A 57,671-nucleotide genomic window follows, 5' to 3' on the forward strand; every position below is an offset into this window, starting at 1 on the left:
GTGAATGAAGCTGACATAGATACAGCTTTAACTAAAGTTGCTTCATTAAGAGATGATATCTTGTATAAATAACCGATATTTAGTTAAGAGATACTTTGTTTAAGGAGCTGACTAGCAGCTCCTTTTCGTATGGAAGTAAAGGAAATTCCACACGGTAAGCAAAAAATATTATTCTTTTAGCCTAATAATTACATTGATCGGTGTCAGTTTGACTTTGGACTCGCATTTATTAACATACTTGGACTTGGATTGTTTACTTATGGAATAAGTTAATGTGATTAAAGGCTTGCTGTTGTTGGTCCTATGGTTGTTTTTTAAAATCTCCTTAACTTTATTGATTCTTTCCTTGATTCTGACACTGATAAGATAGAAAAAATGATTAAGTAACGTAGAAATTATGTTCGGTGAATACCGACTAGTCAACTATTAATCCATCAATCTTTTTGTTTTAGAAAATCTCTTGTAGTTATAAAATAAAATCGTACCGTCTTGTATTTATCAAGACCTAAATCGTAAAATGTCATAAAAAATAAAGAGTGATACATATTAGTCAAGTATAATATGTATCACTCTGTACTACTTTTTCCGCAATCGCGCCCTTTCATTGAATAAGGATTTTCTTCAAATCGAGACGGATTGGCATATAACGTTTTCTCATTCACGAACCCTGCGAGCCTTAGAAAGAAGTTCTTAGGCTCGCAGGGTTTGTTCCCTGCTTCTTCTCCTGGCGACCAAGGGGCTCGGAGGTATGACGTACCCGACTTCTTCGAGTTACTTTCACACTGCTTTTCTGTTTCAATTTTTATTTCAGTAAAGGCTTTTTATAAAACGTCACCTACTTATTTGTTACCGAGTTGTTCTGCCAAACCGATTAGAAGTCCTTCGGTTCCACGAATGTAGCAGAGCCGATACGAGTCCTCGTACTGAACCACTTCGCCAACGAGCTGAGCGCCATACTTAGTGAGTCTGGAGACCATTTCGTCAATGTCTTCAACGGTGAACATGACGCGTAGATAACCGAGGGCGTTTACAGGAGCAGTCCGGTGATCTGCTATAGTAGGTGGGGTGAGAAATCGCGACAGTTCAAGTCGGCTGTGGCCATCTGGGGTAACCATCACAGCAATCTCTACGTACTGAGAACCCAGTCCGGTTACGCGGCCAGCCCATTCACCTTCGACAGTGGCTCGCCCTTCGAGGGTCAAGCCAATCTCCTCGAAGAAAGAGATTGCGTCATCCAGGGATTCTACAACGATGCCGACATTGTCCATTCTTAGTAATTTGTTTTTTGACATAGTTTTATCTCCTTATGTGTAAAAATTATTATCTGATCATCTTCATAATTATTCTATTAAAAAGTTACAAATTCCTTCCAAACAAAAAACACCTTGTCACAGTTCATGATAACAAAGAAAAGTCATATTGGAATATTCGCGAACCTTATTTCGTGAATGCCAAACGCATGGCAGCCCGCCCTCTTTTTTTGCCGTTAATTGTGACTATGTGCTAGGTGTACCAAATTATTCACCATTAAGCACGATTTCCCCATTCAATATTGATCAACCCCTTTATGGAATGTTCTAATTCCGTTTTTTCATTTCTTTTAATTTAATAGCTCTCTTATTATTCGCACTTCGTAATCGAGGGGGAATGGTGGATATAATCCATGGAACAACGTAAATATCGGGTGAAAAGGTTATAAAGGGTTTCCTAGCTCGACTACCGCAAAGTGAACAACGAAACTTAAAAAAGGTAATTCAGCAGAATTACCTTTTTACTAATGCTTGAACTTCCGGTAAGTTGATTTTTCTTCAATCTATAAACATTTTATACAATGTAATGCTTAAGCTGTGCGTTAGTTTTTTAACGATTACTAAAAATAATCAAATTATTTTATAAAAACTGTATACTGTATCGCAAGAAAAGAATCCATTTCAATCAATCTATTTTCAAAATGATTCTTTTTATTTACGCTGTGGGGGTTCAGGTTTGCCCATTCCAAGTTTCTTCAGAAAAAAGAATATGAGCTACAGTACCTCATATTTTCTTCATCAGTATAATATCTTTTTTGTGATATACACTTAAAACCAGACCAAACAAGCAGGCGTTAATCATAGCTGATAAAGCACCATAACTCATAAATAGTACTTATAAGAAGGTTTTTGGTTTTTAAAATTTTTCCTTTGTTACTAAAGCTAAAATATAGAAAGCATTTTAGAATTAGTACAGCAATAGTAGGAGCCTGACAGCATCCAATCAGAAATGTTTAACCGGTTATAAACATGATAAATCTTATAGAACTATTGGGACAGATTAGTTGAATAAGAAAAGGTGGGACATAAATGGACGCGTTAATTGAAGAGTATGGTCGTGGATACGCAATGATTCGGAAAGCAATCGAAGGATTAGCGGAGGAGGAGCTTCGTTCAAGCACGCACCGGACAAGTGGAGCATCCATCAAATTCCCATCCAAGTGACGGATGCTGAGGTCTTTTCTACACATCGGCTGAAAAAAGTCTTGGCAGAGCAGGAGCCACTTCTGCTTTCGTTTGACCAAAATGGAGGGGCGAATGGCTTAGGGGATGATCCGATGGACCTTGAACAGTATTTGCTCCTGTTCCAATTGCTGAGTTCCAGTATGCAGCCCATTCTGGACCATCTGACAAATCAACAAAGCGAGCGGGTGGGAGTATATGACGAGGCAAATCGGTGCACATTTAAGCAATTGCTGGAATTCCGTGTTGAGCATGTTCGAGGACACCTTGCCCAGATTGAGAGGGAGAGGGAAGCGTATCGGCAGAGAAATGTATAATGTTTGTTGAATTTATAGAACGAACGGGTGCAAGAGTTAAAGATGGAGGCCACTCACCTAATCAGTGGCCTCCATCTTTATTTTGAAAGGCTGTTTTCGCATACTTTGTTGCTATTTACCAAGTAAAGCGGTGTGTTTGATTTCCCCTCCAGATGCTCGCTTTCCGCGGGCGGGCGGTGAGCCTCCTCGGCGTAAACGCCAGTGGGGTCTCACCTGTCCCGCTGCTCCCGCAGGAGTCTCGCACTTGCGCTCCAATCAACGTTAAATCGTTTCTTTTTAAAAACAACAATCTTTACAAAAAGAGCCTTTTGAAAAGATGATTTTCTTTTCTTGTAGTTTTAATATTTCATCTTATTTAGAAACATAAGCTACTTCTTTATATTTTCTAATGCTCTATAAGCATTTGCTTCTCCTGAACCAAATAAAGCATCTTGTCCTTTCTTTCCATAGTCAAGAGCTGTTTGCTTAACACGTGCTGTTACTTGGGCAGGTTTATACTCTGGGTGGGCTGCCTTAATAACTCCTGCAATTCCAGCTACTTGAGGAGTGGCCATGGAAGTACCAGCATTAAACTCATATGAAGTACCTAAATAGGTAGGCCATGTACTTAGGATTAAGTTACTTGGATCAGCCGCCGCAGGATCATTGGTTTCTGCATATTTACGCCCATAATCTCCTCCAGGAGCTGCCACGTCAATAGCACTGTTCCCATAATTAGAGTAGAAAGCAAGCTGTTGAGTTGACCAGCTTGTGGAGGCAGACACATTAATAACTCCTGGCATTTGTGCTGGTACTACAGTTGCAGGCCCTTTCACGCTCATTCCATATGGTTCATACATTTTATTTAAAAATTCGTTTACTTCCTTCTTGTCATCTAAATTTAAACTTTCATTACCACTACCGGCTACTACAGTTACTCCATTCTTTACTGCATATTGAATAGCTCTTTTCCAAAGTAACGTTTCAGCGACTGATTTATAACTTTCTCCCTCAATTGTCATTTTAGTATTATTATAGAAACGAAGAGACATATTAATAACATCTACCTTGTCATTTGTTGCTGCAATAATTCCATCTATAATCCAAGCTGGTAATCCAAGGGCTTGCTCTGAGTATAATACGCGATAGGATCGGATTCCTAAATCTGGTCCTACACCTTTTACTTTACCATTTGCTCCAATGATCCCGGCAACATGAGTACCATGCCCATTGCGATCTTTTATATCGGTAGGATCACCTGTTTCAGATTCATCCATTCCAGCAGGAACAAGATTACGACCACCTATTATATTATTCTTTAAGTCAGGATGAGACTCATCAATTCCAGTATCAATCACTCCAACCACTGCTTTATGAGTAATACTACCATCTTTATTTTTATATCCGCCTGTTTCTAAATCATATGATTTCCCGTCGTTGGTCACCCTTTGGATATCCCATTGGGAGTCCCAATAACTTTCTGAATCTTGCTGGCTGATGATACTAGACTCATGGTTATAAGGGCTGACTTCTGTTTTGTCTATGGTTAGGGGAATTTCTCTGTTAGCAGCTTCTATTGAAGAATTACCTTTTAGGTTTTTAAGAAAAGAAGGCTCGTCAGATTGAGCTTCTATACCTCCAACTTCGGGAAGAACTTTGGTTATTTTACCACCAGCTTTCCGTATTACCTCTTGATAATTCTCTGGTAATCCATTTTTAAAAGCTATTGCGTATGTGTTTTTCATCTCTTGATTTTGACTCTTAGCTTGGATAGGAACACCGCCAACGGACAATATCCCTGCTCCTACTGCAATCGAAAGTACCGTATGTAGAATTTTCTTTTTCATATGTCTCCTCCTATATATGGGAAATATTCATCTATACTATCTTAATATACAATAACTCAAATTCCAAGTTTTTCTAATAAATCTCATATTATTGAAATTGGCAGCTCTTTTTCTTATCAAACTATCAGTTGAAACCTTTTATTTTTGAAAAATCTTGTATATAGATAGGGGAATGTATTTTTTAATAGGGGAACAGGTCAGGTTAGGGGATATGATATATCAAGTTATTGTTTTCGGAGGTATAGCGTCTATTTTAGGTGTTGGATGTTTTTTATTGTTTAAGAAGACCAAGAAAAGCTAATTAAATTTCTAATTCAAGTAGCGGGTGCTTTACTTCATTCATTATCAGGAGCTTATTAGCAGCTCATTTCTTATGGAACTCGAGGGGCAGGATAGAAGAATAACAGATATTTGCAGAAAAAATCTGAATGAAATCGGCGATATTATGTTTAAGCAAAGCATCAGGTTTCTCTTAATGTATTTTGTAGTATTAACCGTTTGGAAATTTATTGCTAACAAAGAGGTTAATTGGATTGATAACATAATGGTCAGTTTTATCATGTTCTTGATTATTCCGTTATATAAATGGTCGGGAATTCCATATAAGTGGAGTAAGGACAAGCAATGAGTAAATATAAATAATTTTCTCTTCAACTACGGGTGGGTTATTTCTTTAAGAAGTATGGAAAATGATCAAACTTCTTTTATATAAAAGTATCATTCAATTGAATATGTTAAGAGCATGTTTTGATTAATCTTTTTTCAAAACATGCTCTTTCTATTTATCAAGGTTATTTGTATTAATTGACCAAACATTAGAACCTTGAGTTAGTTCCAAATGATAGCCGTCAATAGCGGATTTTTTTAAAGTCGATTCTTGGTATAGGTTGGTTTGAAAAGTATAAAAAATATTATTGACTTATGTTTTGAGTTTTATGTATACATAATTAACTAATCATATAGATTCCAATTATTCATATGAAAAGACTTATCAAAAAGGACGGATTAACATGGCAGGAATCCATTTACCAATCGAAAAGGAAAGAACCACGCAGATAGTTTATAAGCAAATTAAAAAAGCGATTGTATTTGGTGGCATTACCGGTGATGAAGTATTTACAAAAGTTCAATTAGCGGAAGGGTTAAATACTTCAAGAACGCCTGTAAGGGCAGCTATTCAAGATTTCAAGAAACAATTTAACAGCTTAACAGCGAACCTTAATTGTTTTACGGCACGTAGCTTATTTGGAACCTTATTCGTATGAACCAAGAATACACGGTGAGACATCATCGTAGCTAATGACTATTATGCAATCATAATTAATTGATGCAATATTGCATAAAACTAGTAATTTATTAAATAGTCACTATGTTTTAATTATTGATAATATACAGATAATTAAACCATTAAATAATCAATCTCCGCTTGGTATGGTATTTGCATATTAGTTAATTAATCACGAATAAGGGTGGAGTGATACATGGAGAATGCAAAATTAAGACGTTCGTTAACAGTGTTTCCTTTAGTGCTATTTGGATTGGCTTATATGGCACCTACAACAGTTTTTTCTACTTATGGGGTTGTTGCGGAAATAACGAAAGGGATGGTGCCTGCTGCTTATATCATAGCTTTAGTTGGTATGTTATTTACAGCTTATAGTTATGGTCAAATGGTTAAGGCCTACCCTGTTGCCGGTTCTGCATATACATTCACTCAAAAGGCTTTTAATCCTCACCTTGGGTTTTTGGTAGGCTGGGTTATCCTATTGGACTATTTATTTTTGCCAATGATCAATGGATTACTGATCGCCATTTACTTAAACGCATATTTTCCTTCCGTTCCTTTTTCCTTCTGGTTAATTACCTTTGTCATTTTAATCACCACTGTAAATATAATTGGAGTGAAAATAGCAACAAAAATAAATCTATTATTAGTTGCCTGTCAATTCTTAATAATAGTTATTTTTACATTCCTCTCGATTAAAGGGTTACTTAACGGGATGGGCTCAGGAACATTATTCATGAGTTCCCCATTTGTGAATGGAGATATACCACTATCTTTAGTATTAGCGGGATCTTCCATTTTGTGTTTATCTTTTTTAGGATTTGATGCTGTTACCACATTTTCAGAGGAAACCATTAATCCGAAAAAAATAATACCAAAGGCTATTTTCCTCGTCGCATTAATAGGGGGTGGTCTGTTTGTCACCATCTCATACATCAGTCACCTTATTTACCCAAATTTCCAAGCCTTTAAAGATCCAGATTCCGCTTCCTTGGAAATTGCTATGTATATCGGGGGTAATTTATTTCAATCTATTTTTCTGGCAGGTTATATTACCGGGGGGCTGGCGTCTGGTTTATCAGCTCATGCAAGTGTTTCGCGACTTTTGTATGCGATGGGGAGAGATGGGGTTCTTCCAAAGAGAATTTTTGGTCATATTCATCCAAAATTTCAAACTCCAACACACAACATCATCTTAGTGGGCATTTTTGCTTTATCTGCGTTATTTATTGATTTAGTGACAGCCTCATCCTTTATTAACTTTGGGGCGCTCGTTGCCTTTACATTTGTTAATCTTTCAGTTATTTCCCATTATTTCATTAGAGAAAAACAACGAAGCGGGATTAACACACTAAAGTACCTGATTTTGCCGCTGATTGGTACTGGTTTCACAATTTGGTTATGGACCAGTCTTGATTCAAAGGCGCTTTTACTCGGACTGGGATGGTTAGGAATTGGTTTCTTCATGCTCCTTTCTAATACGAAAATGTTTAGTAAGCGGCCACCAGAGCTTTCTATTGATAGTGCGATTGAAAAAGAAATTCAAGCATAAAAGCTATATTCATTAAGGAGGACAAAAAATGGTAAGTGCAGACATCATTCTTTCTGGTCAACATGTATTCACTGGGTTACAAGATGAGCCAATAAAAGCAGCTATCGCTATAAAAGGTAATAAAATTATTAAAATCGGTTCTAAAGAAGATATAATGTCATTCCTTGGAAGTGAAACGAAAGTGTATGACATGGAAGACGGACTAATTATTCCGGGATTTCATGATTTTCATATGCACATTATGATGGGAAGCATTTTACAAAAGGACAGTGCCAAATTATTTGATGCAGCTTCAGAAGAGGATGCAGCCAAAATAGTAGGTGAATTTGCAGAAACGAGACCAAATGATGAGTGGATATTCGGCGTGGGTTGGGATCATACCAATTGGAAGAACAAAGTACTGCCACATAGGACAACACTAGATAAATATATTAGTGATCGCCCTGTTTTATTATTCAATGCAGAAGTGCATTACGCATGGATCAATAGTAAAGCGATGGAAATGATTCAATTAACGAAGGATACCCCAGATCCGGAATATGGGGAAATTGGAAAAGATGAAAATGGGGAACTGACAGGCCTTCTATTTGAACAGGCAATTGGGTATGCATCGGAACATGCATACAAATTACCGAAAGATAAACGTGTAAGCCTATTCCAAGGTTTCCTTAATGAAACAAAAAGATTGGGAATCACATCTGTTAATGATTTATATGGAGCTAAAATTGCGCCAAATCCATTAGATGATCTTGAAATTTTTAAGGGATTTGAGAGAGAAGGGTTACTTACAACCAGAATTCACTTTTCGCCGGAGTTAAAAATGGATTTAGCTGCCGCAAAGCAATTACAAACAAATTATCAGTCAGACAAGCTCACCTTTTCTGGATTAAAACAATTTATAGATGGTGTTGTGACAAGTCATACTGCTTTTTTATTGGATCCTTACAAAGACCGTCCAGATACAAAAGGCGGAACCACTTATCCAGCCGAAACAATTAAACAATTAGTAAAAAAGGCAGATAAGGAAAATTTTCAAATTCGTTTTCATGCTATTGGTAACGGTGCAGTCCGTTTAGCATTGGATGCATTTGAAGAAGCGAGAAACGTAAATGGAGAAAGAGATGCTAGACATGTCATTGAACATGTGGAGGTATTGCATCCGGATGATGTTCATCGCTTTAAGGAATTGGATGTAATCGCTTCCTTTCAACCTAAACACATTGAATTAATGGAAAGTGAGGCATATACAGCCAGAATCAGTGAAACACAGCAACCTCTCTATTATCCGATCAAAACACTAGTGGATACTGGTGCTAAAATTGCCTTTGGTACAGATTTTCCTGTAGTGCCCCTTAATCCCATGATGGGCATTTATCAGGCAATCACGAGAAAAGATTTAACCGGGAAGGCGTGGCAAGAGTCGGAAGGAGTAACATTGGCACAAGCGTTAAAATACTACACGGCCATACCGGCATACGGGTCATTTAGAGAAAATGAATTAGGCACATTGGAAGCAGGGAAGATAGCGGATATCGCTGTATTGAATAAAAATTTATTTAGCATATCAACAAAGGAAATTCTTGAAACAGAAGTGAAGATGACGATCATGGATGGAAAAATCGTATATGAAAACCCGGTCGTCCAAACTGTATAAGATAAAAAAATAAAAGTGAGGAAGTGAGAAGATGTCAAAAGTAAAAGTTGGTCTTGTCCAAATTCATTGTGGAGAATTCATTGAGCAAAATATTCAAAAAACGATAGAGAAAATAAAAGAAACAGTAAATAAAGGTGCACAAATCGTTTGTTTACAGGAATTATTTTCTTCTCAATATTTTCCGCAAACGGTCAGTGTGAAAAATTATGATTTAGCTGAAGATGTAGATAGCGGTACATTAGCCGAAATGGGTGAATTAGCAAAGGAATTAGCAATTGTCTTGATTGTACCTTTTTACGAAAGAGCAGGTGCTGGTATTTATTTTAATAGTGCAGCTGTATTTGATGCTGATGGAGAATGTTTAGGGATTACAAGAAAAAATCATATTCCGGATGGTCCCCAGTATCATGAAAAATATTATTTCGTTCCAGGCAATACTGGGTATCCTGTCTATGAAACGGCTTATGGAAAAATAGGAGTCGGGATTTGTTGGGACGAGTGGTATCCAGAAGTTGCGCGAATTTTGAGCTTACAAGGTGCAGAGATATTATTCTATCCTTCCGCTATTGGTTCAGAGCCAGATCATCCCGAGATATCGACAAGATCATCCTGGGAAAAGGCAATTTCCGCTCATGGCATTTCGAATGGTGTATTTGTTGCTGCAACAAATCGTGTGGGCCAGGAAAAGGACATGAATTTTTACGGTGGTTCATTCATTAGCGATACATTAGGGAATATTTTAGCTTCACTTGATGATGAAGAAGGAATTATTGTGCAGGAAATTGATTTAAAAGAGATAGAAGAGACTAGAAAAATCCTGCAATTCTTTAGAGACCGTCGTGTCGATACATACGGCCCTATTTTACAAAAAGAAATACTTCAAAACCCCATCTCCTTCAAAAAAAGGAGCGAACAAAGCACTGTTCAGTTAATCAATAAATAATAAAGCAGGTGTTTTTCCTTATCAGGTACATCATATATCCATCAAGCTAAATTTGTTTTCAATGTAGGGATTACTGCTTATTTTACGCTTACCATATCGTAAATAAGGCAGTATCCTTCTTCTCAAAGTCGGGTATACATTGGCCTTCCATAAGGTTAATTTAGATCGGAGCTGTCTTTAAGGCAGCTTCTTTTTTTGAGCAAAAAAGCAGAAATTAAAAGAAGGCGGTATTTAACACCTAACGTACTACTTTTTGTTAAGTGAGACGGTTAGAGAAGAACAATGTGGGAAATACTAAGAGAATGAAAATGTTACCGAATTTTCAGAAAAATATATTGACGGAAAATTGCGGTTGTTATATATTATTAATAAGTTAAATTTATTGTTATATAACAGGAGGAGGAGTCAAGATGATGAACATTCAGGATAAAGCCTATGAAAGTTATTTAAAGATTTGTGAAAGGTACGAAATCGAGTCGATAAACTTCGATCACTTCATCAAAAATTTAACCAAAGATCAGTTGGATGAATACAGTAAATTAGCCGTTTAAATGAAAGGACGTGATTGCACAAGATGGATCTCCCGGTTGATGTAGATGTAGAAGCCAGTTAGAAACCCCACCAGTTGCCATTGGGAACAGGTGGGGTTTTGTCATGTGTTTTAAGAGGCTATTTTTAATTAGTAGGATAAATTGACTAACGAAAATGATAGGAAGTAAGAACAATCTTTTTGGATTACCGGCAATTTTCTTGTAAAATCAAAACAATAAAATATCAATTACTATTACATTATTATGAAGGAAAAAAGCTGTGTATTAAACTTTAGTAAGTAAGAATATAAAATTCAGAATTTTCTTGAAATGAATCCATGCACATGTTAGAATTCATTTCAGGTAAGAATATTATAAATAAGATAATATTGGAATTATGGTGAAACTTCGTTTCTTAATAAGCAACAAAAAACAATAAGGAAGGATTGAAGAGAATCTATATAGGAAATAAAGTCTAAGGGGATTGGTAAAATTAAACGATTCCTTATTTAAAAGCAAAAATATCTCCTCTATTTATATCATCCAAGCATCCAGTCATACTATCTACCTTAAAACATCAAAAATCAGCACAATGATTGTTATGCATAACGACATAGCCAATAATCCTTTTTATAAAAGATTTTTCGGCAATAGAAAGAAACGACGTTGCTTATTAGGGAACGGCAACCATTGATTACTTCTTCAGTTTTAATATTATTCAAATCTATTTATGAAGGGGTGAGAGATAATTTGAAAGCGCTTCATCGATATCGAACTATAGAAAAATTTGACGGAAAATAATTTCTAAAATCAGCTTAACAGCACAAATAAAAGTTATGTCGATGTAAAAATGCTAATGATTTATTTTTTGGGTGGTGGAATTGTAAGCGCTTGTATGAAAGTTCAGTGGGTAATGTCCAGTGTATTTAGCATATAAATGAAATCATTCAGGAGGTTTTTGATTAATGAACAAACAACTTCAGATGAATAAGAAATTTAAATGGAAAGTTCGTTATACTGTCTTATTTGTATTATGGTTATGTTGGCTGTTTTCTTTCCTTGATCGAATGGTTATCACTATTGCATTGCCTTTTATTGGTGAAGATCTAAATCTAACGGCGACAGCTCAAGGGTTATTGTTAAGTATTTTCTTTGCAGGTTATGCACTGTTCCAAATACCGGGCGGGATGTTATCAGATAAATTTGGCTTTCGTCGTGTAATGAGCATTGCGATTGTATGGTGGTCAATTTTCACATCATTGACTGGCTTAATTTTTTCTTATCCACTTATGTTAATTATTCGATTCGTATTCGGTTTAGGTGAGGCATGTTTACCAGGTGCTGCTTACAAAGGAATAGCTAATTACTTTCCTAGTAAGCAACGCGGGACGGCCACAGGAATTCAGTCAACGGTTAATACGTTAGGACCGGCGCTTGCTGCTATTGCTGCGGCAGCAATTATTGCGGCATTTGGATGGCGTGCAGTGTTTATCGTAATGGGTATTCCGGGCACTATAATCGGTCTGTATATCTGGTTTAAATTCAAAGATAATCCGAAAGATCATCCTAAAATGACGAAAGAAGAGCTTGCAGAATTAGAAGAAGACAGTGAGACAGAAAATTCGAAAGAAGAAAAGAAATCTGGAGTTTCCTTTAAGGAACTTTTAAGAAAGCCTATTTTATGGCAAATGGCGCTTATTTGGTTCTTCTTTGATATTACTTTCTGGGGATTTACTTCTTGGCTTCCATCTTATCTGATAAATGTTAGAGGACTTTCTTTAATGGATACTGGTATTTTCAGTGCCTTACCGTATCTAGTTGGTACAGTCTCAATTGTTCTTGGTGGGTACTTGTCAGATAAAGTAAAAGGAAAAAGAAAATGGGTGTTTATCCCTAATGCTGTAATTGGTGGTTTAGCATTATTATTGATGCTTCAAGCTTCTTCCACTGCAATGGTCATTACATATCAATGTGTTGCAGCATTCTTCATGTTCTTAGCTCAAGGAGCATTCTGGGGTCTGGTTGTTGACACACTTCCTGCGAAAATAATGGCTGCAGGCTCATCTACTGTTAACTGTTTCGGATCAATTGCAGGATTTATCGCCCCGTTTTTAATGGGATATATGATTGAAAGCAGCGGTGGTTCTTACAATTCATCTTTCATATTAATGATTGCAGCAATTATTGTAGCAGCAATTATTGCCCTTACGATTGGCAATAATACAAAAAAAGAAAATTCATTGAATTCAGAAACAATAGTAGAAGCTTAATTTGAATTGCAAATTCATCAGTAAGTAAATGGGTTCATTCAGTTATGCTGAGAATAGCAATATAATTAAAATGATGTTTACCCTTGATAAGCGGCTGTCAGATGGCAGGCGCTTTTTAATTTCAGTGAAATCATGACTGAAAATTGTATAATCTACACAATGCAGACGCTTTTTTTTCAGATATTTGGTAAGAAAGAGGAAAAAAAGTGTTGTAATTTTCAGAAAAGTAATTAAAATTAAAAAGGAACACCGTTGCTTATTAGGTAACAGAAAGGGTGTGAATAAACGAAATAAATTAAATCATTTTAAAGGGAGTTTGAATGAATGAAAGTAAATTTAAAACCAAGCAATGTTAGTTCATTAACAAAGGTACTTGCAGTAGCTACGCAAAATCAATTTGCTGTCGGTTCGTTTACTCCTAGAGCTACAAAAATGGTAACTCCTATACTTAGAGCGGCCCAAGAAAAGAAATCTGCGGTTATTGTTCAAACTTCTGAGAGAGAGCAGGAACGATACGGAATTAGATTAGCGGGATTTAGCCGAGAGTTTTATCGTGCGATCCAAGAGGAGAATATTACGATCCCTGCCGTGTTACATTTAGATCATACGAAGGATTTCAATGTAATTGCTGAAGCCATCGAAGTTGGTTTTACATCTGTTATGATTGATGCATCAGAGCAACCATTCAAGAAAAATATTGAGATAACAAAAAAGGTTGTTGAGTATGCACATTCAAGAGGCGTAACTGTTGAAGCTGAATTAGGCAAGATAGGGACAACCGACTTTATTGAAACCGACGTTGATGAAGAGCTATTTACAGAGCCTAAAGAAGCAAAACAGTTTGTTGAAGAGACAGGTATTGATGCATTGGCGGTTTCTGTCGGAACTTCACATGGTGTTTATCTTGTTAAAAATCCAAGAATTGATATTGAACGTTTAATAGAAATTCGTGCATTAACATCTGTACCTTTAGTGTTACATGGCGGTTCAGGCACTCCTTCAGAGATGATTAGGAATGCAATTCAAATTCCTAATGGCGGAATTAGTAAAGTGAATATTGCAACAGATATAGAACATATGATGATAAAAACACTTAATCGAGAAAAGTATGTTACAGAAAAAGAGTGGTCGGAACTACCAACTGAAACATTAACTTTAGTCCAAAACGCAGTTCAGAACGTAGTAAAGGAAAAAATTGAAAACTTTTTGATAAGTAGCGATAGCGCTTCTTATTATGTTTAAGGAAGTAATATTATACTAACTTTGAACTATACCCCCTTATTTTAGTCACATAAGATAAACTCTTTAACCACATAATGGATGGCTATACTAATTATCGTCGAAGATAACTTTTTTAGAAGAATTGCTAAGGTAATAGGAGGAAAAATAATATGTCTATAGAAAGGTCTAGTTTAGTAACCTTTGCAGGTAATCCAGTTACGTTGATTGGGAGTGAAATTCGTGTTGGTGATAAAGCGCCAAATTTTGAAGTATTAGCAAACGATCTCTCAAAAGTTACACTTGAAGATTCAAAAGGGAAAGTCCGCCTTATTTCATGTGTTCCCTCACTTGATACAGGAGTATGTGACGCACAAACACGGAAATTTAACCAATCAGCTAGCAATCTAGGAAATGATGTAGAAGTGTTAACAATTAGTGCAGATCTTCCATTTGCACAAAAAAGATGGTGTGGAGCAGCAGGAATAGAACAAGCCAAAACCCTTTCAGATCATTTTAAGATGTCATTTGGAACAGCTTATGGCACATATATAAAGGAACATCGTTTAGAATGCCGTGCAGTATTCGTTGTAGATGAAAAGGATGTCGTACAGTATGTTGAATACGTTCCGGAAATTACGGAACATCCACACTATGAAGCAGCTATAGAAGCAATTAAGTCATTAATAAAAGTTAAAAAGTGATTTCAGTAAGCAATATACACTATGCTTAAAGGACGTATATTATTTTTCATTAATCCTAAGAAGTAAAATGTTTATTGCAATAAAATCTTTTTTCTCAGTTTATTTTATTCTAATCCCAAAATAGAAAGGCTGCCTCACAAAAGGACAGCCTCTTCTACTAATGGTTTTATTAATGGGGTGGCGAGGTACAAACATTGAGACAAAAAAGTTGTTATTACCTTAAAGGAATGGGGTTAAAGTTTAAATTAATTTTTGTTAAAAAGGAGTTGGTAGTATTCTGAATTTTATGATTTTTTTGTTGAAAAACTAAGATAGTGGTGATAGTATAAAAATGCAAATAATTTACTAAATATAGAATAAAATGCTATATTTTACTCACTTACCGAAACGCTGTTGCTTATTAAAGGACGAAAAGGGGGCAGCTAGACTTTTAAATTTTGGCAATGTTACTTGAAAACAGATAGATTGAAGTATGTTAAAGAACTTAATCTAAATGACCAGGTTGTATAAAATTAGGATTCTATCATTATCCAATTTTAAATATTTTTTTACCCAATATTGTATACAATACTGCATTCAATTTTGAATTCTTCATTGAGGGGAGGTATAAAGTGTTGAATAGTTTAGAAATGGATATCTATAATAAAATCAAGCAAGCTATTATCCAGCAAAAGCTTCGGCCAAATATGCAGCTAATAGAAAAGGATCTTGCTGAATCGTTTGGGGTAAGCCGTACCCCTGTTCGAAATGTTCTGCGCAGATTGGAATATGAAAAATTAGTGAAAATTAAAGAGCATAAAGGTACCTTTGTCTCGTGTTCAACAATTGAAGAAGCAAAAGAAGTATTTGAAATGAGGAGAATTTTAGAAGGGGAGGCAGTGCGAAGAGCATGCAGACTCTTTAACGAGGAACAATTACAAGAGCTAGAGACTCTGGTTAAAGAAGAACGACATATTTATGGTAGTCTAGATTTTTATGAATCTTTAAAAGTGTCTGGGGATTTTCATTTAAAAATAGCTGAAATCGCAGGGAATTCGTATTTTTATCAATATCTTGAAGACTTAATTTCCCTAACTTATGTGATCATAGCAATCTATGGAAGAGGTAAAATGGAAACATGTGGTTCTCACGATCATTTGCAAATTTTTAATGCTATTAAGCAAAGGGATGGTGATCTTGCAGAACGCTTATCTCTTATTCATCTTAGTGAAATTGAGTCGAATCTTCATTTTAATGGGGAATTACAGATCTCGTCTTCCTTGTCAGATATATTTCTTTAATTGTAAATTGATATACGATTCATTGAAAGCGCTTACTATTAAACTTTTTAAGGAGGTGATACAGTCCATCGAAATCATTTTCAAACGTAATGTAGTTGTCATGTTATTTTTTTTTTCGATTTTCAAGAAACACTGTTGCTTAATATGCGACGATACCTCGAGTCAAATGCAATAAGATGGTGGAGGATCGATGGGAAATAGTACTTTATCAAAAAAAATTCGTATTTTAATTCCTGTGAATGAAGAACAGAAAAGAACACTTAGAAGAAAGATTGCATCATATCATAGCCTTGGCAAACATCTAAGACCTAACTTGTTAACCAATGCATATGTAAGAAATGCGGAAAACAATAAAAAAGGGGTTGGATGTATCATGTCTACAAATTTAAAAAGTTACGTTCCAAAAGAAACGCAGATCCAACATGATACGGGTGTGGATGAATCACTTAATCCGAAAACCGAGGAAGGTAGGACGGTAAGTCCGTTAAACTATATTTTTATGTGGGTTGGAGACGGTGTTAATCTAGGTAATATGACGCTTGGAGCTAGTATGATTGTAGCGGGAATCGCTACGTTAAACATCTTTCAGACATTTGCCGCAGCTATCATGGCAATTGGTATCATTTCAACTGTTTTTGCTTTAAATGACAGGCTCGGATACAGAACGGGAATACCATATGTAGTACAGCTTAGAATGTCCTTTGGGCTGAAAGGTTCCGTAATATCATCACTGATGCGCGGTATTCCCGCCATCGTTTGGTACGGTTTTCAAAGTTGGATTGGCGGTACTGCCTTAAATGAAATTGCGAAGATTATTACGGGTGGCGCCTTTGATAATGTTGCCATTTGCTTTGTGGTGCTACAGTTGGTGCAAATTGGGCTTTCGCTGTATGGATTCCATGCCATTAAATGGGTGGAAACGCTTGCGTCTATTGTTATTGTATTAGCGCTTCTCTATGTATTTGGCGTTCTACTAACTTCCCATAGCGAGGTTATTGCAGAAAAATGGGTTCATGCAGAAGGATCATGGGGCTTACCTTTCTTTGCATTGATAATGATGTTTATGGGGAATTATGCGGCTATCTTTTTAAGTGCAGCGGATTATTCAAGAGAGCTAAAATCTGGTATTAGCGACGCAAAACGCGGGTTTTTGTACTTTCTTCCTATATTAATAGCGTACGGCTTGACACTTGCAATCGGTGGAATGCTTGCTTCCGCAACCGGCATCAACAACCCTGTGAAAGCGTTTGCGGTAGTGGTGGATAACTCTTATATTACACTCTTTGTATCCGCATTTATTGTTATGGGTGCAGTTGCAGTAAACATGGTTGCCAATATTATTCCGCCAACCTATGTTATTACCCTGCTTACAAAAATGAAATATAAACCTGCAGTTACCATAACCGGACTGCTTGCATTTTGCTCATTCCCTTGGGTTCTTGTACAGGATTCTTCGGCAAAGGGTCTTGGTATTTTCATCCTTATATATTCCGCATTTTTAGGTCCTATTGTTTCTATATTATTAGTCGAATATTATATATTAAGAAAGCAAAAAGTAAATGTTGCAGATTTGTATAAGGAAGACGGTCCATTTGCCGGGTATAATCCGGCAGCGGTGCTTGCATTGCTTATCGGCGCCGGAGCAGCCTTCATGAAAGTGGAGCTGGCATGGATTATCGGTGTTTTTGTGGCAGGTATTGCATATTTGCTTTTGATGAAATTTGCATTTAAAGATTCAAAATTCAAAAAGGGTACTATTTTTGAAAAGTAAACCTGTATTTCTAGGTTTCCAGGGGTCATTCACTCTGTCTATTTATATTGGATTGATGCAATCTGAGGATGAAATAAACAAGGTGGTTGAGTAATGTTAATATACGGAAAATTTTGAAAAAGGGGTTGGAAGAATGAAGTTTGATTTAATTATAAAGAACGGAAATGTAGTAATTGAACATACAGTAGAACAACTAGATATCGGTATACTTAATGGTGAAATTGCAGAAATTTCAAAAGAAATAGTCGGAGAATCTGCTGAAATTATAGATGCTTCTCATCAATATGTCATGCCTGGGATGATAGATGCCCATGTCCATATTTGCGAGCCAGGAAGAACGGAGTGGGAAGGTTTTGTAACAGGAACTCAAGCACTAGCTGCAGGGGGGACAACATCATTTGTTGATATGCCATTAAACGCTTTGCCGGCAACGACTACAAAGAGTTCACTGCATTTAAAATTAAAATCTGCTGAAAATAAGGCGTATGTTGATTATGCTTTGTATGGTGGATTAGTTCCTGATAATCTCGAAGATTTAGAGGACCTTTCTAACGAAGGTGTTGTGGCCTTCAAATGTTTTATGGCAACATGTGGTAGTGAGGAAATTGGAGATTTTAAAAATGTTGATGATTTTACTCTATATCAAGGTATGAAAAAACTATCGGAATTGAGGCATATTTTATCTATACATGCCGAGAATGCGGAGCTTACTGATAAACTGGCAATTGAAAAGAAAAAACAAGGGAAGACAACAGCAAGAGATTATGTCGAGTCCCGACCGATTTTTACTGAGGTTGATGCTGTAAAACGTGCTTTGTTATTAGGTAAAGAGACTGGATGTAAATTACATTTCGTTCATATTAGTAGTGTAGAGGCTGTTGAAGAAATCCTTAAAGCACGTAAACAAGGCCAAGAGGTTACGATAGAATCGTGTCCTCACTATTTCATGTTAGATACGGAAACCTTTGAAAAGATAGGACCTGTTGCGAAATGCGCTCCGCCGCTTCGTTCTAAAACAGAACAAGATAAATTATGGGAAGCTCTTAAGGAGGGGAAAATTGATATCCTGACATCAGACCATTCCCCATGTCCTCCTGATATGAAGCGGAGCAACACAAATAATATGTTTGATGTGTGGGGAGGGATTAGTGGCTGCCAAAATAATGTTGATTTAATGTTTGACGAGGCTGTTAAGAATCGAGGGGTTTCTGTAAGTGAATTTTCAAAGATGATTGCGACAAAGCCTGCAGAAATATTTAACTTAAGAAATAAGGGAAGTATTAAAGTTTCCTATGACGCTGATATCATTCTCCTTGATCCAAATAAATCGTACACCGTTAAGCCAGAAGATTTGTATTACCGTCATCAACAAAGCCCTTATGTTGGAAGAAAGATTAACTGTCGAGTGACGAAAACGTTTGTAAGGGGACAACTAGTATTTGATTTTGAGAAAGGGATTGTAGGTCAGCCAATCGGGAAGTTTATTTCAGCAAAAAGTAGTTTCGTAAAAGCATAAAATTCTCTAAAGAAGGTTGACCTAAAAGGGCACTTAAGTTGCTCTTGATGGCGTCATACCTTCTTTTTGTTTTATTTTTTGAATGGTATTATGTTTGGGGATTGCTATTGTGGTAAGATAAGAAACAGGATCAGTAATATAGGATTTAATCGGAGGGTAATGCAAATGGTTAAGTCAGTGGATAGGGCGTTAACAATTATTTCATTAGTAAGCAAGCGTAAAGAAGGGATTGGGGTTACTGAGCTTGCCTCCAATCTAGATTTAAATAAAAGCTCTATATTCAGATTATTAAGTACTCTTGTAGATCATGGATTCATCGAACAAAATCCTGAAACTAAAAAATATAGATTAGGCTATAAATATTTAGAATTAAGTTCGATGCTGCTTGAATCTATTGACTTGAGAACTCAAGCTAAACCTTTTCTGGAAGAGTTAGAATCACATATTAATGAAGTGATCCACTTGACCGTATATGATCAAGGAGAGGTAATCTATATTGAAAAACTTGAGGGAAGTGAAACCCTTAGAACACATTCACAAGTAGGAAGACGGGCCCCAATGCATTGTACGGCAGTCGGGAAGGTAATCTTAGCCCATCTGCCATTAAATGAGATCGTAGATATAATTGATAAGCATGGTTTACCAAAGCATACTGAACAAACGATTACAGATAAAGAATCTTTTTTTAAAGAATTGGGGAAAATAAGGAACGAAGGTATTGGTAGAGAAGTTGAAGAAAATGAACAAGGAATCACCTGTATTGCAGCGCCAATTTTTGATAATCGGAAGAAAATTACTGCTGCCGTTAGTATTTCAGGACCAAGCATCCGAATGACTGAAGAAAGATTAACTGAAATTAAACCAATTATAATGGATATTGGTAAAAAGATTTCCAAAAGGCTTGGTTACACAGAAAATTAAATAATGTGAAAAAAGAATTGGTATCAGACCAATTCTTTTTTTGTGGCAATTTATTGATTCAAGTTTACCTTCGAATGGGCACTCTGATCTTTTGTCCTTCAAAGAATTTTTATAAAAAAATTATTGACAAAAATACTTGAAATATTCAAAAAACGGTGATAATATCAAAATAAGAAACATGGTTAGTTAATAAGCAACAGGATGCATATTTTTTTAATTATTAAATGAAACTGTGTTGCTTATTACGAAACTAAGAGGAGGAGTAATAGTGGATTTTTCTAAAGAGAAAAGCAAATTTTATAATAATCTAACGAAAACAATTCGCCGGCACATAGTTAAGATGACGAACCATGCAGGAAGTGGTCATCCCGGTGGTTCTTTATCAGCAACTGAACTAATGTCCGTGCTATTTTTTGAGCACATGAATGTTGACCCTAACAACCCAGATTGGCAAGACCGAGATTGTTTCTTCCTATCTAAGGGTCATTGTACACCTGTATTTTATTCAGTATTAGCTGAAAAAGGTTTCTTCCCAGTTGAAGAGTTAATGACATTCAGGGATGTTGACGGTAGGTTACATGGACATCCATGTGGAGAGCATATTCCAGGTGTAGACATATCTTCAGGATCACTTGGTCAAGGATTATCAGTAGCTAATGGTGTTGGACTAATTGCAAAACTAGATGGTAGCAATAGAAGATCATATTGCATGATTGGTGATGGGGAATTACAAGAAGGTCAAGTATGGGAAGCGGCAATGACAACTGCACATTACAATCTTGATAACGTTTGTGCGATTATCGACTGGAACAAAATTCAGCTTGATGATTTTGTTGAAAATGTAAAAGGTGTAAAAAATCTTGGTGATAAATTTAGAGCTTTCGGTTGGCACGTTGTTGAAATTGATGGTCATGATATTAATGCAGTTAATGAAGCGTATAAAGAAGCTAAACGCACTAAAGGTAGACCTACTGCAATTCTAGCTCATACGGTTAAAGGTAAGGGAGTTTCATTTATGGAAGATACACATGATTGGCATGGAATGGCTCCAAATGATGAGCAATTAGAAATCGCTTTAAAGGAGTTGGCTTAAGATGGCAAATCAAGAAGCACCACGTAAAGGTTTTGCTGATGCACTGATTAGACTGGGAGAAAAGCATGACAATTTAGTGGTACTTGACGCGGACTGCGCAAAATCAAATATGACAAATCTATATAAAAATAGATTTCCAGAACGCTTTTTCAACATCGGTATTTCGGAATGTGATTTAGTGGGTACTGCAGCTGGTATGGCAGTGGCAGGTAAAGTACCATTTGCGAATGCTTATGCAAACTTCCTGACTGGGCGCGCATTTGATCAAATGAGAATTTCTGTATGTTATTCAAATAACAATGTGAAAATTGTCGGTCATAACGCTGGTACTTCAGCTGCTCAAGAAGGTGCAACACATTTACCGCTTGAAGATATTTCTTTAATGCGCTCACTTCCACGTATGACTGTAATCGTACCAGCAGATGCGGTTGAAATGGAAAAAGCAGTAGAAGCAGCTTATTACCATGACGGACCTATTTACCTGCGTGTTGGCAAATTACCAGTACCGATTGTTACAAAAAAGGAAGAACCATTCAAAATAGGTAAAGCAATAAATTACCGTGAAGGATCAGATATTACAATCATCAGTACGGGGATAATGCTTGATGAATCACTAAAAGCAGTAGGTGAATTAGAAAAGCAAGGTGTAAGAGCTGAACTTTTACACATTCATACAATCAAACCTATTGATAAAGAAGCCATTATTGCATCTGCTGCGAAAACAAAGCATGTTATCACAGTTGAAGAGCATTCAATTATAGGTGGATTAGGTAGTGCAGTTGCTGAAGTATTATCAGAAAACCAACCAGCTAAATTAAGAAGAATCGGTACAAATGACCGTTTTGGAGTTTCGGGAAAAATGGATGAATTACTTGATTTCTTTGAATTAAGAGCACACCGTATTGTATCTACTGCAACTGAATTATTAGGGCATAGAGTAACTAGCTAATCACATTTTTAGATAATGAAAGGGGGAGGGTTTTTGTCAAACGTAAGCCATTATCCAAGTTTAAAGGATACTTTAGAAAATCCTCTCTTCTCTAAAACGGATGATAGCCTTCGTGCTAAAATCAAAGCTCATTTAAAACAAACAAAACATAAGTTTATCGTTTTAGATGATGATCCAACTGGTGTCCAAACGGTACATGATATCTTTGTCATCACGGACTGGGGAAAAGATTGGATTAAAAAAGGGTTATCTGATGAGAGAAGTGTACTTTATATTTTAACAAACACAAGAAGTTATAATGCAGAAAAAACGGAAAACATCAATAGAGAGATTGTCCAAAACATTGTTGACGTTACTAAGGAAATGGGTATTAATTATTCGATTATTAGTAGAAGTGACTCAACATTAAGAGGGCATTATCCACTTGAAATTAATGTGCTCCAAGATGAATTATTAAAAACTGCTGATGTACAAATTTCAGGTCATTTAATCATACCGGCTTTTTTTGAAGCACATCGTTACACCATAGATAATATTCATTATTTAGGTATGGATGGTCAGCTTGTCCCAGTTAATGAAACAGAATTTGCGAATGATTCAGTTTTCGGTTTCGATACTGCTAATTTGCCGAAATGGATTGAAGAGAAGACAAATGGAAGCGTAAATTCAGAGTCAGCTTTGATCATTTCACTTGAAGATATTCATGATGGCGGCATTGATAAAGTTTATGAGATCTTACTATCTGCCAACAATAATGCCCCTATTATAGTAAATGCTAAATCTTACTATGATTTAGACATCGTATCATTAGCTGTCCTTAAAGCAATTGATTCAGGCAAGCAATTCTTGTTTAGAACTGCAGCATCTAGTGTAAAATCGATTGCGGGAATTCAGGATCGTCCATATTTATCAGCAAATGAGATTGTTTCAAATGATGAAAGCCAAAACAATGGTGGATTTATTATAGTGGGTTCTCACACGAATAAAACTACGGAACAAATTAAGGAACTAATGAATAAATACCCGATTGAACAAATCGAAATCAATGTTGTGAAAGTTCTGAATAAAGAAACAAGAACTGAAGAGCTAACACGAGTATGTCAATTAGTAGATCATAATATTTCTTCTAATCGCGATACGCTTGTATATACGAGCAGGGATTTAATTAGTACGAAAGATAAGGAAGAAAACTTAAAGATTAGTCAAACTGTTTCAAGTTCTTTAGTTAAAGTTATTCGCTCACTAAAAGTAAAGCCGAAATTCATCATTGCAAAAGGTGGTATAACTTCGAGTGATGTGGCAACTGACGGCTTAGATATTAAATATGCAAAAATTTTAGGGCAAGCGATCGCCGGTGTTCCAGTATGGTTAACCGGAAGTGAAGCCAAGTTCAAAGATACACCTTATATCGTATTTCCAGGCAACGTTGGGGATAAAGATTCAATTGCTCAAATCTTTGAAAATATAAAAAAGGATCAAAAGGGAGAGATATAAATGGCTAAACAAAAAATGACAGCTGCTGAGCTAATTGCCTTGTATTTAGAAAAAAGAGGGGTGAAACATGTTTATGGTGTACCGGGAGCTGCAATTTTACCATTCTATGATGCAGTAAAAGAATTAACTAAAATTGAATCATATATTGTCCGTCACGAGCAAACGGGTGCTTTCATGGCTGACGGCTATTCAAGAGCAACTGGTGAAGTAGGCGTATGTGCTGCCACATCAGGTCCTGGTGGAACCAACTTCTTAACTGGCCTTTACGGTGCATGGATGGATTCCATTCCAATGATAGCCATTACCGGTCAACAAAAAAATAGTTTAATTGGAACCATGCAATTCCAAGAAGCGCCTATCGTTGAAATGGCAAAGCCTGTAACGAAAGCTGCATACCGTTTAACTGACGGTTCGAAAGCTGCTGAATTTATCCATGAAGCATGGGTAACAGCTACTACTGGCAGAAAGGGTCCAGTCCTTCTTGATTTACCAGTTGATCAACAAAAAGTTGAAATTGAAGTCGACTTAGATGAGCTTATTGGTTCTACTCCAGTCGATAACTTACCACAAGCTTCTGACGCTGATATAGAGAAAACATTAGAATTATTAAAAGATGCTAAAAGACCGGTCTTACTTTCTGGTGGAGGGGTCAACATTGCAAACGCTACCATTGAATTAAAAGCGTTAGCTGAAGAACTGCAAATCCCTGTAGTAACTTCTGGCATGGGGATGGATACATTCCCTAACGATCACCCTTTATTCGCTGGACGTATGGGAACGATGCTTGATACTCCATTCGGCAACAAAACAATTGTTGAAGCCGACTTAGTCATTAACCTTGCCGGACGTTTCGCTGATCGTTCAACTGGTAATGTTTCGGTATTCACACAAAACGGTAAGAAAATTATCCACGTAAACCTTGATAATAAGGAAATTGGTAAAGTTGTACCAACGATTTTAGGTATCGTTTCTGATGTTAAAACATTCATGGTTAAACTTGCAGAAGCCCATAAAGCACTTGGTGCTCATGTCGCAGCAACTGCCGAAGTAGGTACTAGAGTTAACTTAACTGAAGAGCGTAAGAAATGGGCACGTAAAACGGATTACACAACACTTCCAATCAGACAAGAGCGTGCATTGCGAGAACTTCGTGAATTCTTGGATCGCGATGCCTTCGTATCACATGACTGCGGTATCAGCCAAATCTGGTCTAGTCAATTATTTGAAACGTATGTACCAAGAACATACTTATTAACTGGTGGTGCGGGGACAATGGGTTGGGGCCTTGGTGCAGCAATGGCAGCGAAACTTGCATTTCCTGAAAGACAAAGTGTAAACATCCTTGGTGATGGAAGCTTAGGGATGTCATTACAAGATATTGCTACAGCTGCAAAACATGATATTCCGGTAATTATTTTCTGTATGAATAACTCATTAATGGGATTAATTCGTCAACAACAAAACTGGTTCTATAATGAACGCCAAATTTCTACAGACTTAATTTACAAAAATGAATTATGTGATAATGAAGAGCGAGGAATCGACTTTGTTAAAACGGCTGAAGGTATGGGTGTTCGTGGTGAGCTTGTTACACATTATGATGATATCAAGCCAGCTCTACAACGTGCAGTTGACTCAGGTAAACCATATTTAATCGAAGTTATAGTTGATCCAGATCCTAAGAACGCATGCGAATTCTCTAACAACGGTGCACTTAATGGATTCAAATACTCAAAAGATATTGATTATTCAAAATAATCATTACTTTTGATGGAAGTGATTTTTTTGAAGCAATGGGATATTAACCTAACCTATTGCTTCAAAAAACATATTAGTAATAAAAAGTAGTATTGACTGTACTTAAATAATGGGTTTATTAAAGGAGGGAAGCCGAAAAATCGGCGAAACAATGTCAGAAAATCTTCATAATTCCATGAAAGTCGGAATTGTTCACTTTATGGCTTATCCGGAAACGATGGGTGGAGATGGTCCAACTGTTGAAACAATTAAGAAAATTGTACAAGATGATTTTTTCTCTGGAATTGAAATTACATCTATTAACAATCCTGAAGAACGTAAAGAGGCTACTCAAATTTTACAATCTGGCGGAATGACTGTAGGATTTGGTGCACAACCGATTCTATTAAGAAACAAAGGAAACCTTAATTCTTTTGATGAAGCTGAGCGTAGAAGGGCTATCGATTTAGTAAAAGTCGGAATTGACCAAGCTTACGAAGTAAATGCTGCTAAACTTGGTTTCTTAAGTGGGGCTAAACCTGATACTCAACAAGATGTTGCATTACAATTACTAACGAATTCCATCAAAGAATTATGCGATTATGCAAAATCTAAAGGTGATTTAGTACTTTCACTTGAAACATTTGATGATGAGACAGATAAGAAATGTCTAATCGGTTCGAATAAACTTGCTGTTGAAGTTGCAAAAGAAGTTCGTAAAGTAGATCCTACTTTCGGTTTAATGCTTGATTTAAGTCATTTACCAATGCAACGTGAAACTTCTTCTGATGCATTAACGGTTGCTCGTGATTATATTAACCATGCCCATATCGGAAATTGCTACATTAAAGATACTTCGGATCCTGCTTACGGAGATCAGCATCCGCGTTTCGGATATCCAGGAAGTGAAGTTGATGTTTCTGAATTGGCGGAGTATTTACGATCTCTATTAGAAATTGGTTACATCGGTGAAGGTATAAAGAATATAGTCGCTTTTGAAGTAAAACCTGTAGGTACAGAATCATCAGATATTGTAATTGCACAGTCAAAACGTACTCTCATTGATGCATGGTCATTATTACATTCAAAAAAAGGGCGTTTAGTTGGTTAGCCTACCTATATATTTACTATATGTACTAAACGGTGACAAGCACTTTTGCCTGTCACCGTTTAGTCTAAAATTCAATTAGCTTATCATGAAGAATTCCTATTGAGCAACAACTAACTAAGGTGTTAATATGACTTTGCATAAAAAAAACTGGATATAGTAATAAATAACAAACATTTTTTAGAGATTAATTGGCAAGGAAGTGATCGATTGGTTAAACTACAGAAGGATGTTGATGCTATAAGAATCAACACTAGAACCGAAGAACTTGCTGCTTGTTCATCTACATCTGTTGGTGTCACTAGACTACCTTTCACAGTGGAAAGTTTAAAAGCAGAAAGCCTAGTTGAAGAGTGGATGAAAGCAGCTGGGATGACGGTAAGAAAAGATGCTCTTAACAATATAATCGGACGTTATGAAGGGAAAGATCCTACAGCTCCAGTTTTAATGATTGGTTCACATTTAGATAGTGTGATTGAAGCAGGTAAATATGACGGTATTTTAGGAGTTATAACTGGAATAGAAGTTGTTCAAACTCTTAAGGATAATGGCATTATATTATACAATCCAATCGAAGTGGTAGGTTTTTGTGATGAGGAAGGAGTAAGGTTTCACTCAACTTTCCTCGGTAGTAAAGCGATTGCAGGAACTTTTACCGCTGAAGATTTAGAAAGGGCAGATGAACAAGGAATAACAATTGCTGAAGCGTTAAAAGGAATTGGTATTGCTGACCCATATGCTTATAAAAATGCTAGTCGTTCTCCAGAAGAACTTCTCGCTTATTTGGAACTTCATATCGAACAGGGGCCTGTGCTTGAGAAGGAGAATGAACCTGTCGGAATAGTTCGTGGGATTGCTGGTGCTACAAGATTTTATTTTGAAATTATCGGGAAACCTGGACATGCAGGGACAGTTCCTGTTGCCCTTAGACAAGATGCACTTTTAGGAGCTAGTGATCTCATTTCCTACATTGAGAACATCGCTATCCAAAATGAACCATTGGTAGCGACCATTGGTAAACTTACTGTAAGTCCGGGTGCTAGTAATGTAATACCTGGCCTTGTAACAGGGACGCTGGATATCCGTGATTTAAATGTTGATCGTAAGAAAAAAGCTATTGATGCCATTTTAACTGAAAGTGAAAGAGTAGCAAAAGCTAGAGGACTCCAAATTCATTTTGAACAAGTCATGGAAGCCGATCCTGTATACTGTGATGAACAATTGATTACAGTAATCGAGGAATCCATTCACGAACTGGATGGAAGCGTCATCAGTCTTGTAAGTGGTGCTGGTCACGATGCAATGGCTATGGCGGATGTAACGAATGTTGCGATGATTTTCGTTCGTTGTAAAGATGGTCTTAGTCATCACCCTGATGAATTCGTTACTGTAGAAGATATGGGCGCAGGAGCTAGAGTTCTTTACTCTACAGTAATTAAAATAGCCACAAAACAATATTGAGGGACATATAAGGTTTTATATAAATATAAGACTAACTTACAAAAAAACTCGTGATCCGACTGTATCGGATCACGAGTTTTTTCAAAATGAATACATTTCAATCAGTACCTCTTGAACAAACCAGTCAACAGTCATCAGAAGCTTTTTCCTATAAGATTGAATGCTTCGAAAAGCTCATTCGATAAGAAATATATTTAAGATAGAGATCCATCAAGCGATAAAACAGTCATACGTATCAACACAGATCCTATGATTACAAAAGGAGTTCTGGATGGACTCTTTATCAAGTTAATAAAAAAGCCACTGAAATTCCTGGATTCCTCCATAATCCAAGGATTCTGTAGCGTCACTTCAGAAAAAGAAGCCGAGTTTTACTCTTCATATTGATCTCTGTCTGCGTTGGCAGTTTACCTTCAGTCAATACCTGCTTAAGTAGTAATTACAATTACTTATTAATCACTGTTATCTCTGAAAATTGAACCCATGAGTAAAGCTATACGTAAGTGAAGTGAGTTTTTTGAATCATGGACGGAATAATTCAAAATGTCCTCACATTTGGCAATTCGGTATTTAACGGTATTACGGTGAACAAACAGTTTCCTGGATGTAATCGCAAGTTCACAATTATTATCCAAATATACCAATAAGGTATTAATTAAGTCTTTTTCATCTTTATTTTTCGGATAGGATAGAGAACGTAAAGTATTTTCATAAAATTTTTTTAAATCTTTTTCGGGAATTAACCGAATCAGTTCGATTAATTGCTTGGTCTCGTAAAAGTTTATAAATTTATTTTGAAACAGTTCAGACCCATGTGTCCATGCTTCCACTGCCTCTTCGTATGTAAGGTGGATATAGGTAAGGTCATTAGAAAAGTTACCAACTCCAAACGACAACGAAATTTTTAGATTTGAATAAGCCTCATTCTGGAATTCCTTCAGCCTTTCTTCTATTATGCTTTTAATCGAATCATTAATATTCAGAGGAGATTGCATCAAAATAACAAAATAACCATCTTTCATAAAAACGATGTTGTTAGTATCTATTTTTAAAAATGATTTATGTAAAAATTTATATAAATAGTCGTATAATCTATTCATTATTTCTGCACTTTTTTGTAAAGCGTTTTGTTTATCATAATCAATCTTACATACAATGCATACGTATTTCATATTGTCGATTAAGCCATGCTGTTTTCCCCTATGAATAATTTCTTGTTTGTTGGAAATCTTTCCATCAACAAGGGAAGCAAAAAAGTTATTTTCTAACAAACGACTGTTTTCTCTAATAGCCTCGTTTTTAAGCAGCGTGAATGAAATGACTGTAGATGCTTGCTCTATAGCTAATTGGGAAGATGGGTATGAAAGCTTCTCAGGGTGAAGAATTATTAGTAAGTATGGATAGGGACGCATTGTTTTCACCCGAAACAATTTTATAGAAATGTCAGTATTTTGGATGTTAATTGTGAGCTGGTTTTTTTCTAGGTATGTTTCTATATCACTTTTAATGTGTTCCTGAACATTTTTCATAATGATTTTCATATTTCCTGTACGAAAATGATGAGAAAAGGATGTTACATCACCAATAGGATCAAGTAGGAGAACAGGACATTTTAATAGGGAGCCAAGATTTTCAATTAAAGAATTCAGGCTGTAGCCTTTTATCATCATATTGGTAAATTCCTTGTGAATATGCATCGCATAAAATAACTCTTCGATTTTGTTATCCCATATAAAGCTTAATAATTGATGAGCAACCGCACCTAATGTTAATGTCTCTGGAATTTGAATAATGGGAAATTCTAATGAGTCAGCTAATTCGATTACTTCCGGCGGTATCTTATCAATGAATCTTTTAAGTTTAATGGCGATCCCTGCACATGGAAGCTCATTAATTTGGGAAATGAGATTGCATAATGCATGAGGGTCGTCTTTAAAAGCGTATCCTGTTGTCAATAATAGGGAGTTTTCAGCTAAAAAATTGATGGCATCTGGTGTTTCTGAAATCTCAATTGATTCTACTTTCCTTTTAAGTCCGGCATGTCCAGCAATAATTTTGGCTTCTCGAAACACATCAACGATAAATAAATCTTCTACCTTTTTCATCATACACCTTCTAATTCTACATTTTGTCGGTTTTTATTTCTAGAAAGGGAAGAAAACGAATGTTGTTAAATTTGGACAAAAATTTAAATGGTAATTGTTTACATTGCATAATGATTTTGTGAATTAATCCGTTTATAATCAATTGTATAGAGGATTGAAGGTTAATGAAACTGTTTTCAAGATTTTTTTGCATTCCATAAATATCAAGTTTTTATTATATTCAGCAACTATATTTATATTTAGAAGCACATACAACCATAATTTTTTTCAATGGTTAAAAATTTTTTTTAGATATTTTCTTCAAGAAAAGTACAGGAACGAGAGGATGTGGTTAAAGGGGCTTAATTGATGGGAATGTGAAACAGTCAGTGTAATAGTCCGAATATTAAAAAATAATTTTAGGCAGGAATAAACGTTGAAGGGGAAAGTACACTCATTATTGACCGCTTTGGCGGGTTTCTTCATTATGCAACTGTAAAAGAGGATTGGCTTTGATTTCCCATAGAAAGGAATGAACCTATGGCTACATATGATTTACTCATTAGAAATGGAAATCTTGTAATGTTTGATTCGATTGTTCAAGGAGATATTGCAATTAAGGAAGGGAAAATTAAAGAAGTGTCCATCGGAAAAAATATTGATGCTACTGCAACAAGAGAAATTAATGCTGACGGGCAGCACATCCTCCCAGGATTAATTGACACTCATGTTCATTTCAACGAGCCAGGCAGAACTGAGTGGGAAGGTGTTCAAACTGGTAGCAGAAGTTTAGCGGCAGGTGGGGTGACAACCTATTTTGATATGCCATTGAACAGTACACCACCAACAATCAATAAAGAATATTTGGCAGTAAAGAGAGCTTGCTCCGAAGAAAAGTCGGTAATCAATTGCCGCTTTTGGGGTGGACTTACACCAGAAAATATTGAGAATATTAAGGAACTTGATGAAAATGGAGTAATTGGATTTAAAGCTTTTATGTCACCGAGCGGAATTATCGATTTCAATCATGTCGATGATATTACGATTTTTAAAGGGATGAGAGAAATTGCCTCAATAGGTTCACTTTTAGCCGTTCATGCTGAAAGCACAGTCATTTGTGATCAGCTTGCACAAGAAAAACAAAGACAAAATAAAACGACTGCAAAGGACTTCGTCGAATCAAGACCGATAATTTCCGAAATTGAAGCGGTTAGAAGAATAATTTCATATGCTGAAGCTACAGGTTGTAAACTGCATATTGTTCATGCGAGCAGCCGGAAAGTAGTGGACGTCATTAATCAGGCAAAGCAAAGAGGCCTAGATATCACGGTAGAAACATGCCCTCATTATTTATCTTTGACATTAAAAGACTTAGAGGAAAAAGGCGGATTGGCAAAGTGCTGCCCTCCACTGCGTGATGATGAAGAAGTAGAACAATTATGGGAAGCTGTAGCAAACGGAGAAATTGACGTTATAGCATCCGACCATTCACCAGCACCTGCATCTATGAAAGAGGTAATAAATGAAGACTTTTTCAGTGCCTGGGGTGGGATTTCTGGTGCTCAAACTACGCTCAATATTATGTTGACAGAGGGGCATTTTAACCGTAATCTTCCTCTGGGGAAAATTGTTGAATTAACATCAACGAATCCAGCTAAGTTATTTGGCCTTTATCCCCATAAAGGGATAATAGCGGTTGATAGCGATGCTGATTTGGCGATAGTTAATCTGAACAGAAGCTTCGAGCTGAAAAAGGAAGATTTGTTCTACCGCCATCAGCAGTCGCCTTATGTTGGCAGGACATTCAAAGGGCAAGTAACGACGACGATCGTCAATGGGGCTATAGTTTTTGAAAATGGAAGCATTACCACTGTGGAAAAAGTAAAATCTAGAGTTGTTAAGCTATAAAGGACTGAGAAAATCTTAATCATTTTATTAGCTGATTCGCTTTCAGACATTTGTTTTAGGCTTACACAATCTTAAAGGAAAAAGAAGCCTGTAAGGAACTGGGACTGATAAAAGAGAAAATCATGGATGAAGAAATAAGAAGATGTTTTATCTATAATAGACAAAAATATAAATCGTTTTTATTGATTAGGCATAATGACTATTTAAATGAAAGCGTTTAACATTTGTATAAGAGACTTAATGGTTTCTGACACAAGTTAATAATATATGAAAAGAAGCTTCAATTATAAGTTAATCTATATCGGTTACAGGGCACACCATGATTCACATGCTTATATTGGCTCACGATTAAAACGTTGATTGGTATCATATGAATTAGCTCACAAAATACGATTAAAAGGAGAGTTTAAAAGATGGGTTATCCAAAAGATTTATTAGCAAGCAGATCAATAATTGAGCACGGTAAATATGCTTTAATTGCACCTGAAGGATTGGTCAATAATGTTGTTCCAGGATTTGAGAATTGTATCATTTCCATTTTGGGTTCTCCAAAGCTTGGAGCAAGCTTTGTCGATTACATTGTGACAATGCAAAAGGAAGGAAAGAACAGCGAGGGGTTTGGTGGACAAGAAGATGTTGAGACATTTGTCTATGTTATTGAAGGGAAAATAAAAGCTGCTGCAGGTGAACAAGAGTTTGTCCTCGATGAAAGCGGTTATTTATACTGTCCGCCAGGAACAAAGATGTATTTAGAAAACCAATCGGATGGAGATTCTAAACTATTCCTATATAAGCAAAAGTATCGTCCACTTGAAGGACGGAGGCCATGGGTTCATTCAAACCATGCGAACAACATTGAATTCAGGATTTATGATGATATGCATAATGTCCATCTTAAGGATCTTTTGCCTGCTGATATAGATTTTGATATGAATTTTCATATTCTTTCCTTTGATCCTGCTGCATCTCATCCGTTCATCGAAACACATGTGCAAGAACATGGTGCCTACTTACTCTCGGGAGAAGGGATGTATAACCTCGATAATCAGTGGGTTCCTGTAAAGAAAGGAGATTACATTTTTATGGGACCATATGTACATCAAGCAGCCTATGCGGTAGGCAGAGAAAATTTAACGTATGTTTACTCTAAAGATTGTAATCGTGATGCATCCTTGTAAAAGGTCACATCATTTAGAAGAAATGCGTAGATGACAACTTCAAGAGATTTAATGCGGGCAGAATCTGTATTACAGGGAGATCTGGTAAGTGTAATTCAAACCCATTAAATATAAAAGAGGTGCTGAGATATGGACCAGAATGTAATTTTGAACAAAGAGTCGATAATAGAGGAAAGAGTTTTTGAAATCGATAAAATAGCAAAATTCGATTCTAATGCACCACAAAAAAATTATTTCTATGAAACGGATAAAACTGTTGGGGCAGTTTGGTGTCTTGAACCTGAGCAGGAAGTATATTTACATTCTCATTCGAATGTTGATGATATTTGGGTTTGCATTGAGGGGGAAGGAACATACTTTCCTGATTTAGAGAATGAGATTACGATCAGAAAAGGAATGGTAGTATTGGCCAAGCCTAATCAAATTCATGGAATGCGTAATACAGGAAACAGTCGATTCATGTTTGTAGGCTTTGCTGCAGGGGCATTGCCAATGGATATAACAAGATATTAGAAAAAGGCTAAGATTATTAAACAATTACAAAATAATTTAAATTTCTTCTTTCAAAAAACAAAAAAAGTGAGTAAGGCGAAGCGATTGTAATGAAGACAGCGCTTCGCTTATATTTTTATTTATAAAAAGAAATGATTTGTAATTTTTGCAGGAAATCAATACTTTTAAGAATTGGCTTCCTTAAAAACTTGCAAACTGATTTTATAAAGGAAATGGTGATGATTAAGATGACACAGCAAGGAGTTACTGTAACATTATTGTCCTCTTTACAGTGGCTTTTTTTTATTTTTGCCAATACGGTTGTCGTACCAATTTCTGTAGGAGCAGCATTCCAGCTTCCTTCAGAAACAATTGAAATGACGATAAGATGCTCCTTTATCTTTACAGGAATAGCCTCCATTCTGCAGGCCTGGATTGGGCATCGTTATCCATTATTGGACAGCCATTCGGGGCTAATGTGGGGTCTGATGATAAATATGGGCATCTCTGCATCTGCACTCGGATTGGATTTTGCAACCGTAGGAGGGGGAATTGCAACAGGTATTCTGCTTGCGGGAGCTGTAACCGTACTGCTTGCGGCATTTAACCTGATTTATATCATACAGAAAGTAATTAAGCCGATGGTGATAAGTGTTTATATATTTTTGCTAACCTTTCAGCTCATCTTTATTTTCTTCAAAGGTATGTTTAAAATAACCGAAAGTGGAACAATTGATCTCCCTGTCAGTTTGTTTTCAATCTTGATTGTCATATTCGTTGGCTTTTTAAGGATTAAAGGAGGGAAAATACTAGGCAATTTCTCAATCTTAATCGGAATTATCGTAGGATGGTCATTATATCGAATTATTTTCCCTTCAGATCTTCCGACGGCTAGCTCTTCAGGTATGGCATTCACTTTCTTTCCCCTTGGAACTCCAAACTTGGATATTGGTATTATTCTTGTCTCCTTTTTTGCGGTCCTTCTGAATTTAACGAATTCTTTCGCTTCTATTCAAGCTGTTGCAGATGTTTACAAGGAAAAGGTGGAACATAGTCAATACAGGAGATCTATTTTTGTAACAGGTATTTTTGCGTTTATTTCTTCGATTTTTGGCTTGGTCCCTTTTACTCCATTTACATCTACAATAGGGTTTTTACAAAGTACCAAGTTATTTAAACGAGAGCCATTTATGATAAGTGGATTCTTGTTTATTCTCCTTGGAGTTATTCCGCCATTAGGGAGGTTCTTAGGAACAATACCACTAACAATAGGTAACGCTGTTTTGTTTGTCGCATACCTTCAATTGTTTGGGACCGCATTAAACAGCTTAAAAGGAACGTTATTCAACTCTGAAACGATACTCCGTTTAGCGGGTCCAGTCCTAGTTGGAGTTAGCATTATGAATATCCCACCAGCATCATTCGGCAGTATTCCTGTGCTCTTGCAGCCTTTCATTACAAATGGTCTCATTATGGGTGTCATTATATCGATTTTTTTGGAAAAACTTATTGATTGGAATAAGTTAACAAATAAGTTGGAAGTCAGGCAGTAATCGATATATCTACCTGGAAAAGGAAAAAATGAGCAACAACAATAGGTGATTATTCTAAAAACAAAAAATGGGATTTCATATTACATTTGGAGAAAAAAGGATTTCATATTATATTGACTACTTTGGGTCTGTTGAAGTCAATGGCCAACTTTCTAACGATAATCTTGAAATTGATTATAAGAAAACAAAACAATAAATTGAGAACTTGATTAATCGATAGCAAATGAAGTATTGAACCCGTTCAAAGGTAGGAGAGATCACCTGGTTTAAGAAAATTCCTCTCGGCGTATGCCGGGAGTCAAACTAATTTTTAAAGGAGGAATACACCATGGGTGAATATGTAAAAATAGGTAATCTTCAAGTGGCTCCGGTACTTTTTGAATTTATCAATAAAGATGGGATACCTGGAAGCAAATTGAATCAGGAACAATTTTGGGGTGATTTTGAAAAATTGGTACATGACTTGTCTCCAAAAAATAAAAAATTGTTAGCTCGTCGTGATGAAATTCAAACCAAAATCAATACATGGCATAGAGAAAATAAAGAGATAGACTTTGCTGAATATAAATCATTTTTACAAGAAATTGGCTATCTCGAACCTGAAGGAGAAGACTTTCATATTACGACAGAAGGGGTGGATGATGAAATAGCCTTCCAAGCTGGGCCGCAGTTAGTTGTCCCGGTTGATAATGCCCGTTATGCTATTAACGCTTCAAATGCAAGGTGGGGAAGCCTTTATGATGCTCTTTATGGAACAGATGTTATTAGCGAAAAAGGGGGAGCCTACCGAGAAGGGAGCTACAATGAAGTACGCGGGGGAGAAGTCATTTCATTTGCAAAGGATTTTCTTGATCAAGTAACTCCTTTAAAGGGTTATTCACATAAAGACGCTGTGAAATATGCAGTAGTAGATGGGAAATTAGCTGTTACACTCAGAAATGGAGAAATTACGAGTTTAGTAGAGGAATCTAAACTAGTTGGCAATCAGGGTGAATACGAAAAGCCATCGGCTATATTATTAAGAAATAATGGTTTGCATTTTGAAATTCAGATTGATCGAAGTCACATGATCGGTAAAATAGATAAAGCAGGCGTTAAGGACATTCTAATGGAATCTACTCTTACGACCATTATGGATTGTGAGGATTCTGTTGCGGCAGTGGATGCTGATGATAAAGTCCTGATATATCGAAATTGGTTAGGTCTTATGAGGGGTGATCTGACTGTAACTTTCAAAAAGGATAATAAAATGATGACACGTACAATGAACCCGGATCGTTTATACAGAGCACCAGATGGAGAAGAATTCTCTTTGCCTGGTCGTTCACTTATGTTTGTCCGTAACGTGGGACACTTAATGACCACAAACGCAGTCCTAGATGCTAATGGTGAGGAGATTCCTGAAGGGATTATGGATACAGTCATGACTAGTTTACTTGCCAAACATTCCCTGTTAGGTAATGGTAAATATTATAATTCCTCTAAAGGATCAGTCTATATCGTTAAGCCCAAAATGCATGGATCCGAAGAGGTGGCTTTTGCCAATGAACTCTTTGATCGTGTGGAAGACATGCTAGGTCTACAGCGAAATACACTGAAAATTGGTGTTATGGACGAAGAACGTCGAACTTCATTAAACTTGAAAGCTTGTATCCGCCAAGTTAAAGAAAGAGTGGCATTTATTAATACCGGGTTCTTAGATCGAACTGGAGACGAAATTCATACTTCTATGGAAGCCGGACCCATGATCCTCAAGAATTACATGAAAGGATCAAAATGGCTACAAGGTTATGAAAAATCGAATGTCAATGTAGGTTTAGCAACCGGTTTTCAAGGTCGTGCTCAAATTGGTAAAGGAATGTGGGCAATACCTGATATGATGGCGGAAATGATAACGCAAAAGATTGGCCATCTGAAAGCAGGGGCGAATACAGCATGGGTGCCTTCTCCAACTGCAGCGACATTGCATGCTCTTCATTATCATCAAGTGGATGTAAAAAAGGTACAAGATGAGTTGAAAAAGAATCCAGTAAATTTACGTGATGATATTTTAGAAATCCCAGTGGCTCAAAACCTCGAATGGAGTCCGGAAGAAATTCAGCAAGAGTTAGATAACAATGCTCAAGGTATCCTCGGTTATGTTGTACGTTGGATAGATCAAGGAATTGGTTGTTCCAAAGTACCGGATATCAACAATGTAGGATTGATGGAAGACCGTGCCACACTAAGAATTTCGAGTCAGCATATGGCTAACTGGCTTCACCACGGAATTTGTACGAAAGGACAGGTTTTGGAGACTTTACAACGAATGGCTAAAGTAGTGGATGAACAAAACACTGGAGATTCAGCATATCAATGTATTGCGGAAAATTACGACAACTCAGTGGCGTTTCAAGCGGCATGCGACCTAGTGTTTCAAGGCTATAACCAACCAAGTGGTTATACTGAGCCTATCCTGCATCGACGACGCATTGAAGCGAAGAAAAATAAGTTGTAACAATAAGTAAAATTTCTAAGGCATTCATACCAACCAGGATGCAATGTTATTAAATTCATAAAGCTTAGCGTTGGAAAAACTAATTGTCTTTTTCTATTTATTGTTTAGTTAGGGTTTTAGGTTAAAGTGGGTATCCCGTGTATAAGAAACAAGATTTTTCGCAAAGTTTTATCTCCATATTTCAGGGGGGGATCTCCATTGACTACACTGTATAAACAGATTCGTGATAAGCAATTGTTACCAACCGAAAAGGGAGCATTCGTTCTAAAATTTACAATTGAAAGCAATAAAGTTTACGATAAAGCCTGAACTAAAATCAAGATTTCGAATTATTAATCATAATAAAACGCTTTTAAAGTCAACATAAAAGAAATAGAGTTCCTTAAAGTCCAAGTTCACCAAGTGCCATAACTTAACTTCTACTAGTAAATTCATACGGGGCTTCGGATTAAAATAAGTGATTATTCGATAAAATGGGGAACAAGTGATCAAAATTACTTGTTCCCCATTTTGGTTTAATTCTTTATAAAAAGAAGAAGCTAAGTAAACTTATGTGAATTAGATGTAATAAGATTAGTCTTCATCTTTTTAGGTTCGCAGACCATCAGAAGTTAATTCGGACGGCATAAGTAGAATTAGTATCTTAATTTATCAAAAAACACCAGTGAAATATGATAAGGTGCTAACTATAACAATAAGTACCACTTCTTTTGATCATAGAAATCTGTATATTTTACACATTATTGGTTTGCTTCCATTGGTTATTTTGCACAAAAAAACACCGAAATACTAACAGAATTGTCAATGAAGTTAAATGCGAAAGCAAGTAAAATAATAGATGATATAAATTTAGTGAATATTCAGAACGTGAATGGATATTGAGAAGGGAAGCGATGTGATGGGCAATCAAACGAAAAATTCATAGATGAAAAGGATGATGTTGCGTTCGATGATAAAATGGTTAGCATCCTTCGAGGGCAACAGAGAGTAATAGGTGACCAGGTTATTATATTCCAAGGAATGGATGAGCGCTCAGCAAGCAATGAAAGCTGAGATGGAAAAAGAAAACCTTATTACATATTTTGATAGTGTAGGCAACTTGTTTGGCAGGCTTGAGGGTACGGGTTCCTCCGGTGGAATCATTCTGGCCGGTTCTCATATAGACACGGTCAAGGATGGGGGGCGACACTTGGCAGAATGGATGTTAAACCTAATGTTCCGAATGTCATTGCTGGTGAAGTGGAGCTCAGTCTCGATATCAGGCATCACGAGGAAGAGGTTCTTGAAAGGTTTTTTAAGGAAATAAACTTTCGAACCCTTGGCAAAAGAAGGTGAAATGAAGCTGGAGGTTTCACAATGGATGGAGGTCAAACCTGTTGCGATGGACTGGGAAATGAATCGCCTTGTCCGACTTGCTGCTGTTCTAGCCATTCGCCTAAGGAATTTACTAGTGTTGCGGATATGGAAAAGGGAATCGACATTTTAAGTGAAATACTATATAAATTAGCCTATTAAAGGAGTTGGTTAAAATGGCATATTCAGAATTGAATGCACCGATGAGAACGATCATGACACCAGGGCCGGTCGAAGTGGACCCGCGTGTCTTAAGGGCGATGAGCACACCAATACTAGGGCAATTCGATCCTGCATTCACTACTATCATGAATGAAGTGATGGAAATGCTGCGTTTGGTTTTTCAAACGAAAAATAAATGGGCGTTCCCGATAGATGGTACCTCAAGATCGGGGAATGAAGCGATTCTATGTAGCATCATTGAGCCAGGAGATAAGGTTCTGGTTCCTATATTCGGCAGGTTCGGTCATTTGTTGGTGGAAATTTGTGAGCGATACGGAGCTGAAGTCCATACGATGGAATGTCCTTGGGGGGAGGTGTTCGAACCGGAAGCCGTCATCGCGGAAATCAAGAAGGTCTCCCCTAAAATAACAGCAATCGTCCATGGGGAAACTTCCACTGGTTGTATGCAGCCTTTGAAAGAAATCGGGTTGGCTTGCCGTGAATTGGGAGTCCTGCTTGTGGTGGATGCGGTTGCCTCCATCGGGGGCACCGATGTAAAGGTGGATGAGTGGTGTATTGATGGATTGATAGGCGGGACACAAAAATGCTTATCCGTTCCTTCGGGTATGGCACCGATTACGTATAATGAGCGAATAGAAGAAATCATCCAGTTCCGCAAAAAGGTGGAACGTGGTATTGCGACGGATGAAGAAAACCTAAAGGTTTCGGTCCGCCGGCCAATCGCCAGTAATTATTTCGATTTAAGCATGCTGCAGGATTATTGGGGGCCGCGCCGTTTGAATCACCATACAGAAGCTACTTCCATGATTTATGCGTTACGTGAAGGGTTGCGCCTTGTACTCGAAGAAGGTCTGGAAACGCGCTTTGCCCGTCATGAACTCCACGAATCTGCTCTCGTTGAAGGGATCAGGGCAATGGGACTTACGTTATTCGGGGATGGGAAAAACAAACTGTCATGTGTAACTTGCATCGAAATTCCAAAAGGAATCGATGGTGAAACTGTTAGAGCCATGCTGTTGAATGAATTTGGTATCGAAATCGCTTCCTCGTTTGGTCCGCTTCACGGGAAAATTTGGAGAATCGGAACCATGGGGTTCAGTTGCAGGAAAGAAAACATCCTGTTTGTATTGGCCTCCTTGGAAGCTGTCCTTTTGCGCCAGGGGTTCCAAGTTAATCGGGGAGAGGCTTTGCAGGCTGCGCTTGATGTGTATGTAGGAAAAACGGAGAAAGTGGTAGCATCACGAGGATCTCTTTGAGTAATTGATGTCCTTGTGCATCCTCAGCGAACCTGGCTGCGCTCATTGGGGAGGCTTTGAAACTGGATCGCAAATGATGGCGGCGGGAGGCTGCACCATATATTTCGATATGCCATTGTATGGAATCCCTTCAACCGTCGATCGAAAGGCTCTCCTTGAAAAGGGCAGCTCGGTGAGATGAAGTCGGTTATAGACTTTGGATTATGGAGAGGATTGATCCCGGGAAATATCGATGATTTAGTAGATCTCGCCAAATCCGGAGTCATTGGGTTTAAAGCTTTCTCTCAGCGACGGGAAATGAGGAGTTTGAACGAGCGGATGATTTCACACTTTTACGTTGAGACGTGACCGCATTATTTATTATTCAATCAGGATGATTTAATAGAAAAAGCACAGTTGCAAAATGCGCTCCCCCACTCAGGGGAAGAGAAGAATAAGAAAGATTGATTACCTATTTAATAGAAGAGAAATTCGATATGATTCCTTCCGACCACTCACCATGCCCTTATGAACTGAAAAATCCTGCCATACATAATATTTTTGAAGCGTATTCGCAAAACATAAGCAAAGCGTTTATATGGGCCCTACCTTTCCTTGCCTAATCACGGGTACCATCAATAAAGGGAGAATAGTTTATCAGACGGATGTAATAAGTGAAGAGGAGTGTGGGGATTGGTTAAAAGTGATAGATTCAGGTATTGCAGTCAATAACTAGGGAGAAGGCTTTGCAAATAAGGTTCTGGGCAATTGAATTCATTATAAGGGAGGGGATTCCGAATCGGGAATCCTTCCTTTTCATCAGCTCTGCGCATGCATCATGGGTAAATCAAGGGGAAAAGAAACCGGACAAGTGGATTGCTTGTCCGGTTTCAATCGTTTCTTATTCAACGTGGTCGACGAAATATTGATTTTTCCTGAACACCATCGCTTCCATGGTTGCGATCAATTCCCTTTCATTTAACACGTCTATTTTATACCATGCCAGTTTATGGTTTTTCTTAATCTCTTTCGCTCTAGCGGTTAGTGTCTCCCCCCGTTTGCCAGCTGATAAGAAGTTGATGTTATTTGAAACGCCAACTGCTATTTTGCCATATGAATTGCTGGCTGCTGCGAACACATAATCAGCAAGTGAAAAGATAATGGCACCATGAACCGTTCCATGGCTATTTAGCATGTGGTCACTAGGAATCAATTCTGCTTCCGCTGTGCCGGGACCGAGTTTCGTCAATCTCATCCCTAGAAAAGAAGCGTATGGTTCGTCAACCAGTACTTGTTTGATTTGGTCATAATGCAATTCATGAACATCCTGATCTAAATGTGTGGTCATGGAAATCCCCCTTTTTTAATGGTCCTTTGCCGAACTTATCCCATATCCGGTATTGGATTTGAACAGTACTTCAGGAAAACTGTTTTCCTCATCTTTTGCCTTTGACAAGTTTGTACCTAAGTAGGCTCCAATAAAGCCAAGCGGTACGGTGAAAATGGTCGGGTTGCTCATCGTGAAGAGGGGATTGCCTGTGAAAATACCCATCCCAGGTTCCGGATTCCATACATTGGGACTGAGCATGACCAGTATGATGGAACTGAGTAACCCGAATAACATTCCTGTGATCGCTCCGGTTGCGTTGAAGCGTTTCCAATAAATTGTGCAAAGGATGATCGGTAAATTGGCACTTGCAGCAATTCCAAGCGCAAGGACTGAAAGAAAAGCGACATTCATTGATTGTGCAAATAAAGCAAGTAAAATCGAAATGACAGCTACGCCGACAGAAGCCATTCGCGCGACGATTATTTGCTGTTTTTCCGTAATCTTTCCTTCCTTGATGATTTCTCCGTATATATCATGTGCAAAAGCGGATGCTGATGTTAAAACAAGACCGGATACAACCGCTAAAATCGTGGCAAATGCCACAGCAGAAACGAATGCGAATAAAAACTCACCGCCCATGGTTAATGCAAGAAGGGGGGCGGCCATGTTTCCAGCCGAGTTTGCTGCGACAATCCGCTCAAAACCGACGAAAGATGCAGCACCGAAACCAAGGAAAATCGTCATGATGAAAAATATCCCTATAAACCATGTGGAATATACGACGGATTTCCTTGCAGTAGCTGCGTCCTTTACTGTAAAGAAGCGGACGAGTAAATGCGGAAGGCCTGCTGCTCCAAGGACAAGTGACATATTAAATGAAATCATGTCGAGTCCATCGGTGTATTTATTTCCAGGATTCAAAAATTCCTTTCCGAGTGGTGTTGCAGTTTGGACATGATGGAACATCTCTGAAATGTTGAAATTAAAACGGGAAAATACGATGAACGTCAGCACAGCGGAACCGCCTAGTAATAGAACCGCCTTGGTGATCTGCACCCAGCTTGTCGCTCTCATCCCGCCGAAAATTACATAAATCGTCATCAGCACACCGACAAGTAGGACGGATAGCCAATAATCGATGCCGAGCAGCAGTTTAATTAATCCCCCTGCACCAACAAGTTGTGCAATCATGTAAAAGATTGAAATGACAAGTGTATTGGCGGCAGCTATCCCTCGCACTTTTTTTGATTTGAATCGTGCTGAAATCATGTCTGCCAGCGTAAACTTACCTAGATTGCGAAGTGGCTCCGACACAAGGTACAATAAGACAAGAAAGGCAACAAGGTTCCCGATGCTCATATAAAAGCCATCGAAACCAATCAGTGCGATCGCACCTGTAATTCCCAGGAAAGAAGCGGCTGACATAAAGTCGCCTGCTACGGCCAATCCATTTTGCCATGCTGTCAATCCACCGCCGGCAGTATAAAAATCACTGGCATTTTTCGTTTTCTTAGAAGAGTAATAGGTTATTGTAAGCGTTAACAATATGATGCCCAAAAAAAGTGTGAGGGATAAAATGCTCATTCGCCAAGCTCCTTCTCATATTTTTTCAAGATATTTTTAGCCAGCTTGTCGTACTTCGCCGCTTTTTTGATATAGACAATTCCTCCTAACCATACGACGGCAAATTGGAGAAGTGCATATACCCATGCCCAAGTAATATTGAAAAAAGCTTCACCTTTCAATACTTCGCTATAAGCAGCAAGAATAGGAAGAACAAAATAAAAAGCAAGAAAGAAGAGAGTGACAGGTACGATGAAAGCTTTTTTCTTTTGAAGCAAATACTTGAATTCTTCTGTTTCAATTAATTGACGATACTTATTTCCGCTGTCATGTCCTGATGGTGAATGTTCAGTTTTAGCTGGTGATTCCATAGTAAGCCCCCTTTTTAGTGTAGTACGTTTTTAAAACGAGTGTTTGATAAAATGATATATCATTGTTAAAATTAACATAGTCTGAAAATTTAGTAAATTAATATTTTTGTTTGTTCGGTCATTTTTCTGAATTAAAAAACATTATTGACAACGTAGAAATGACGTATTAATCTTGAAATGAATCATAACAATAACTTAATCTCCGTTTTATTACCGTTATGAATATCGGGTGGGACAATAGTAAAATTAAGGGGGACTGAAACAATGTACAATCCGGAAATTGAAACGGCTTCGCGTGCTGAAATGGAAAGTTTACAATTGGCTCGCCTAAAAAAAACGATAAGCCATGTATATGAAAATGTACCTTATTACAGAGAGAAATTCAGGGAGATGGGCCTGGAACCAGAAAATATACAAACCCTAAACGATGTGATAAAGCTTCCCTTTACAAGAAAACAGACTCTACGTGATCAGTATCCATTCGGTTTATTCGCCGTTCCGATGGAGGATGTCACACGCATTCATGGTTCATCCGGAACAAGCGGAAAGCCTACAATTGTCGGGTATACGAAAAATGATTTGGAAAATTGGGCAACAATCGTCGCACGTGGAATTGTAGCAGCAGGGGGTCGCAAGTCAGATATATTCCATAACGCATATGGATATGGTCTGTTTACCGGGGGCCTTGGTTTGCATTGTGGTGCAGAAAAGCTAGGAGTTGCGACAGTGCCCATTTCAGGGGGAAATACCGATCGGCAGATTACGATCATCAATGACTTTAAACCTCGCGGCATTTGTGGAACCCCTACTTATATTTTGAATATTGCCGAAAAGATGGAAGAGATGGGAATTGATCCTGCAGATAATGGGCTTGATTATGGGATTTTCGGAGCTGAGCCATGGTCAGAGGAAATGAGGGCAACACTTGAGAGAAAACTGAATTTGAAAGCCATCGATATTTACGGACTAAGTGAAATCATGGGGCCCGGCGTTGCGATAGAATGCCATGAAGCACAGGATGGACTGCATATCGCAGAAGACCATTTTCTTGTCGAGGTCATTAACCCGGACACGCTCGAACCAGTGGAGGACGGCGAAGATGGGGAACTTGTCTTTACCAGTCTTACAAAGGAAGCGCTGCCAATCATTCGTTATCGGACGGGCGATATCGCCTCAATTACCCATGAACCGTGTAAATGCGGGCGGACCACAACTAGAATGTCACGTGTTAAAGGCAGAACGGATGATATGATCATAGTCAGGGGAGTGAATGTATTTCCTTCTGAAATTGAACGTGTATTATTCCAAATGGATGGAATTGTTCCTCATTATCAGATTCATCTCGTTAAGAAGGGGAAAATGGACGGTGTTGAACTGCATATTGAAATTGAAAGCGGTTTCTATAGGGAGATTGAAGAAGACTTATCGCATGGGAATGTAGAGATATTAAGGAAAACGATACAGCATCATTTGAAATCCACATGTCTTGTAACGATGGATGTTGTTGTCAACATTCCAAAAAGCATACCCCGTTCAGAAGGAAAAGCCATTCGTGTCGTTGATAAGCGGAAGGATGAAGTCATTAGTTTATAAATTCCACGCTCATGAACATGATTCTGACGTTCAGTATATGACTGCACATGTACCGATTGAAATTCGGGAAGCAAAAGAACTCGAACAAGTGGTGCGAAAACGCGATACATAAAGCGGATGCATTCGTGGTTGACCATGGGTTTATCCCTTATTGGAAGCGGAGATAAGTACCAATCATGAAATAGGGAAGGAGGAGGGAATCTTGGCTAAATATACAGTTGTTGATCAAGAAACTTGCATTGCCTGCGGTGCATGCGGTGCTGCTGCCCCGGAAATTTTTGATTACAATGATGAGGGGGTGGCGTTTGTCATCCTGGATGAAAATGAGGGAACTGCAGAGGTCGGGGAAGAGTTATTTGATGATCTGGATGATGCAATGGAAGGCTGCCCAACAGATTCAATTAAAGTGGAAACTTCGCCCTTTAAAGTTTTAGTGGATTAAAAGATTTATGAAATGCACTGATAATTTCCTTTTATTATGAAAAAAGACAGAATAGTCTTGCATTGAATATAACAATAAAATATAATAACGTTATATAAACGTTATATTATAAAAAGAGGTGATTTGGATGAACGTTCTTTTAAATGATATGGCAGGAGAAGAAAAGCTAAATCAATTCATTGCCAGAATCGAAGCAGGAGAAAAGATAGAAGCTGATGATTGGATGCCGGATGAATACCGGGGCACTTTAATCAAGTTAATATCGATGCATGGAATCAGTGAAATCATGGGGGCGCTTCCAGAAAAGGAATGGGTGCCCAAAGCCCCGACCTTAAATAGAAAACTTGGAATTATGGCAAAGGTGCAGGATGAAATGGGGCATGGGCAATTATTGCTTCGGGTCGCCGAGGATTTGCTAAAGCCGTACGGAAAAAAACGGGATGACCTAATGCAAGATTTGTTTAAAGGAGATTTAAAGTTTCATAATGTTTTCCATATGGAAGCCAAATCTTGGGGCGATGCTGGATTGATTGGCTGGCTGGTTGATGGTGCAGCCATCATTTCCCAGACGAACATGCTTGGCGCCTCATACGGACCTTATGCCCGGGCATTACAAAGGATTTGCGCGGAAGAAGTTTTTCACGCCCAACATGGTGAAGCGATCATCATGGCTTTGGCTGAAGGGACGGAAGAACAAAGGAAATTGGTTCAAGACTCCATCGATTATTGGTGGGAATCTTTATTACTTTTCTTTGGACCTCCCAGCAAGAATGAAGTGGGCACATCCAAACAGGATATAACGATTAAGTACAGAATCAGAACCAGTACGAATGAAGAGCTTCGACAAGCCTTTTTTTCTAAATATGTGAAACGGATCCTTTCACTCGGTTTTAGCATTCCCGATGAAACGCTTAGGTTTGATAAAGCATCTGAAACCTGGATTTACAAACAGCCCGATTGGGGGAAATTGAAGGTGCTCGCAAGGAATGAAGGCCCCCGTTCGCAGGATCGCTTAAGCCTTCGAAGAATTTCTTATGAAAATAATAAATGGGTACGTGAGGCGTTGGCGCCAAAGGTCATCTAATGGAGGGGGGAAGGACGATATGGAAACTAGACAAGAAAATTACTTTGAAGAATTTGAAGTATTCAGCCGTAAAACGCAATCATCACCCGTTCAATACCACTTCAGCCTGCTGGCCCCAAATGAGGATATCGCCATCATGATGGCACAAGAAAACTTCATGAGACGTGAAGCGGTTGATGATATCTGGGTCGTAAAAAGACGGAATATACGGAAAATGACGGCCGAGGAAAAGAAAACGCTTCAACGTATCGATAATAAAGATTACAGGACCACAAAAGGGTACGGGTATTTAAAGAAAAAATGGCGGAAGTATGAGCAGGGAATGCTCGATGAAAAAGAGATAATGTCTTGGGCTGGAGGTGTAAAAAATGAGGAATGAATCATTGAAGGACATCGCAATCAAGGAATTGCTGCTTCAACTGGCGGATGATGACTTCATCCATTCATACCGTGGTGCAGAATGGCTTGGACTCGCACCGCATATCGAAGAAGATGTTGCATCCGCTTCGATATCTCAAGACACGATGGGGCATGCAGCCATATATTATAAATTGCTGGATGAACTCGGTGAAGGTGATGCAGATAAACTGGCTCATGACCGTCCCGCAAAGGAACGGCGCAATGCGATCATTCTCGAATTGGTCAATGGTCCTGGTTACTATATGAAAGACCCGGAATATGATTGGGCGTTTGCGGTAGTGCGGAATTATTTTTATACCCAAGCCAAAGCGATTAAGGTTCGATCCCTTCATTCATGTTCATATGAACCGCTTGCTGAAGTGGCACAAAAGGTACAGATGGAACTTTACTATCATTTGATGCACTGGAAAACCTGGTTCGTCCAATTGCTGGGATCCGGCCACGCGGAAGCGGTTTCAAGGATGAAAGCGGCAATTGGGAAAACAATGCCGGAATTTGCCGGCGTATTTTCACTTGGGCAATATGGAGAGGAAATGGTGGAGCTTGGCTTGATAGAAGGTGAAGCTGACTTACAGAAAAAATGGATCGAGGCTATCACCCCGATTTTTGAAAGTGTAGGCTTAGCAACAACTATTGAAATAGGCATGGCAAGAGGTGATGGCCGTAATGGCCAGCATACGGAAGATTTGGAAAAGGCTTTAGAAACGTTAAGTGAAGTGTACGCAACCGATAAAGCAGCTTCATGGTGAATCAATGAAAGGGGGAGGGGTACCATGTCGACCATACAGTTAAACATAGAAGAAATTTATAAGCTCCTGGAAGACGTTAAAGATCCCGAAATCGATACAGTAAGTATCCTGGATTTGGGGATGGTTGAAAACGTGACGGTTACCGTCCAGGATGTTTCGGTAAAAATGCTGCCAACTTTTCTTGGGTGCCCGGCATTGTCGATCATCCAAAAGAATGTGGAGACAGCCCTTCGACAGCTGCCTGCAGTAAGAAATGTAAATGTGGAATTTTTACGTTCCCCTTCGTGGACATCCGATCGAATTACGGAAAAAGGGAAAGCTGGATTGAAGATTTTCGGAATCTCCCCTCCTCCTCGACAAATGAAAAGTGATGGATCATGGCATGTGGATTGCCCATATTGTGAATCGACATATGTCACGATGGAAAATATCTTCGGTCCAACGGCCTGCCGCAGCATTTTATATTGTAAAGCATGCAAAAATCCGTTCGAAGCGATGAAACCGATGATAAAAATAATTTAAAACAATGGAGGTTCTATAAAATGGTAAAGTTAATCGCCCTATACAAACAACCTGAAAACAAGGAAGAATTCGATGAGCACTATTTCAATGTACATGGTCCGATAACGGAAAAAATTCCAGGTCTCCAAAAGATGGAGGTCACCAAAATTGTAGGGACCCCAATGGGCAAAGACTCCGAGTATTACATTCTTTGTGAAATGTATTATGAAGACCACGAAGCATTGCAGCAAGGAATGCGTTCTCCGGAAGGAAAAGCATCAGGGAAGGACCTAATGGGCTTTGCAGGGAAACTTGTAACGATGATGATCGGTGAAGAAATAAAATGAATGCGCTTCAATTCATTGAAACGTCAATCACGGAAGGCATTGGCTATATCACTTTAAATCGGCCGAAACAACTGAATGCCCTTAACAGGAAAATGGTCAGGGAAATAGTTTCAACCATGGAAGATTTCGACCGGGACCCACAAGTGAAGGTGATTTTGCTATCGGGCAATGGGAAAGCATTTTCCGCTGGAGCTGATATCGACGAGATGGTGAACGACAGTCCAATCAGCATGGAGTTAACGAACCAATTTGCCGATTGGGACCGGATAAGCCTAGTCAAGAAGCCTGTAATTGGTGCGGTGAAAAGTTTTGTATTCGGCGGTGGTTTTGAACTTGCATTATCCTGCGATTTCCTGATTGCCGCAAGCGATACCCAGTTTTCCTTTCCGGAAGTGACACTAGGAGTCATGCCTGGTGCAGGGGGAACCCAAAGGTTGACGAAATTGGTGGGAAAGACGAAGGCACTTGAATGGATGTTGACGGCTGAAAGGATAAAGGCAAAGACAGCCCTGCAATATGGTTTCATTAATAAGATCGTGGCACCTGAATTGTTAATGGAAGAAACGGTTGATTTTGCTAGAAAGATAGCAAAGCAGCCCCCGTTAGCAGTAAGGCTGATCAAAGAATCCGTCAATAAGGCAGTTGATTATCCCTTATATGAGGGCATGCAATTTGAACGGAAGAACTTCTATATTCTTTTTGCATCAGAGGACCAGAAAGAAGGAATGAAAGCATTTGTTGAAAAAAGGGAGCCGAAATTTACAGGCGGATAAGGGGTGCTCTATGTACGAAACGATCAAATATGGGGTTGAAAATGGAGTGGCTTGGCTTACTTTGAACCGTCCTGATAAACTTAATGCCTTTACGTCCCAAATGAATATGGAAATACAGAAAGCGATCAAAGTATCAGCGGGGTCGGATGAAGTGCGGGCCATTATCATTACAGGGGAAGGCAGGGCCTTTTGTTCGGGACAAGATTTATCGGATGTTGATGAAGGCATGAATTTAGGCCAGGTGCTGCGCGAAGCCTACGGTCCGATGATGGAGCAAATAGCAAACTGTGAAAAACCGATCATTGCCGCAGTCAATGGCGTGGCTGCAGGGGCTGGCTTCAGCCTAGCACTGGCATGCGATTTCCGGCTTGTTTCTGAAAAAGCCAGTTTTGTAAATGCTTTTGTCAATATCGGATTGATACCTGATTCGGGGAATCTGTATTACCTTTCGCGGATCGTTGGTCATGCGAAAGCCTTGGAATTATCTTTATTGGGGGAAAAGGTTCCGGCTAGCGAGGCGAAAAGTATCGGGCTCGCTACAAAAGTGATCGCTGTGGAAGAATGGAACGAGCAATTGAAAGCCTTTGCAGAGAATATCGCGAACAAGCCAACGAAAGCAATCGGGTTAATTAAAAGATACTTAGAGGCGTCCTATCACCTTTCATTGGAAGAATACTTAAAAGAAGAAGCGGAGGGTCAGCGAATTGCTGGCTTAACGAAGGATTATGCAGAAGGTGTGGCAGCATTCATTGAAAAAAGGAAGGCTCAATTCATAGGCAAGTAATATAGAAAAGGGAGTGGGATTACATGGTAAGAGTTCAAGAGGCGGCATTTGAAAAAGCGGAAATGAAGCGTGATTATTATCATCTGATCATTAATGGAGAAAGAGTGGAAAGTTCTGATGGTTCCACGATTGATGCGTACAATCCTGCAACTGGTGAAATCATTGCCAAGGTTGCAAAGGCAACAAGGGAAGATGCAGAAAAAGCTGTTTTAGCTGCACGTGAAGCATTTGATAATGGGAAATGGAAGAGGACTCCGATTAATAAACGTTCTCGTGTATTGAACAAAATTGCAGCAATCATGCGTTCACGCTTTAATGAATTGGTTGAATTGGAAGTTCTGAACAGCGGCAAATCCATTTCTGCAGCACAAGGCCAAGTCATGCAGGCAATTGAAGATTTCGAGTTTTATGCAGGCGCATTGGTTGCACACCGCGGATCTGTCAATAATGTACCTGGTCAATTCCATAACTATACGGAAAAAGAGCCAGTAGGTGTTTGTGCTCAAATCATCCCTTGGAATTACCCAATGATGATGGCAGCGTGGAAAATTGCACCTGCAATTGCAGTTGGCTGTTCGGTCATCGTTAAGCCAGCTTCGTTAACGCCATTGACGGCAATTGTATTAGGGGAAATCTGTTTAGAAGCTGGTGTTCCTTCCGGTGTGGTCAATATCATTCCAGGCCCAGGATCGGAAGTAGGGAATTACCTTGTCGAGCATCCGAAAGTGAATAAGGTTGCCTTTACGGGTTCTACGCCAATCGGCAGGGATCTCATGGGCAAAGCTTCACAGACATTAAAAAGGGTGACATTGGAGCTTGGCGGGAAGTCCCCTAATATTGTCTTTGAAGATGCGGACCTTGAAGCTGCCATCGATGGATCATTATATGGCATATTCTACAATACTGGACAATCTTGCGAAGCTAGATCCCGTTTATATGTACATGAAGACATATACGACGAATTCGTTGCCAGATTCGTGGAAAAAACGAAAAAACTGAAATTGGGCAATCCGCTCGACAGAGAAACACACGTCGGTGCAGTCATAGATCAAGGGCAATTGGATGTCATCGACAATTATGTACAATCTGCCATTACTGACGGAGCGAAAATCCTGACAGGAGGAAAGCCAGCTGTCATTGAAGGATTCGAAAACGGTTATTGGTATGAGCCAACGGTCATAGCGAATGTCAATCATGAAATGGATGTAGTGAAAGAGGAAATATTCGGGCCGGTCGTTGTCATAATGAAATTCAAAGATGAAAAAGAAGCCGTGAGACTCGCAAATGATACGGAATTCGGTTTGGGTTCGGCCCTTTGGACAAAAGATGGCGGGCGTGCGACTAGAGTGGCCAATCAAATAGAAGCGGGAATCGTCATGGTGAATTGCCCATTCTCAGCATTTCCTGGAACACCTTTCGGAGGGTATAAACAATCAGGATTCGGCCGGGAACTTTGTATTGAGACACTTGATCTTTATACAGAAACGAAAAGCATCATTTCCTATCATGGAAGCCGTCCCTTAAATCCCTTTGGAATTCAATAAAACATAAAATAGGTGGCTGGCTGATCGGTATGTCGGAAAAGTAATTCAGGAATGGATGAATGCTGATCTGATTCATCGTAGCCAGCCCTATTTATTTTTGAAGGAGGAATGAACGAATGATTAGAAATCTAGTGATTGTCGGATCTGGTGTCATGGGCAGGGGAATAGCTTATGTAGGAGCAACAGGAGGCTTTAATGTAGTACTGGTGGATGTGAACCAGGATGCTTTGGAAAGTGCAAGAAAAGAGATAGATGGAATGTTTGAGAAGGGTGTACGCTACCAAAAAATCACCCAGGAAGAAGCGGCAGCCGCAAAAAGCAGATTTTCTTATTCTTCCAATTTGAAAGAATCAGCAGCATATGCGGACTTGATCATAGAGGCAGTTCCGGAAAAGGCGGAAATTAAGAGGGCAGTCTTCGAAACGATTGAAGTCCATGCAAAAGAAGACTGTTACTTTGCAACCAATACTTCCACGATGAGCCCGACAGAAATTGGATCTTATGGAAAGCGTCCTGAAAAAACGATTGCCATGCATTTTTTCAATCCTGTACAAAAGATGCCGCTCGTTGAAATTGTACGTGGTCTTGAAACCAGTGATGAAACGGCAGCCATAATAAAAGAGGTAGCCGGAAAAATGGGGAAAGAAACCGTGGTCATTAATGAATTCCCTGGGTTTGTTACCAGCAGGATCAGCTGTTTGGTTGGTAATGAAGCGTTCTTTATGCTTCAAGAAGGTTTAGGTACACCCGAAGAAATCGATAAGGCAATAAAATTAGGGCTGAATTACCCAATGGGACCATTTGAGCTAGGTGATTTGGTGGGATTGGATGCCCGTTTGAATAATTTGAAATATTTACATAGTAAACTTGGTGAGAAATACCGCCCGGCCCCTCTTCTTGAACAGTATGTTAAAGCTGGCAGGCTTGGCCGTAAGACAGGTAAAGGTGTGTACGATTATACAAAAAATGGCGAGCTGGTGAAGAAATGAAGGATGTTGTGATTATTGATGCTGTGAGAACACCAATCGGAAGATATAAAGGAGCTTTGAAAAGTGTTCGCCCGGATGACCTCGGTGCAATTGTAATCAAGGCGCTGACCGATCGCAATCCAGAGCTGCCGCCAGATCAAATTGAAGATGTCATCTTCGGGAATGCAAATCAAGCAGGAGAGGATAATCGCGATGTGGCCAGGATGTCCGCCCTTTTAGCTGGTCTTCCGGTAAATGTGGCTGGTACGACAATAAATCGTTTATGTGGATCAGGATTGGATGCCGTCATGTATGCTGCACGCTCCATTGCTGTAGGTGAAGGCGATATTTATATCGCAGGCGGTACCGAAAGCATGACAAGGGCGCCGTACGTCATGGCCAAACCTGAGAGTGAATTTCCGCGGGGGTCAATGGAGCTTCAGGATACAACGATCGGATGGCGCTTCACGAATGAGAAACTGAAAGAAATGTATGGCACGGATTCGATGCCTCAAACGGCTGAAAACGTCGCCCGGCGTTTTTCGGTTTCAAGGGAGGACCAAGATCAATTCGCGTATCAAAGCCAGCAAAAAGCGAAAAAAGCAGTGGAAAATGAACGTTTCATTAATGAAATCGTACCTGTCCGATATACGGATCGTAAAGGGAATGAAGTCATTGTCGAGAAGGATGAACACCCTCGTCCTGACACGACCATCGAAAAGTTGGAAAAACTCAAACCGATCTTTAAAGACGGCACTATAACTGCCGGTAATGCTTCAGGCGTAAATGATGGAGCCTCGGCATTACTTTTGATGAGTGCAGAAAAAGCAAGGGAGCTTGGATTGAAACCTCTGGCCAAATATGTTGTAGGGGCGGTAGCGGGATTAGAACCTTCCATTATGGGCCTTGGCCCGATTCATGCCACTAAAAAAGCATTGGAGAGGGCAAGTTTGACGATTGAAGACATCGGGCTAGTGGAATTGAATGAAGCATTCGCATCCCAATCCTTGGAGTGTATCCGCCAATTGAAATTGGATCATGAGAAAGTGAATGTCAACGGCGGGGCAATAGCGTTTGGCCATCCGCTCGGTGCAAGCGGGGCGCGTATTTTAACGACGCTCGTCCACGAAATGAAAAAGCGGAATGTCCGCTATGGTCTTGCGACGATGTGCGTAGGCGTTGGCCAAGGCATTTCCGCCATTATAGAAAATATTGAAAAAGATTGAAGATGTGGTCGGCCCTTATTAGTTTTATCTGCATAAGGGTCATTTTTTTAAAGGGGGAAGAGACTCATGTCCAAGGTTATATATAAAGTGATAAATCAAATCGGCTATGTAACAGTGAATCGGCCCGACGTATTGAACTGCTTCGACTATGAGACACTTTGTGAACTGCAGGATGTCATCGATGCAGTTTATTATGACGGCGGTATCCGTGCCGTCATTTTTACCGGTGCAGGGGAAAAGGCCTTCAGCGCGGGCGCGGATTTGAAAGAAAGGAAGTCTTTGAATGATGCGGAAGTAAGAAGGAACGTTAAAGCGATTCGCGATGTTTTTAATAGTATTGCAGGGCTTCCACAGCCAACGATAGCTGCCGTCAATGGATATGCATTGGGGGGAGGATTTGAATGGCTGCTTTCATGTGACTTTGCAATTGCTGCCGAAGGTGTTTCTTTGGGGCTCACTGAAACTAGCTGGGCCATTATTCCTGGGGCAGGCGGTACACAGCGGCTGCCGAGATTGATTGGGGAAATGAAAGCGAAGGAATTGATCTTCACCGCTAAAAAACTGACTGCAGAAGAGGCATGTCAATTAGGGATCCTTTTGAGGGTCGTGCCAAGGGATCAACTTATGTCAGCCTGTGAGGAATTGGCAGCCAATATCATGAAAAATGGGCCGATTGCAGTTAAACAAGCCAAATATGCGATTGACCAAGGAATGAATACGGACTTGCAAACCGGAATGGCCATAGAGGGAAAGGCCTATGAATTGACCATCCCGACTCAAGACAGATTGGAAGCGCTCCTGGCATTTAGTGAACGGAGAAAAGCACGATTTACTGGTGAATAACATTGCGCTTTCTTTTTAAAAAGATATAATAATTATTATGTCTTCCGTGTGAAAATAGTAACAATGTAAGGGTGAGGTGAGAAAGATAGGTACTAACACTCAATCCATGATTTTTACGATATACGGCGATTATATCCGTAACTATGGAAATAAAATCTGGATAGGCAGTTTAATTCGTTTATTGAAGGAATTCGGCCATAATGAGCAGGGCGTACGTGTAGCCGTTTCACGAATGGTCAAGCAAGGATGGATCCAGTCAGAGAAGCAGGGAAATAAAAGCTATTACTTTTTGACTGATCGCGGTGTGCAGAGAATGGATGAAGCGGCAAATCGCATATATAAGATGAAACCGAATGAATGGGACGGTAAATGGCGTATCTTAATGTACACGATCCCTGAAGATAAGCGGCAATTACGGGATGATCTCCGTAAAGAATTATTATGGAGCGGGTTTGGCAGTTTTTCAAGTGGTTGCTGGATTTCCCCTAATGATTTGGAGAAGCAAATCAATCGTTTGATCGAGAAATATGACATCAAAGAATATGTTGATTTTTTCATTTCGGAGTACAAAGGTCCGAAAGAAAACCAATCGCTTGTAGAGAAAAGCTGGCATTTGGAAGAGATTGAAAATAAATATGAAGAATTCATCGAGAAATACAGCAAACAATTCATCGTTCATCAAAGCATCATTAACAGGGGCGAAATGTCCGATGCCGATTGTTTTGTGGAACGAACGAACTTGGTGCATGAATACCGTAAATTTTTATTTATCGATCCAGGCCTGCCAAAGGAACTTCTGCCTTCAAAGTGGAATGGAAACCATGCTGCTCTTTTATTTAGCCAGTATTATCAAGTCTTGGCTGAACCAGCAAGCCGTTTCTTTGAAAGCGTATTTCAGGAAAATAATGATTTATGCCGGAAAGACGAAACCTATGATGCCAAGGATCATCCACTTATCATTAAGTGAAAAAGAGCTTCGGCCGGTCGCTAATGACGACTTGCAGAAGCTCTTTTCACATTAACATTATCGACTTTTGCAATAATTAATCAAGGATACCTTTGAAGTCTTTCCCTTTTTGAACATATGTATCGATAGAAAGTTGAATCAATTCAAGGTCTTTATTATTCAATCTGCGAACCACTTTCCCTGGGGAACCGATAACGAGTGAACGTGGAGGTATGATTTTGCCAGAGGAAATCAATGTGTTCGCTCCGATGATGCATTCTTCACCGATCTCTACATTATCCAATATCGTTGAGCCCATTCCAATAATGGATCGTTTCCCTATTTTACAACCATGCAGGATAACATTGTGACCAACCGTCACTTCGTCTTCAATGACAACTGGGCACCCTTCGAATAAATGAATGGTGGAGTTATCTTGTATACTGCATTTTTCTCCTATTGTTATTGAATCTTCATCACCGCGCAGTACGGCATTAAACCAAATGGTAGAGTCTTTCCCAATCGAAATATCACCGATTAAATGAGCGCCAGGTGCCACGAAAACAGTATCATCAATGGATGGTTTTTTATTATTATATGGAATAATCATAGTCTCGCTCCTTTTCAAAAAAGTCAGAATTGTTTTTCTAATGAATATAGTATAACATTAAATTGACAGGGAGGGATGAAAGTGAAATATATTTGTGAACTTTTTGCGATAAAATATCCTATTATACAAGGCGGCATGGGGAATATAAGCAATGCAAGTCTTACGGCTGCAGTGTCCAATGCAGGGGGACTAGGGACAATAGGGTGCGGTACCATGAATCCTGAACAGGTAGAAGCCATCATTCTCGAAACCAAAGAAAAAACCAATAACAATTTTGCGTTGAACATTCCAATAAACGTTAGTCCATATACTGATGAGTTAGTGAATCTAGTCCTGAAGCATGATATACCTGTAGTTTCCTTATCTGCAGGAAATCCTGCCCCTTTCATTCCACTATTACAAAAAAAGAATGTAAAAGTGATTGCCATCGTTGCGTCGGTCAAGCACGCGCAAAAAGCGCAAGCTGCAGGGGCTGATGTGTTGGTCGCAGAAGGGTTTGAAGCTGCCGGCATCAATTCGAACCTGGAAATGACGACCTTTACACTCATTCCGCAAATCAGCAAGCATGTGACCCTTCCGGTTTTGGCCGCTGGCGGAATAGGCAATGGACAGGGTTTGGCGGCTGCATTGATGCTGGGGGCTTCAGGAGTCCAATTAGGAACCAGGCTAATCGCTACACAAGAAGCACCGTTCCATCCGTCTTATAAGCAGAAACTAATCGAAGCGATGGGTAATGATACGGTAATTTTGGGCAGAACACTTGGTCAAGTCAGAAGAGTATTGAAGGATCCATATACCGAGAAGGTCCTGGATTTGGAAAAACAGGGACTGTCTCCTGTAAATTATCGTGAAATGACCTCTGAAGTCCATCATATTAATGGGGCGATGAACGGGGATGTTAACAATGGATTCATGAATAGCGGCCAGGTCGCTGGATTGATTGACGATATACCCACTGTTAAGGAATTACTTG

Annotated in this window: 51 protein-coding genes and 2 pseudogenes (2 of these 53 running past the window's edge); 46 read left to right on the forward strand and 7 right to left on the reverse strand. The window is 38.7% G+C overall.

Annotated features, from left to right (window positions below):
• Positions 1–72, forward strand: partial view of a group I truncated hemoglobin gene (locus N0M92_RS03210; protein WP_260284430.1) — the final stretch only. It extends 291 nt beyond the left edge of the window; only the last 72 of its 363 coding nucleotides appear in the window; the start codon falls outside the window, past its left edge; its stop codon occupies positions 70–72.
• Positions 73–839: 767 nt separating this feature from the next.
• On the opposite strand, the gene N0M92_RS03215 is transcribed toward N0M92_RS03210, so the two are convergent.
• On the reverse strand, positions 840–1,292 hold the full coding sequence (locus tag N0M92_RS03215; RefSeq protein WP_260284431.1) for a VOC family protein: 453 nt from the start codon (positions 1,290–1,292) through the stop codon (positions 840–842).
• 1,047 nt (positions 1,293–2,339) lie between these two features.
• Between N0M92_RS03215 and N0M92_RS29300 the strand changes: the two genes are divergently transcribed.
• Together N0M92_RS29300 and N0M92_RS29305 are read left to right on the forward strand one after the other, a co-directional pair.
• Positions 2,340–2,474, forward strand: a complete 135-nt coding sequence (locus tag N0M92_RS29300) for a hypothetical protein (protein ID WP_311202509.1) — start codon at positions 2,340–2,342, stop codon at positions 2,472–2,474.
• Between the two features lie 41 nt (positions 2,475–2,515).
• Positions 2,516–2,809 (forward strand): hypothetical protein, encoded by a 294-nt coding sequence (locus tag N0M92_RS29305; RefSeq protein WP_311202510.1) that lies wholly within the window; start codon positions 2,516–2,518, stop codon positions 2,807–2,809.
• 368 nt (positions 2,810–3,177) lie between these two features.
• Here the strand turns inward: N0M92_RS29305 and N0M92_RS03225 are convergent, their stop codons facing one another.
• Positions 3,178–4,635, reverse strand: coding sequence for a S8 family serine peptidase (locus N0M92_RS03225; protein ID WP_260284432.1), 1,458 nt, complete (start codon positions 4,633–4,635; stop codon positions 3,178–3,180).
• A gap of 1,010 nt (positions 4,636–5,645) precedes the next feature.
• On the opposite strand from N0M92_RS03225, the gene N0M92_RS03230 reads away from it, so the two are divergent.
• From N0M92_RS03230 to N0M92_RS03315, 18 genes are all read left to right on the forward strand, one after another.
• Positions 5,646–5,900, forward strand: coding sequence for a GntR family transcriptional regulator (locus N0M92_RS03230; RefSeq protein WP_260284433.1), 255 nt, complete (start codon positions 5,646–5,648; stop codon positions 5,898–5,900).
• Positions 5,901–6,116: 216 nt separating this feature from the next.
• Positions 6,117–7,472, forward strand: a complete 1,356-nt coding sequence (locus N0M92_RS03235; RefSeq protein WP_260284434.1) for an APC family permease — start codon at positions 6,117–6,119, stop codon at positions 7,470–7,472.
• Between the two features lie 28 nt (positions 7,473–7,500).
• The gene (locus N0M92_RS03240; RefSeq protein WP_260284435.1) at positions 7,501–9,126 is read left to right on the forward strand and encodes an amidohydrolase; all 1,626 of its coding nucleotides are present in this window, start codon (positions 7,501–7,503) and stop codon (positions 9,124–9,126) included.
• A 31-nt stretch (positions 9,127–9,157) separates the two neighbouring features.
• Positions 9,158–10,069 carry a carbon-nitrogen hydrolase gene (locus N0M92_RS03245; protein ID WP_260284436.1) on the forward strand — a complete coding sequence of 304 codons (912 nt, stop codon included), beginning with the start codon at positions 9,158–9,160 and terminating at the stop codon, positions 10,067–10,069.
• Between the two features lie 410 nt (positions 10,070–10,479).
• The gene (locus tag N0M92_RS03250) at positions 10,480–10,620 is read left to right on the forward strand and encodes a hypothetical protein (RefSeq protein WP_155727232.1); all 141 of its coding nucleotides are present in this window, start codon (positions 10,480–10,482) and stop codon (positions 10,618–10,620) included.
• A 944-nt stretch (positions 10,621–11,564) separates the two neighbouring features.
• The gene (locus N0M92_RS03255) at positions 11,565–12,869 is read left to right on the forward strand and encodes an MFS transporter (RefSeq protein WP_260284437.1); all 1,305 of its coding nucleotides are present in this window, start codon (positions 11,565–11,567) and stop codon (positions 12,867–12,869) included.
• 324 nt (positions 12,870–13,193) lie between these two features.
• On the forward strand, positions 13,194–14,111 hold the full coding sequence (locus tag N0M92_RS03260; RefSeq protein WP_260284438.1) for a class II fructose-bisphosphate aldolase: 918 nt from the start codon (positions 13,194–13,196) through the stop codon (positions 14,109–14,111).
• Between the two features lie 149 nt (positions 14,112–14,260).
• Positions 14,261–14,791 (forward strand): thiol peroxidase, encoded by a 531-nt coding sequence (gene tpx, locus N0M92_RS03265; protein ID WP_260284439.1) that lies wholly within the window; start codon positions 14,261–14,263, stop codon positions 14,789–14,791.
• 614 nt (positions 14,792–15,405) lie between these two features.
• Positions 15,406–16,071, forward strand: a complete 666-nt coding sequence (locus tag N0M92_RS03270; protein ID WP_260284440.1) for a GntR family transcriptional regulator — start codon at positions 15,406–15,408, stop codon at positions 16,069–16,071.
• Positions 16,072–16,444: 373 nt separating this feature from the next.
• Positions 16,445–17,842 (forward strand): NCS1 family transporter, encoded by a 1,398-nt coding sequence (locus N0M92_RS03275; protein ID WP_260284441.1) that lies wholly within the window; start codon positions 16,445–16,447, stop codon positions 17,840–17,842.
• Positions 17,843–17,975: 133 nt separating this feature from the next.
• A complete protein-coding gene (allB, locus tag N0M92_RS03280; RefSeq protein ID WP_260284442.1) occupies positions 17,976–19,358 on the forward strand; it encodes an allantoinase AllB in 1,383 nt (460 codons plus the stop codon).
• Positions 19,359–19,523: 165 nt separating this feature from the next.
• Positions 19,524–20,279, forward strand: coding sequence for an IclR family transcriptional regulator (locus N0M92_RS03285; RefSeq protein ID WP_260284443.1), 756 nt, complete (start codon positions 19,524–19,526; stop codon positions 20,277–20,279).
• A gap of 268 nt (positions 20,280–20,547) precedes the next feature.
• Positions 20,548–21,372 (forward strand): transketolase, encoded by an 825-nt coding sequence (locus tag N0M92_RS03290; RefSeq protein WP_076367514.1) that lies wholly within the window; start codon positions 20,548–20,550, stop codon positions 21,370–21,372.
• 1 nt (position 21,373) lies between these two features.
• On the forward strand, positions 21,374–22,321 hold the full coding sequence (locus tag N0M92_RS03295; protein ID WP_260284444.1) for a transketolase family protein: 948 nt from the start codon (positions 21,374–21,376) through the stop codon (positions 22,319–22,321).
• Positions 22,322–22,354: 33 nt separating this feature from the next.
• A complete protein-coding gene (locus N0M92_RS03300; protein ID WP_260284445.1) occupies positions 22,355–23,815 on the forward strand; it encodes a four-carbon acid sugar kinase family protein in 1,461 nt (486 codons plus the stop codon).
• Complete coding sequence (locus N0M92_RS03305; protein WP_260284446.1) at positions 23,816–25,573, forward strand: thiamine pyrophosphate-binding protein; 1,758 nt, start codon at positions 23,816–23,818, stop codon at positions 25,571–25,573.
• A 109-nt stretch (positions 25,574–25,682) separates the two neighbouring features.
• Entirely contained in the window at positions 25,683–26,663 is a 981-nt protein-coding gene (locus N0M92_RS03310; protein ID WP_260284447.1) for a sugar phosphate isomerase/epimerase family protein, read from the forward strand.
• A gap of 207 nt (positions 26,664–26,870) precedes the next feature.
• Complete coding sequence (locus N0M92_RS03315) at positions 26,871–28,121, forward strand: allantoate amidohydrolase (protein WP_260284448.1); 1,251 nt, start codon at positions 26,871–26,873, stop codon at positions 28,119–28,121.
• Between the two features lie 452 nt (positions 28,122–28,573).
• Here N0M92_RS03315 and N0M92_RS03320 read toward each other — a convergent pair whose 3' ends face one another.
• Positions 28,574–30,226: a PucR family transcriptional regulator gene (locus N0M92_RS03320; protein WP_260284449.1), complete on the reverse strand. Its 1,653-nt coding sequence runs from the start codon at positions 30,224–30,226 to the stop codon at positions 28,574–28,576.
• 519 nt (positions 30,227–30,745) lie between these two features.
• Between N0M92_RS03320 and N0M92_RS03325 the strand changes: the two genes are divergently transcribed.
• From N0M92_RS03325 to N0M92_RS29590, 9 genes and pseudogenes are all read left to right on the forward strand, one after another.
• Positions 30,746–32,113 carry an allantoinase gene (locus tag N0M92_RS03325; RefSeq protein ID WP_260284450.1) on the forward strand — a complete coding sequence of 456 codons (1,368 nt, stop codon included), beginning with the start codon at positions 30,746–30,748 and terminating at the stop codon, positions 32,111–32,113.
• Between the two features lie 413 nt (positions 32,114–32,526).
• Positions 32,527–33,291, forward strand: a complete 765-nt coding sequence (gene allE, locus N0M92_RS03330; RefSeq protein ID WP_260284451.1) for a (S)-ureidoglycine aminohydrolase — start codon at positions 32,527–32,529, stop codon at positions 33,289–33,291.
• Between the two features lie 129 nt (positions 33,292–33,420).
• Positions 33,421–33,804 carry a cupin domain-containing protein gene (locus N0M92_RS03335; RefSeq protein WP_260284452.1) on the forward strand — a complete coding sequence of 128 codons (384 nt, stop codon included), beginning with the start codon at positions 33,421–33,423 and terminating at the stop codon, positions 33,802–33,804.
• 227 nt (positions 33,805–34,031) lie between these two features.
• Entirely contained in the window at positions 34,032–35,336 is a 1,305-nt protein-coding gene (locus N0M92_RS03340; RefSeq protein ID WP_192203525.1) for a uracil/xanthine transporter, read from the forward strand.
• 328 nt (positions 35,337–35,664) lie between these two features.
• On the forward strand, positions 35,665–37,833 hold the full coding sequence (locus N0M92_RS03345) for a malate synthase G (RefSeq protein ID WP_260284453.1): 2,169 nt from the start codon (positions 35,665–35,667) through the stop codon (positions 37,831–37,833).
• 994 nt (positions 37,834–38,827) lie between these two features.
• Positions 38,828–39,022: pseudogene (locus tag N0M92_RS29400) on the forward strand (Zn-dependent hydrolase); the annotation flags it as partial.
• Positions 39,023–39,169: 147 nt separating this feature from the next.
• On the forward strand, positions 39,170–39,319 hold the full coding sequence (locus tag N0M92_RS03355) for a hypothetical protein (RefSeq protein ID WP_260284455.1): 150 nt from the start codon (positions 39,170–39,172) through the stop codon (positions 39,317–39,319).
• Between the two features lie 43 nt (positions 39,320–39,362).
• The gene (locus tag N0M92_RS03360; RefSeq protein ID WP_260284456.1) at positions 39,363–40,625 is read left to right on the forward strand and encodes a pyridoxal-phosphate-dependent aminotransferase family protein; all 1,263 of its coding nucleotides are present in this window, start codon (positions 39,363–39,365) and stop codon (positions 40,623–40,625) included.
• A gap of 25 nt (positions 40,626–40,650) precedes the next feature.
• Positions 40,651–40,963: pseudogene (locus N0M92_RS29590) on the forward strand (allantoinase); the annotation flags it as partial.
• A gap of 542 nt (positions 40,964–41,505) precedes the next feature.
• Here N0M92_RS29590 and N0M92_RS03370 read toward each other — a convergent pair.
• Genes N0M92_RS03370 through N0M92_RS03380 form a run of 3 tightly spaced genes read right to left on the reverse strand, consistent with a single transcriptional unit; the run spans position 41,506 to position 43,868 of the window.
• Positions 41,506–41,952, reverse strand: coding sequence for a PaaI family thioesterase (locus tag N0M92_RS03370; RefSeq protein WP_260284458.1), 447 nt, complete (start codon positions 41,950–41,952; stop codon positions 41,506–41,508).
• Between the two features lie 15 nt (positions 41,953–41,967).
• Positions 41,968–43,518: a solute symporter family protein gene (locus N0M92_RS03375; protein WP_260284459.1), complete on the reverse strand. Its 1,551-nt coding sequence runs from the start codon at positions 43,516–43,518 to the stop codon at positions 41,968–41,970.
• The gene (locus N0M92_RS03380; RefSeq protein WP_192203531.1) at positions 43,515–43,868 is read right to left on the reverse strand and encodes a DUF485 domain-containing protein; all 354 of its coding nucleotides are present in this window, start codon (positions 43,866–43,868) and stop codon (positions 43,515–43,517) included. The genes N0M92_RS03375 and N0M92_RS03380 overlap by 4 nt, the downstream gene beginning before the upstream one ends.
• 264 nt (positions 43,869–44,132) lie before the next feature.
• Between N0M92_RS03380 and N0M92_RS03385 the strand changes: the two genes are divergently transcribed.
• From N0M92_RS03385 to paaX, 15 genes are all read left to right on the forward strand, one after another.
• Positions 44,133–45,461 carry a phenylacetate--CoA ligase family protein gene (locus N0M92_RS03385; protein WP_260284460.1) on the forward strand — a complete coding sequence of 443 codons (1,329 nt, stop codon included), beginning with the start codon at positions 44,133–44,135 and terminating at the stop codon, positions 45,459–45,461.
• Entirely contained in the window at positions 45,442–45,573 is a 132-nt protein-coding gene (locus tag N0M92_RS03390) for a hypothetical protein (protein ID WP_260284461.1), read from the forward strand. The genes N0M92_RS03385 and N0M92_RS03390 overlap by 20 nt, the downstream gene beginning before the upstream one ends.
• A gap of 90 nt (positions 45,574–45,663) precedes the next feature.
• Positions 45,664–45,903, forward strand: coding sequence for a ferredoxin (locus tag N0M92_RS03395; RefSeq protein WP_260284462.1), 240 nt, complete (start codon positions 45,664–45,666; stop codon positions 45,901–45,903).
• A gap of 127 nt (positions 45,904–46,030) precedes the next feature.
• The gene (gene paaA / locus N0M92_RS03400; protein WP_192203534.1) at positions 46,031–46,987 is read left to right on the forward strand and encodes a 1,2-phenylacetyl-CoA epoxidase subunit PaaA; all 957 of its coding nucleotides are present in this window, start codon (positions 46,031–46,033) and stop codon (positions 46,985–46,987) included.
• A gap of 19 nt (positions 46,988–47,006) precedes the next feature.
• A complete protein-coding gene (gene paaB / locus N0M92_RS03405; protein ID WP_260284463.1) occupies positions 47,007–47,366 on the forward strand; it encodes a 1,2-phenylacetyl-CoA epoxidase subunit PaaB in 360 nt (119 codons plus the stop codon).
• The gene (paaC, locus tag N0M92_RS03410) at positions 47,356–48,156 is read left to right on the forward strand and encodes a 1,2-phenylacetyl-CoA epoxidase subunit PaaC (protein ID WP_260284464.1); all 801 of its coding nucleotides are present in this window, start codon (positions 47,356–47,358) and stop codon (positions 48,154–48,156) included. The genes paaB and paaC overlap by 11 nt, the downstream gene beginning before the upstream one ends.
• Before the next feature lie 24 nt (positions 48,157–48,180).
• A complete protein-coding gene (paaD, locus tag N0M92_RS03415) occupies positions 48,181–48,678 on the forward strand; it encodes a 1,2-phenylacetyl-CoA epoxidase subunit PaaD (RefSeq protein WP_260284465.1) in 498 nt (165 codons plus the stop codon).
• A 20-nt stretch (positions 48,679–48,698) separates the two neighbouring features.
• A complete protein-coding gene (locus tag N0M92_RS03420) occupies positions 48,699–49,004 on the forward strand; it encodes an EthD family reductase (protein ID WP_230302802.1) in 306 nt (101 codons plus the stop codon).
• Positions 49,001–49,777: an enoyl-CoA hydratase/isomerase family protein gene (locus tag N0M92_RS03425; RefSeq protein ID WP_260284466.1), complete on the forward strand. Its 777-nt coding sequence runs from the start codon at positions 49,001–49,003 to the stop codon at positions 49,775–49,777. Before N0M92_RS03420 ends, N0M92_RS03425 begins: the two co-directional genes overlap by 4 nt.
• Before the next feature lie 10 nt (positions 49,778–49,787).
• A complete protein-coding gene (locus N0M92_RS03430; RefSeq protein ID WP_260284467.1) occupies positions 49,788–50,561 on the forward strand; it encodes an enoyl-CoA hydratase-related protein in 774 nt (257 codons plus the stop codon).
• A 23-nt stretch (positions 50,562–50,584) separates the two neighbouring features.
• Positions 50,585–52,105, forward strand: coding sequence for an aldehyde dehydrogenase family protein (locus N0M92_RS03435; RefSeq protein ID WP_260284468.1), 1,521 nt, complete (start codon positions 50,585–50,587; stop codon positions 52,103–52,105).
• A 116-nt stretch (positions 52,106–52,221) separates the two neighbouring features.
• Complete coding sequence (locus N0M92_RS03440) at positions 52,222–53,094, forward strand: 3-hydroxyacyl-CoA dehydrogenase (protein ID WP_260284469.1); 873 nt, start codon at positions 52,222–52,224, stop codon at positions 53,092–53,094.
• Positions 53,091–54,299 carry an acetyl-CoA C-acyltransferase gene (locus tag N0M92_RS03445; RefSeq protein WP_260284470.1) on the forward strand — a complete coding sequence of 403 codons (1,209 nt, stop codon included), beginning with the start codon at positions 53,091–53,093 and terminating at the stop codon, positions 54,297–54,299. The genes N0M92_RS03440 and N0M92_RS03445 overlap by 4 nt, the downstream gene beginning before the upstream one ends.
• A 66-nt stretch (positions 54,300–54,365) precedes the next feature.
• Positions 54,366–55,142 carry an enoyl-CoA hydratase-related protein gene (locus N0M92_RS03450; RefSeq protein WP_260284471.1) on the forward strand — a complete coding sequence of 259 codons (777 nt, stop codon included), beginning with the start codon at positions 54,366–54,368 and terminating at the stop codon, positions 55,140–55,142.
• An 85-nt stretch (positions 55,143–55,227) separates the two neighbouring features.
• On the forward strand, positions 55,228–56,109 hold the full coding sequence (paaX, locus tag N0M92_RS03455; RefSeq protein WP_142244574.1) for a phenylacetic acid degradation operon negative regulatory protein PaaX: 882 nt from the start codon (positions 55,228–55,230) through the stop codon (positions 56,107–56,109).
• A gap of 76 nt (positions 56,110–56,185) precedes the next feature.
• Here the strand turns inward: paaX and N0M92_RS03460 are convergent, their stop codons facing one another.
• A complete protein-coding gene (locus tag N0M92_RS03460) occupies positions 56,186–56,698 on the reverse strand; it encodes a gamma carbonic anhydrase family protein (RefSeq protein ID WP_076367452.1) in 513 nt (170 codons plus the stop codon).
• A gap of 81 nt (positions 56,699–56,779) precedes the next feature.
• On the opposite strand from N0M92_RS03460, the gene N0M92_RS03465 reads away from it, so the two are divergent.
• Positions 56,780–57,671: the 5' portion of an NAD(P)H-dependent flavin oxidoreductase gene (locus N0M92_RS03465; RefSeq protein WP_260284473.1), read on the forward strand. It continues 74 nt past the right edge of the window; 892 of the gene's 966 nt are visible here — the first part of the coding sequence; the start codon lies at positions 56,780–56,782; its stop codon lies off the right edge, out of view.

Origin of the sequence: Peribacillus aracenensis, from assembly GCF_025175645.1 — a bacterium.
GTDB classification, from domain to species: domain Bacteria; phylum Bacillota; class Bacilli; order Bacillales; family DSM-1321; genus Peribacillus; species Peribacillus aracenensis.

What these genes read in the sequence shown, in the direction of transcription:
- N0M92_RS03225 (WP_260284432.1), bottom strand. Translation starts at nt 4,635, where the DNA reads ATGAAAAAGAAAATTCTACATACGGTACTTTCGATTGCAGTAGGAGCA.
- N0M92_RS03420 (WP_230302802.1), top strand. Translation starts at nt 48,699, where the DNA reads ATGGTAAAGTTAATCGCCCTATACAAACAACCTGAAAACAAGGAAGAA.
- N0M92_RS03285 (WP_260284443.1), top strand. Translation starts at nt 19,524, where the DNA reads ATGGTTAAGTCAGTGGATAGGGCGTTAACAATTATTTCATTAGTAAGC.
- N0M92_RS03390 (WP_260284461.1), top strand. Translation starts at nt 45,442, where the DNA reads ATGAAGTCATTAGTTTATAAATTCCACGCTCATGAACATGATTCTGAC.
- N0M92_RS03275 (WP_260284441.1), top strand. Translation starts at nt 16,445, where the DNA reads ATGTCTACAAATTTAAAAAGTTACGTTCCAAAAGAAACGCAGATCCAA.
- N0M92_RS03460 (WP_076367452.1), bottom strand. Translation starts at nt 56,698, where the DNA reads ATGATTATTCCATATAATAATAAAAAACCATCCATTGATGATACTGTT.
- paaA (WP_192203534.1), top strand. Translation starts at nt 46,031, where the DNA reads ATGAACGTTCTTTTAAATGATATGGCAGGAGAAGAAAAGCTAAATCAA.
- paaB (WP_260284463.1), top strand. Translation starts at nt 47,007, where the DNA reads ATGGAAACTAGACAAGAAAATTACTTTGAAGAATTTGAAGTATTCAGC.
- N0M92_RS03325 (WP_260284450.1), top strand. Translation starts at nt 30,746, where the DNA reads ATGGCTACATATGATTTACTCATTAGAAATGGAAATCTTGTAATGTTT.
- N0M92_RS03250 (WP_155727232.1), top strand. Translation starts at nt 10,480, where the DNA reads ATGATGAACATTCAGGATAAAGCCTATGAAAGTTATTTAAAGATTTGT.
- N0M92_RS03215 (WP_260284431.1), bottom strand. Translation starts at nt 1,292, where the DNA reads ATGTCAAAAAACAAATTACTAAGAATGGACAATGTCGGCATCGTTGTA.
- N0M92_RS03340 (WP_192203525.1), top strand. Translation starts at nt 34,032, where the DNA reads ATGACACAGCAAGGAGTTACTGTAACATTATTGTCCTCTTTACAGTGG.
- N0M92_RS03240 (WP_260284435.1), top strand. Translation starts at nt 7,501, where the DNA reads ATGGTAAGTGCAGACATCATTCTTTCTGGTCAACATGTATTCACTGGG.
- N0M92_RS03450 (WP_260284471.1), top strand. Translation starts at nt 54,366, where the DNA reads ATGTCCAAGGTTATATATAAAGTGATAAATCAAATCGGCTATGTAACA.
- N0M92_RS03245 (WP_260284436.1), top strand. Translation starts at nt 9,158, where the DNA reads ATGTCAAAAGTAAAAGTTGGTCTTGTCCAAATTCATTGTGGAGAATTC.
- N0M92_RS03345 (WP_260284453.1), top strand. Translation starts at nt 35,665, where the DNA reads ATGGGTGAATATGTAAAAATAGGTAATCTTCAAGTGGCTCCGGTACTT.
- allE (WP_260284451.1), top strand. Translation starts at nt 32,527, where the DNA reads ATGGGTTATCCAAAAGATTTATTAGCAAGCAGATCAATAATTGAGCAC.
- N0M92_RS03440 (WP_260284469.1), top strand. Translation starts at nt 52,222, where the DNA reads ATGATTAGAAATCTAGTGATTGTCGGATCTGGTGTCATGGGCAGGGGA.
- N0M92_RS29300 (WP_311202509.1), top strand. Translation starts at nt 2,340, where the DNA reads ATGGACGCGTTAATTGAAGAGTATGGTCGTGGATACGCAATGATTCGG.
- paaD (WP_260284465.1), top strand. Translation starts at nt 48,181, where the DNA reads ATGTCGACCATACAGTTAAACATAGAAGAAATTTATAAGCTCCTGGAA.
- N0M92_RS03360 (WP_260284456.1), top strand. Translation starts at nt 39,363, where the DNA reads ATGGCATATTCAGAATTGAATGCACCGATGAGAACGATCATGACACCA.
- N0M92_RS03445 (WP_260284470.1), top strand. Translation starts at nt 53,091, where the DNA reads ATGAAGGATGTTGTGATTATTGATGCTGTGAGAACACCAATCGGAAGA.
- N0M92_RS03370 (WP_260284458.1), bottom strand. Translation starts at nt 41,952, where the DNA reads ATGACCACACATTTAGATCAGGATGTTCATGAATTGCATTATGACCAA.
- N0M92_RS03425 (WP_260284466.1), top strand. Translation starts at nt 49,001, where the DNA reads ATGAATGCGCTTCAATTCATTGAAACGTCAATCACGGAAGGCATTGGC.
- N0M92_RS03255 (WP_260284437.1), top strand. Translation starts at nt 11,565, where the DNA reads ATGAACAAACAACTTCAGATGAATAAGAAATTTAAATGGAAAGTTCGT.
- N0M92_RS03435 (WP_260284468.1), top strand. Translation starts at nt 50,585, where the DNA reads ATGGTAAGAGTTCAAGAGGCGGCATTTGAAAAAGCGGAAATGAAGCGT.
- N0M92_RS03305 (WP_260284446.1), top strand. Translation starts at nt 23,816, where the DNA reads ATGGCTAAACAAAAAATGACAGCTGCTGAGCTAATTGCCTTGTATTTA.
- N0M92_RS03230 (WP_260284433.1), top strand. Translation starts at nt 5,646, where the DNA reads ATGGCAGGAATCCATTTACCAATCGAAAAGGAAAGAACCACGCAGATA.
- N0M92_RS03335 (WP_260284452.1), top strand. Translation starts at nt 33,421, where the DNA reads ATGGACCAGAATGTAATTTTGAACAAAGAGTCGATAATAGAGGAAAGA.
- N0M92_RS03295 (WP_260284444.1), top strand. Translation starts at nt 21,374, where the DNA reads ATGGCAAATCAAGAAGCACCACGTAAAGGTTTTGCTGATGCACTGATT.
- N0M92_RS03385 (WP_260284460.1), top strand. Translation starts at nt 44,133, where the DNA reads ATGTACAATCCGGAAATTGAAACGGCTTCGCGTGCTGAAATGGAAAGT.
- N0M92_RS03430 (WP_260284467.1), top strand. Translation starts at nt 49,788, where the DNA reads ATGTACGAAACGATCAAATATGGGGTTGAAAATGGAGTGGCTTGGCTT.
- N0M92_RS03235 (WP_260284434.1), top strand. Translation starts at nt 6,117, where the DNA reads ATGGAGAATGCAAAATTAAGACGTTCGTTAACAGTGTTTCCTTTAGTG.
- N0M92_RS03310 (WP_260284447.1), top strand. Translation starts at nt 25,683, where the DNA reads ATGGGTTTATTAAAGGAGGGAAGCCGAAAAATCGGCGAAACAATGTCA.
- N0M92_RS03375 (WP_260284459.1), bottom strand. Translation starts at nt 43,518, where the DNA reads ATGAGCATTTTATCCCTCACACTTTTTTTGGGCATCATATTGTTAACG.
- allB (WP_260284442.1), top strand. Translation starts at nt 17,976, where the DNA reads ATGAAGTTTGATTTAATTATAAAGAACGGAAATGTAGTAATTGAACAT.
- tpx (WP_260284439.1), top strand. Translation starts at nt 14,261, where the DNA reads ATGTCTATAGAAAGGTCTAGTTTAGTAACCTTTGCAGGTAATCCAGTT.
- N0M92_RS03320 (WP_260284449.1), bottom strand. Translation starts at nt 30,226, where the DNA reads ATGAAAAAGGTAGAAGATTTATTTATCGTTGATGTGTTTCGAGAAGCC.
- paaC (WP_260284464.1), top strand. Translation starts at nt 47,356, where the DNA reads ATGAGGAATGAATCATTGAAGGACATCGCAATCAAGGAATTGCTGCTT.
- N0M92_RS03380 (WP_192203531.1), bottom strand. Translation starts at nt 43,868, where the DNA reads ATGGAATCACCAGCTAAAACTGAACATTCACCATCAGGACATGACAGC.
- N0M92_RS03260 (WP_260284438.1), top strand. Translation starts at nt 13,194, where the DNA reads ATGAAAGTAAATTTAAAACCAAGCAATGTTAGTTCATTAACAAAGGTA.
- N0M92_RS03355 (WP_260284455.1), top strand. Translation starts at nt 39,170, where the DNA reads ATGAAGCTGGAGGTTTCACAATGGATGGAGGTCAAACCTGTTGCGATG.